Source organism: Neptunomonas sp. XY-337 (genome assembly GCF_004959845.1).
In the GTDB taxonomy this organism is placed as follows: domain Bacteria; phylum Pseudomonadota; class Gammaproteobacteria; order Pseudomonadales; family Balneatricaceae; genus Neptunomonas; species Neptunomonas marina.
In genome coordinates this window covers 1-56,578 of record NZ_SPLL01000009.1, presented here as the reverse complement: position 1 = coordinate 56,578, position 56,578 = coordinate 1, and the positions used below count along the sequence as shown (strand labels likewise).

Below are 56,578 nucleotides of genomic sequence, written 5' to 3'. Positions count from 1 at the left end.
CTGACAGAGATCAAAGACGTACTAGCGTCCAAAGGTTTGTCTTTGGGCATGCGTTTAGAGAACTGGCCACCGGCTAGCCTGAAGAACGACGATAAAATCGCATCGTAAGATGCGGTTTTAATTGATCAAATTGGTAAGGAATTTACAATGCGTCATCGTAAATCTGGTCGCCAACTGAATCGTAACAGCTCTCACCGTAAAGCAATGTTCAAAAACATGGCTAACAGCCTGTTCGAACACGAGCTTATCCGAACTACTTTGCCGAAAGCAAAGGAACTTCGTCGCGTTGCTGAGCCGCTGATTACTCTGGCGAAAGAAGACTCGGTTGCTAATCGCCGTTTGGCATTCAGCCGTACTCGTAGCAAAGAAGCTGTGGGTAAATTGTTCAACGAGCTGGGCCCTCGCTATGCGAACCGTCCAGGTGGTTACATCCGCATTTTGAAATGTGGTAACCGTCCAGGCGATAACGCGCCAATGGCTTATGTTGAGCTGGTTGACCGTCCGGTTGCAGCTGAAGAAGTAGCAGAAGATTAATTTTCTGTATATTAAAAAGCCCGGCTTAGCCGGGCTTTTTTGTGCCTGAAAAACTCCAGAATCATATCAATAGTTGCTGTTTCTGAGCATCGGCGCGAGGAAACGGCCTGTATGTGATCGTTCGCAGTCTGCGACCTGTTCAGGTGTGCCTGCTACCAATATCTCACCTCCCTTGACCCCACCTTCAGGTCCGAGGTCTACGATCCAGTCCGCAGTTTTTATCACATCTAGATTGTGCTCGATGATGACGACAGTATTCCCATGATCACGTAAGCGGCTGAGTACGCCGAGAAGCTGTGCGATGTCGTGAAAGTGCAAACCTGTTGTAGGTTCATCAAGGATATAGAGGGTCTTGCCGGTATCGCGCTTGGAGAGCTCTTTAGCTAGTTTTACCCGCTGAGCTTCACCACCAGAGAGGGTAGTGGCTGCTTGACCAAGCTTGATGTAGGAGAGTCCCACATCGATGAGTGTCTGTAAGCGACGGGCGAGGGCAGGGATCGCATCGAAGAACTCTCGTGCTTCCTCTATTGTCATCCCGAGCATCTCGTCGATATTTTTGCCCTTATATTTGATCTCGAGGGTTTCTCGGTTATAGCGCTTACCCTTACACACATCGCAAGGCACGTAGATGTCGGCTAGGAAGTGCATCTCGACTTTAATGACGCCATCACCTTGGCAGGCTTCGCAACGTCCGCCTTTGACGTTAAAGCTGAAGCGCCCCGGCTTGTAGCCTCGCGAACGAGCTTCCTGTGTGCCAGCCAATAGCTCACGTATCGGCGTGAAGATTCCAGTATAGGTAGCTGGGTTTGAACGTGGCGTTCGGCCGATCGGGCTCTGGTCGATATCAATCACCTTATCAAAGTGTTGCAGCCCTTCAATGGCTTCATAGGGTGCTGGAGTTAGCGTCGTTGCTTTATTCAACGCAGTTGCTGCAATGGGGTAAAGTGTTGAGTTGATGAGAGTCGATTTTCCAGAGCCTGAAACGCCCGTAACACACGTCATCAGCCCGACTGGAAGTTCTAGTGTGACGTTTTGCAGGTTGTTGCCAGTTGCACCGCGTAAGACTAAGTTTTTGTTTTCTACTGGAGCGGTTCGCTCCTCTGGTATTTCGATGGCTCGCGCGCCGCTCAGGTATTGTCCAGTGAGGGAGCCTTTGTTACTCATAACTTGGTCAGGCGTGCCGCTGGCGACAACTTCACCGCCGTGTACACCTGCACCTGGGCCGATATCGATGACGTAATCGGCTAAACGAATAGCATCTTCATCATGCTCAACGACCAGCACGGTGTTGCCGAGGTCACGCAGGTGCTCCAGAGTGTTGAGGAGGCGTTCATTGTCACGCTGATGTAACCCGATAGAAGGCTCATCAAGAATATACATGACCCCCACTAAGCCTGCGCCAATTTGGCTGGCTAGGCGAATACGCTGGGCTTCGCCACCTGATAGGGTATCCGCTTTGCGATCAAGCGATAGGTAATCTAGCCCGACGTTAACCAAAAATGTTAAGCGCTCGCGAATCTCTTTAAGAATCTTCTCTGCGATCTCGCCCCGTTTGCCGGGCAGGGTCAGCTGGTCAAAGTACGCTAGTCCCTCCGCGATTGGCATTTTTACAAGATCGGGGAGCGAATGCTCATCGATAAAGACATGGCGGGCTTCACGACGGAGGCGGCTGCCGTGACAAGACGGGCATGGCTGCATATTGAGGTACTTGGCTAAGTCCTCGCGCACCATATCGGACTCAGTCTCTTTGTAGCGGCGTTGGAGGTTGTTTAATACGCCCTCAAAAGGATGAGAGCGAGTTACACGATCGCCACGATCATTGATGTAAACAAACGGTACCTCTTCACCACCGCTTCCTTCAAGAATCAGTGCCTGCTGCTGTTCGGTCAGTTGATTAAACGGGGTATCAATATCAAAACCAAAGTGCTCTGCCACTGCCTTAAGTTGCTGGAAGTAGTAAAGCGCACGGCGATCCCAGCCTTTGATAGCACCCTCGGATAGCGTCAATGAAGGGTCGTGCACCACCTTTGCTGGGTCAAAAAACTGTTTGATACCGAGACCATCGCAGCTAGCACACGCGCCATGTGGATTGTTGAATGAGAAAAGCCGGGGTTCTAGTTCTTGGATGCTGTGCCCGCACTGGGGGCACGCAAACCGCGCCGAGAACACCATGTCCTCTTTCTCGCCATCCATGTCAGCCACGCGGGCGATGCCGTCTGTAAGATTGAGCGCAGTTTCGAATGACTCGGCCAAACGCAGCTGTAAATCGCCACGGACTTTAAAACGGTCAACGACAACCTCAATCGTGTGTTTTTTCTTTTTGTCCAGCTCTGGGATGCTGTCTACATCGCAAACAATGCCATCGACACGCGCGCGCACGAAGCCCTGTTTACGCATCTCTTGGATAATATGCAGATGCTCGCCTTTGCGTCCTTCTACAACGGGCGCGAGCAGCATCAGTTTGCTGCCCTCTGGAAGTGCCAGCACTTGATCCACCATTTGGCTAACAGTTTGAGCCGCTAGCGGCAGGTTGTGGTCGGGGCAGCGTGGTTCGCCCGCACGAGCAAACAGCAGGCGCAGATAGTCATAGACTTCGGTGATTGTGCCAACGGTGGAGCGGGGGTTGTGCGATGTTGATTTTTGCTCGATAGAGATGGCGGGAGATAGCCCTTCGATATGATCGATATCCGGCTTTTCCATCATCGATAAGAATTGGCGCGCGTAAGTAGAAAGCGATTCCACATACCGGCGCTGGCCTTCAGCATATAGCGTATCAAAAGCCAGTGATGACTTACCCGACCCAGATAGGCCGGTAATCACAACCAGCTTGTCTCGTGGAATGTCTAGGTCGATATTCTTGAGGTTATGCGTGCGCGCACCCCGAACCAGAATGGTGTCCATGTTATCCCCGTTGCTGTTCCGCAAAAGTTCCGAATTATAAGGTACAGGCTGGGGATGGGCTATGTTATCCTTGATCAATTAAAGTGCGATCTCAGGTATATACCTGTTTTATAAAGTTAGAGCGAGGCAAAAAGTTCATGGCACGTGGCGTTAACAAAGTCATTCTAGTGGGTAATTTAGGTGGTGATCCTGAAGTTCGTTACATGCCAAATGGCAATGCTGTGACCAACGTCACTATTGCAACTACGGATTCATGGAAAGACAAGCAGACGGGTCAACAGCAAGAACGTACAGAGTGGCATCGTGTTGTCTTTTTTGGTCGTTTGGCAGAAGTGGCAGGTGAATACTTACGCAAAGGCTCGCAAGTTTATATTGAGGGCGCGCTACGAACGCGTAAGTGGCAAGATCAGAGCGGCAACGACCGTTATACCACTGAGATTGTGGTTGATATTAATGGTCAAATGCAGATGCTTGGCGGCCGCGGTGGCAATGATAATAGCGGCTACAGCCAAGATCCTGGCTATGGTATGCCGCAACAGCGCCAGCAAGCGCCGCAACAGCAGCAATCGATGGCACCTCAGCAACAGCCGATGCAGCAACAGCCGATGCAGCAACAGCAGGCACCGCAGCAGCAAGCGCCGCAGGCTCAGCCTCAATCTGCACCTAATTTCGATGATTTTGATGATGATATTCCGTTCTAATGAACGTTTGATTCTTCATCCAAAAAGGGCCCCTCTACGTAGGGGCTTTTTTGTCTTAAGTGTAGCGCGCGACTTTTGCGTGCAGTGATTTATAACTGTTAAGGAGGCTCCATGTCTGATGAAAGCAATCTCCAGACGCCGGATGGTAAAGCTAATCCGATAGATACCGATTACCAAGTAGGGCAAGACAATGTCGCGCTCCAAATTGGCCCGTTCGGGCTCGATATCCATAACCGTGTCTTTTTGATCGCCGGTCTCACCGTTGTAGCGTTTGTTTTTCTTACCTTGGCGTTTCAAAACCAAGTGGCGCCCTTGTTCAGCGGTATGCGCACGTGGCTTACTACGAACTTAGATTGGTTCTTTATGAGCGCAGGTAACATTTTTGTGCTCGTTTGCTTGGGCTTGATTGTATCGCCATTGGGGCGGGTCAGAATTGGCGGCACAGAAGCTACGCCTGATTACTCCTACCTCGGCTGGTTCTCCATGCTATTCGCGGCAGGAATGGGTATTGGTCTGATGTTCTTCGGTGTATCAGAGCCAATGTCCCATTATGCGAGCTCTTTCGGCGGCACCAGTGTCGCCGATGGTATCCGTACTGACTGGGCGCCACTGGGGGCTGCAGCGGGCGATGCAGCAGAAGCAACTCGGCTTGGTATGGCGGCTACGATCTACCATTGGGGGCTGCACCCTTGGGCTATCTATGCCATCTTAGCGCTCGGCTTAGCGGTCTTCTCGTTTAACAAGCAATTGCCGCTGACGATGCGCTCGATTTTCTACCCTTTGCTGGGCGAGCGTATCTGGGGGTGGCCTGGCCACATCATCGATATTCTAGCGATCTTTGCAACGCTATTTGGTTTAGCGACATCGCTCGGGTTTGGTGCATCTCAGGCGAGTGCCGGTTTGAACTATCTATTCGGTATTCCAATGGGCGCAACGACGGATATTATCCTCGTGATTTTAATCACAGCGGCAGCGCTGGTGTCTGTGGTCGCTGGGTTGGACGCTGGTGTTAAGCGCCTGTCAGAGATCAATATGACCTTGGCGATTCTGTTGTTGCTCTTTGTCATTGTGGTAGGCCCAACGTGGATGATTTTATCTGGCTTCTTCACCAATCTGGGAGCATATGTGGAGTACCTGCCGCAGCTCGCCATGCCGTTTGGGCGTGAAGATGTTAACTTTGCCTCGGGCTGGACAGCATTCTACTGGGCATGGTGGATCTCTTGGTCGCCATTTGTGGGCATGTTTATCGCGCGTGTTTCTCGTGGTCGTACGGTCCGGGAGTTTCTAATTTCGGTACTGATTGTGCCATCGCTGGCGTGCGTTCTCTGGATGACAGCGTTTGGTGGTACCGCCATCGATCAGTTGGTGAGCCAAGGCTATGAAGCGGTTGTGGGCGCTGATCTGCCACTAAAACTGTTCTACATGCTGGATGCGTTGCCGCTTTCGGGCATCACATCACTGATCGCGATTATTCTAGTGGTGGTCTTTTTCGTGACCTCTTCGGACTCAGGCTCGTTGGTGATTGATGCAATCGCAGCAGGCGGCAAAATTGATGCGCCAAAAGCGCAGCGTGTCTTCTGGTGTAGCTTTGAAGGCATGGTGGCGATCGCCCTGATTTTAGGCGGTGGTTTGGCTTCTTTGCAGGCGATGGCCGTCTCCACCGGGTTGCCGTTCACCATTATTCTATTGATTGCCACCGTTGCGGTACTGAAAGGTCTTGCATCGGAACCGCGCTCGGTTTAATACCGAGCGCCATAGCGCTGTTACGGGGGAGATATGCAAAGCGAACAGGTTGAGATCTACCAATTTCTGAGTACGATCGCTCCGTTTAGTTTGCTCTCAGCCGCCTCGCTCGAAGAGGTGGTTGGGTCTGTAGAGATCGGTTATTTCAAAGCCGGAACGCAGATTCTCTCCCTAGGTGATGCGATCAATGATCTTTGCTGTGTGCGCAGCGGGGCGGTCGAGGTCTTTCGGAAAAATGGTGAGTTATACAATCGGCTAAGCCAAGGCGGCGTGTTTGGCTATCAGGGGTTGTTGGTGAATCGCCATGTGCGCTACCCAGTCTGTGCCTTAGAGGATACATTGATCTACTACATCTCCGGCGCGGTGTTCCGTGAGATGCTTGATCGTGAGGAGGAGTTTGCCGACTTTTTCGCGGTTGAAGATAGCACCCGGTTGCTGCAGGTTGTCTCGCGGCAGGAGAAAAGTAGCCCCCTGATGACCTCTAAAGTGAGTAGCTTGATTGGCCGTGAGCCGGTTACGTTGCTTAGCAGTGCGAGCGTGCAGCAAGCCGCACAGCTGATGTGTGAAGAGCAGGTCTCGTCGTTGTTAGTGTTAGAGCCGGTTACCGATGACGCAGATGATGACCAGCTAGTCCCTGACTTAGAGGCCGGTCCACATTATATCCGCGGTATTCTAACCGATCGTGATCTGCGTGAGCGCATCATTGCGCAGGGACTAAGTTATGAAACGGCCATTGATGAGGTGATGTCACAGAGCGTGGTCACCATCAATAGTGATGACTTCGTGTTTGAGGCGATGATGACGATGTTGCGGTCTCACGTCTACCACCTACCTGTACTCAAAAAAGGCCGTCCACTGGGTGTGATTAATCTGGCGGATATTGTTCGCCACGAATCCCAAAGCAGTCTCTTTATCGTGAGTAATATTCTGCACCAAACCACGTTGGAGGGGTTGGTTGCGTTACGTGATGAAGTCAACAGTAGTTTTGTACGCTTAGTTAATGAAGATGCAAACTCGCAGATGATCGGTACTGCCATGGCGATTATCGGGCGGACTTTCAAGCAACGGTTGATTGAACTGGCGATCGAAACGCTGGGCGAGCCACCGATTGAGTTCTGCTTTTTAGCGCTCGGCTCCATGGCACGCGATGAGCAACTGATTGTGACCGATCAGGATAACGCGCTGATTCTTGATAATAGCTATGACCCCCAACAACATGATTCGTACTTTGAGCAGCTAGCTGAATACGTATGCCACGGGTTAGCGGCGTGTGGCTATGCGCTGTGTACCGGTGGCATTATGGCTACAAACCCCGTTTGGCGTATGACGCAAGCGGAGTGGGAAGTGCGCTTTTGTGACTGGATCGATAATCCGACGCCGCGCTCATTGTTGGATAGCTCTATTTTCTTCGATCTTGATGGGGTTTATGGCCGAACCGAATGGGCCGATCAGCTGAATTCGCTGGTCGCGCGGCGTGCGAAGCGCAGCCAGCGCTTTCTGGCCAGTATGGCGCGCAATGCACTGTTACGCACACCACCATTGGGATTCTTCCGCACGTTTGTGTTGGAGCAGGATGGCGAGCATAAAAACTCTATCAATCTAAAGCGCCGCGGAACCGCGCCGCTAGTGGATCTTATTCGTGTCCACGCTTTGGCCATTGGGTCTTCGTCGCGCAATTCGTTTGAGCGCTTGGACGATATTGTTGAGGCAAATATTCTGCCTCCCGGACGCGGTGAAGATATCAAGGGAGCACTGGAGTTTATCGCCTTGGTACGCATTCGCCATCAAAAGCTAGATTTAGAGAAAGAAATTCCACCTGATAACAATATTGAGCCGGAGAACCTATCAAACTTCGAGCGGCGTAATCTCAAAGATGCCTTTCAAATTGTTAGCGATGCGCAAAAGTACCTGACGTTCCGTTACCAGCCAAACCGAGCCAATTAGGACGATGTTATATCGCAGTTTGAAAGATACTACGCCCGTTGCGCCGCGTTTAGATTGGCCGGCGATCTATCAGCGGCAAGCGGATGCGGCACAGGATCGTCGGCTAAAGCGCTTTTTTCAAGCGGGTTTACCGGCGCCAGATAGTAAGCTGGCCGAGCTAGAGTTTGTTGCTTTGGATTTAGAAACAACAGGCTTATCGGTTGAAGTAGATGATATTGTCAGTGTGGGTATGGTGCCGTTTACGTTGCAGCGAATACGTTGCAGCGCCTCACGGAATTGGGTGGTACGCCCGCGTACACCTTTGCAGGAGGAGGCGATTGTTATCCATGGCATTACGCACTCAGAAGTGCGCCAAGCACCGCGGCTTGGGTCGATTATTGGCGAAGTGCTGGATGCGCTAGAGGGCAAAGTTGCTATTGTCCATTGCAAGAGTGTGGAGCAGCAGTTTCTTGGTGCTGCGCTTGAGCGCTTAACTGGGCAGCGCTTACTGTTTCCAGTGATTGATACGATGGCTCAGGAACGGGTCATCTGTGCCAAGCGCCCTGTTAGTTGGTGGCAAGCGATATGGGGTCGCAAGCCACTGTCACTGCGTTTACCCGACTGTCGACAGCGTTATCATCTTCCCCATTACACGGCTCATCACGCGACCCTAGATGCAGTAGCTGCTGCTGAGCTCTTTATTGCGCAAGTGCAGCACCACATCGGTGATGAAGCGCTGCTACGTGACCTCTGGGAATAGCGCTGAAAGGGATTTTCTCGTGTAATCATACGCTTGTATTTGGCCGCGCTGCTGTGCATCATGGAGTGAAAACAACAGGGTGTATGTTAGTGCATGATGAAAGAGTGGGTTGACGCAGAAACGATTACGATTGTAGTCACAGGTGGTGATAGCCAAGTTGCACAAGACTTAGTGGCTTTGGCTGCCAAAGATAAGCATTTTAAGCTGATTGCACTGGATCAAGCCAAGCTGGATATCACGCAACCTGAAACGGTACGTCGCGTGATCGATGAGCTGATGCCTGACTACCTCATCAATACCGCTGCTTTTAATCGTGTTGATGCCGCGGAGCAAAACCCTGAACTGTGCTATCGCGTTAACCGTGATGGGGTAAAGAACCTCGCGGATATCTGCGGTGAGCTGTCCATCCCGCTTATTCACCTCTCCACTGATCACGTTTTTGATGGCCACTATGCCAGCGGTTATGCCGAAGGTGATGATGTTTCCCCACTCGGTGTTTTTGGTGACAGTAAATATCAGGGCGAGCAACTGATTCGCCAGTTTTGCTCGCGTCATATTATTTTGCGTGTGAGCTGGGTCTTTAGTGATCGAGGTGATAACCATCTATTACGAACATTGACCAAAGCACGGACAGCATCAGAGATTGAAGCGGCGGATGATCGGCAGGGTTGTCCTACCTCTTCAGCGGATGTGGCGCGAGTCATTTTAGCGATGATTCAGCAGCTTCAAAATGGTGCTGATTCCTGGGGAACCTATCACTACTGCGGCGCTGAAGTCACCACGCGATATCGCTTCACGGAGGCGATTTTAGCGGCTGCACGCCAGTATGAAGCACTGCGCGCTGAAAAGATTGTACCGGTCTCGAAAACCGAGCTTAACTCCGAGGCGGAGCGGCCTGCGTCGTCGGTACTGAAGTGTAAAAAGATTTTGGCGCATTTTGGCATCCGGCAGCGCCCTTGGCGTAATGAGTTGCCCGCAGTGATGCGGGCAATTTATCAGCCAGATGAGGCAACCGCTTTGCAGGACAAAGCTAGTTAAGCCCAAGGTGTCGCTGAGTGTGTGATCGCAACCGCTAAAATATATCCAACAACGGCAAGTGCAGCGATAAAGGCGAGTGTGCGCACAGTTTTTGTCTTACCGCGGCGCAGTGCTATAACGCCAAGACCGATATAGGCGAACAGCGCGATGAGTTTAGCGGTGACCCAATCTGCTTGAAATGGATATTGGCTCAAGGTAATGGTTAGGCCAATAGCGCTCACTAGCAGTATCGTATCGATTACATGGGGAAGGATGCGAAATACTTTTTTTGAGATCCATTGGGCGTTATGCAGCATGCCGATTCCGCGGCTCACAAAGAGCAACAGACTTAAGCCGACTGCGGTCAAGTGAAGATGCTTAAGCATCGGGTAGAGTTCAGCCATAACATAGACTCCTATTAAGGTTTTGCGTATTAAACGCGCAACCTATTAGGTGTGCAAGTCAGATAAGGAGAGAGTCATGGGTTACTCGGGTCAGCACGCGTTGATGCCGGTGGCAGAGGCGCTTACGCAAATTCTTGCCAGTGCACCAGCGGCACCAGAAACAGAAACGGTTTATCTCGAGCAGGCTGTTGCTCGTGTGCTGGCTGAGTCTCCGACCTCGCCTGTGGCTGTCCCACCGGCTGATAATAGCAGTATGGATGGCTATGCCGTCAGTAGCCAAGACTGCCAAAACCCAGCGACGACAGTGCCTATATCGCAACGTATACCGGCCGGTAGTGCGCCATTGCCGCTTGAGCCAGGCACGGCCGCCCGTATTTTTACGGGGGCTGAAATGCCAGCAGGAGCTGACGCTGTTGTGATCCAAGAGAATGCCACTGAGGCAGATGGGCACGTAGCGTTCAGTGGCCCGATCAGTGCTGGCAGCAATGTGCGTCCCAAAGGGCAAGATATCGCACTGGGTGCAGAGGTCGTATATAAAGGGCGCCGGTTACAGCCTGCCGATATTGGTTTGCTTGCCTCCACAGGGATCGATAGCGTGCGAGTTTATCGGCCAATTAAAGTTGCGATCATCTCAACAGGAGACGAGTTGGTTGAGCCAGGTTCATCGTTAGGTGCTGGTAAAATTTATAACTCCAACCGTTTTGTCTTAACCACATTGCTGGCTAAGCTGGGCTGCGAGGTCGTGAATATTGGCCGCGTTCAAGATGATCTTGCGGCGACGACGGATGCGCTGGAGCGCGCGGCAGAGCAGGCTGACTGTATCCTCAGTACTGGGGGTGTTTCCGTGGGAGAGGAAGACTACGTCAAAGCTGCTGTTGAAGCGTTGGGCGCGTTGCAGCTGTGGCGTATGCGCATCAAACCCGGTAAGCCGCTGGCATTTGGTCATGTAAAGCAGATACCTTTCTTCGGCCTACCTGGGAACCCTGCCTCCAGTCTCATCACGTTTACGCTTTTCGTGCGGCCCTTTTTACTGAAAATGCAGGGGGCGCATATAGAGCCTCCGCTGCGTCTATCCGTTGCGGCGGGTTTTGAGCGCAGCAGTGCCGGCTCGCGTGAGGAGTATATGCGAGCACGTTATGAAAACGGTGTCGTTAATATCCACCAAAACCAAAGCTCCGGTATGCTGTCTTCAGCGTCTTGGGCGAATGGGCTTGTGGTGGTTTATCCCCATCAGACGGTGGCAATGGGAGATCTAGTTGAATTTATTCCGTTTTCTGAGCTTCTCAATTAATCTGCGTAGAGCTATTGGGTAGATGCAGGTAAAATAGCGGTTTTTTCCAGCTTGGCCGACTTCATGACCGACACTGTAAATACTGATCCCTATAAAGAGATTCGCCCCTACAACGACTCTGAGGTAGAGCAGGTGTTAAATAACCTGCTTTATGATGATGAGCTTATCAGTGCGATAGCGCAATATCAGTTCCCGTCGCTGCCTAAGTGGTTAGTGAAGTGGCTAAAGCCTGTTGTGCGTATCGCCCTAGCGCGTGAGTTTGGCGATATCCAGAGTATTCAGCAGTTTCAGGCGACTGTTGCCAAGTACATGGCCAAGATGATCGCTCGCTCCACCACCAAGCTCAGTTGCACTGGGGTTGAAGAGCTTGATCCTGATGAGGCTTACCTGTTTATCTCCAACCATCGTGATATCGCGATGGATCCTGCATTCGTGAACTGGGTACTGTATCAGTGCAAGATGAACACGGTACGCATTGCGATTGGCGATAACCTGCTGAGTAAGCCCTACGTATCTGATCTGATGCGTTTAAATAAAAGTTTCATTGTGAATCGCTCGGCCAAAGGACGCGAGATGATGACCGCGGTGACTCAGTTATCCTCTTACATTAACCACAGTATTGAACAGGGCGACTCGATCTGGATTGCCCAGCGTGAAGGCCGCGCGAAGGATGGTAATGATCGCACTGATCCAGCGTTGCTAAAGATGCTCTATATGAGCCAGCGCAAAAAGGGCAGTTTTGCTGATGTGGTGAAGAAGCTCAATATTGTGCCGGTTTCGATCGCATATGAGTACGACCCCTGTGATCGCGCTAAGGCGCGCGAGCTGGCCTCTCTTGAGGAGACGGGAGCTTACGAAAAAGCGCAGCATGAAGACATCAATAGTATCGTGAAAGGCATTACCGGCTTTAAGGGGGCAGTTCACGTGCACTTTGGTGAGGTGATTACTGAGTCGTTCGAAACGCCAGAGGCGTTGGCAGAGGCGATTGATCGGCAGATTCATGCTAACTATCACCTCCATGTTAGTAATCAGCTGGCGGCAGGTGTTGATAACACGAGTACAGATGAGCAAGCGGAGCAATTTAAGAACCGTTTGGAAGGTCTCTCGGAACGTGAAGCTGAGATCTTAAAGCAGATGTATGCTTATCCGGTCATCAATCAGCAAAAGGCGAACAGCTAAATGGCAAAGCTAACCCACATTGATGATCACGGCCAAGCTCAGATGGTAGATGTCTCTGAGAAAGCTGTGACGACGCGTGAAGCGCGTGCAAAAGCGACCGTGGCAATGAAGCCTGAGACGCTAAAACTGATTCTAGAGGGTGGGCACAAGAAGGGTGATGTACTCTCGGTTGCGCGCATCGCGGGTATTCAAGCGGCAAAGCGGACGAGTGATTTGATCCCTCTATGTCACCCACTCATGCTCAGCAAAGTGAGCATCGAGTTTGAAGCTGACGAGAAAAATGCACAGGTGCATATTGTGAGCTTCTGCCGCCTTGCCGGCCAAACCGGTGTTGAGATGGAGGCGCTGACAGCAGCATCGGTGAGTGCGCTGACGCTCTATGATATGTGTAAAGCGGTTGATAAAGGCATGGTGATTAAAGCCGTACAGTTATTGGAAAAGCGTGGCGGTAAAAGCGGTGACTGGCAGGCTGATGAGGTGTCAGCATGATTCAGCTAGTTTTTTTTGCGAGCGTGCGTGAGCAGTTAGGCCGCAGTAAATATCAGGTAGCGCATTGCGGTGGAATAACGGTTGATGAGCTGTTAACGCTAGTGGCTCAGGAGCTTGGTGAGAACGCCGCCAATCTGTTCGCTGATGCCAATCTGCTGGTGGCTATCAATCAGGAGATGGCAGCGCGCACCGATAAGGTTAATGACAGTGATGAAGTGGCGGTCTTTCCGCCAGTGACAGGTGGATAGAATGAACACATTACGCGCAGGGCTTTACTACATTGGCTTCTATGTGGCGACAATCATCTACAGCTCGCTCGCCATGCTAATTGCGCCGCTGTTCTCATTCCGGCAGCGCTTTTACCTTATCACGGGCATCAACTTCTTTTATATTCACTGGCTGCGCATCTGCTGTGGCGTAAAAGTGAATATCGAGGGGCGTGAAAACCTACCTAAAGAGGGTGCGTTTGTGGCAATCGCCAACCACCAAAGTGAGTGGGAGACAATCTACTTTCAAATTTTGATTCGCCCGCAGTGTATCGTATTAAAAAAAGAGTTATTGAAAATTCCTTTCTTCGGCTGGGCGTTGGGTCTATTGAACCCTATTGCGATTGACCGTAGCCAGCGCCGTGGCGCGTTAAAGCAACTGTTGGGACAGGGCAAAGCCCGCTTGGAAGAGGGCATTCCGGTGTCGATCTTTCCACAAGGTACCCGCCTGCCAGTTGGAGAGCGTGGTAAGTTTAACAAAGGTGGTGCAATGCTGGCGGCCAGTGCGGGTGTTCCGGTGGTGCCGATCGTACATGATGCAGGAAAGTATTGGCCGGGTAAGAGCTTTGCGAAAACGCCGGGTACGATCACTTTGCGTATCGGTAAGCCTGTGGCGTCACAAGACCGCACAGTCGATGAGATTCACCAAGAGTCTGTGGGCTGGTTATTGGCGCAGATGGATGAGCTGGAGGGTGTTAGCTCGGTCGATACTGCAGCATAAAATCTCTAGATATAAAAAAACCGCCTATTGGCGGTTTTTTTGTTTTAGCCCATAGGCTCCGTTTTGGCGGGAGGCTATGGGCTGGCGTGCGTTTAGTCAGCCATACGCTGGAATACCAGCGTCGAGTTTGTACCGCCGAAGCCGAAGCTGTTGCTCATGACGCGGTTGAGCTCTACGCCATCCTTACGCTCTGTTACAACAGGCAGGTTCGCAGCTTCTGGGTCGATCTCATCGATGTTTGCTGATGCACAGATGAAGTTGTTCTCCATCATAAGCAAGCTGTAGATCGCTTCTTGAACGCCTGTTGCACCCAAAGAGTGGCCCGTTAGCGACTTGGTGGAGCTAACCGCTGGCATTTCTGTGCCAAACAGTTCGCGCATCGCTTTCAGCTCTTGGATATCACCTGCTGGCGTTGAAGTACCGTGAGAGTTGATGTAGTCGATATCACCATCAACCGTACTCATCGCTTGCTTCATGCAGCGTACCGCACCTTCGCCAGAGGGTGCCACCATGTCGTAGCCATCAGACGTTGCACCATAGCCCACGAGCTCTGCGTAGATTTTTGCGCCGCGCGCTTTGGCATGTTCATAGTCTTCGATAACCAACATGCCTGCGCCACCTGCGATAACGAAACCATCGCGGTTAGCATCGTACGCACGTGATGCTTTTTCTGGCGTATCGTTATATTTGCTCGATAGAGCACCCATCGCGTCAAACATAACCGTCAAAGACCAGTGCAGCTCTTCACCACCGCCGGCAAAAATAATGTCTTGTTTGCCAAGCTGGATCTGCTCCATCGCGTTTCCAATGCAGTGTGCGCTGGTGGCACATGCAGACGTGATCGAGTAGTTAACGCCTTTGATCTTGAAAGGTGTTGCCAAACAAGCAGATACGGTACTGCCCATGGTGCGTGTAACACGATAAGGGCCAACGCGACGAACGCCTTTATCACGCAAGATATCAGCGCTTTCAACGATATCTGCAGACGAGGCACCACCAGAACCTGCGATTAGGCCGGTGCGCTCATTAGATACTTGCTCTTCTGTCAGTCCTGCATCTGCAATGGCTTGTTCCATTGCTAGGTAGGAATACGCAGCAGCGTTACCCATAAAGCGGCGCAGTTTTCGGTCGATTTTTGACTCAAGGTCAATATCGATGCTGCCTGCAACATGGCTACGGAAACCAAGTTCTTTGTACTCTTCTTGGAATTTAATACCAGAACGCCCCTCTTTAAGAGACTCAAGTACTGTTTCTTTGTCGTTTCCTAGGCAGGATACGATGCCCATACCTGTGACTACAACGCGTCGCATAAATATTATCTCCTGTCGCTCGGATCTTATTATTCTGTATATCGTGAGAAGCCTTGCTCTTTGGTGTGCAAGGCTCGCTGATTAGAAGTTGTCAGTTGATGTGAACAGACCGACACGTAGATCCTTTGCTGTGTAAATCTCGCGTCCGTCAACAGAGACGGAGCCATCTGCAATGCCCATAACTAGCTTGCGTTCAATCACGCGCTTAAGCTCGATATGGTAGGTAACTTTCTTGGCTGTTGGCAGAATCTGACCGGTGAATTTAACTTCACCTGAGCCGAGTGCACGGCCACGGCCTTTGTTGCCGCGCCAGCCGAGGTAAAAGCCAACGATCTGCCACATGGCGTCGAGGCCCAAGCAGCCAGGCATAACTGGGTCTGTTGGGAAATGGCACTCGAAGAACCACAGGTCCGGATGAATATCCAGCTCCGCAATAATCTCACCTTTGCCAAACTGGCCGCCATCTTCGGTGATCTTGATAATGCGGTCCATCATTAACATGTTGCCAACTGGCAGGCGAGCATTGCCAGGGCCAAACATTTCGCCATACCCGCATTTCAACAGGTCTTCACGTTCGAAAGAGGATGCTTTAGTCATACGAAACTGTCTATCCAAAAAAATTTTAGTCAAAATATCCGGTGATTATACCGGTTTGCGGCGAACGAAGCACGATCTGAGTCAGGTTAATTGACCAAAGGTGCACGCGCACGAGAGAAGAGGAGAGGATATGGAGCACGACTTTTGGCATCAGCGTTGGGAACAAGGGCGCATTGGCTTTCATCAGGGAGGCATTAACCCTTACCTTAGAGAGCATTGGTCTGAGCTGGCGCTTGATAAAGGCAGTAAGGTGTTTGTGCCGTTATGTGGTAAGTCGTTAGATATGCTGTGGCTGCAAGAGCAGGGCTATGGTGTGTTGGGGTGTGAGCTAAGTGAGGCGGCCTGTCGAGCGTTCTTTGCTGAAAATATGCGAGTGCCCGAGCTCACTCAGCAAGATATCGGGCCGGTGTTCTCCAGCGATAACATCACGCTTTTAGCTGCGGATATTTTTACCCTTGAGGCGGCACATCTGGCCGATGTCGCTGCAGTATACGACCGTGCGGCGTTGATTGCGTTGCCAAAGACCATGCGAAAAGACTATGCGCAGCTGCTGATAGATCGGTTGCCACTCGGTTGTCAGTTGTTGCTGGTGACATTGGAGTTTGACGCCGATGCGGGTCCACCGTTCTCTGTGCCGCAGCGTGAGGTTGAGGCGCTGTTTAGTGGCCGCTTCATGGTCGAGCGTTTGGCGGAGGTGGCGCTAAGTGGTGAACGTGATGCCGGACGCGTTGAAGTGGTATATCGGCTAACGGAGGCACGTAGCGCTATTTAAGCGCTACGTTTTACCGCGATGTGAGCCAGTTGCTCGAGCGTCGCTTTAAATGATGAGTCTGGTAGCGCGGATAGCGCAGCTATCGCTTGATCTGCTTGAGCTTGGGCAGCGTTTTGCGTGTATTCGATCGCGCCGGTGTCCGTTACGATCTGCATGATGGGGTCTAGGTCTTCGAGACCGCCTTTGCGAATGGCTTGGCGAATCAATTGGCGACCTTCGCCATCTGCTTGTTTCATCGCTTGGATGAGGGGCAGTGTTGGCTTGCCCTCTGCAAGGTCGTCACCGACGTTCTTGCCCATCTCTTCGGCGCTGGACAGGTAGTCCATCACATCATCGATTAACTGGAATGCAATGCCCAAATGGCGACCGTATAGCTGCAAGGCCGTGCGTTGCTCTGGTGTCGCACCTGCTAAGATAGCTCCCACCTCGGTGGCTGCTTCAAACAGCATGGCCGTTTTGCCGATAATCACCTGCATATAGGCTTCTTCGGTGGTGTCTGGGTTTTTGCAGTTAAGCAGCTGTAATACTTCACCTTCAGCAATGACATTGGTTGCGTTGGATATCACCTGCATGATCGCCATGTCACCAATGTCTACCATCACCTGGAAAGAGCGAGAGTAGAGGAAGTCACCTACCAATACGCTTGGTGCGTTACCCCATTTTGCATTTGCGGTATCTTTGCCGCGGCGCATATCGGAGTTATCAACGACATCGTCATGCAAAAGTGTTGCCGTGTGGATAAACTCAATCACAGCGGCGAGGGAGATATGTTGCTCTCCTTTGTATCCGCAAGCGTTGGCAGCTAGCAGCACCAACAGTGGTCGTAAGCGCTTACCGCCCCCTTCGACTATATAGTGTCCAATCTTCTCTACCAGCGGCACATTGGAGCCTAAGTGATTGATTATATAGTCATTGACAGCGTCAAATTGTGGTTCGATGAGCGGATTTAACTGGTGTGGTTGCATGGGACAACTTTAGCTGAATGGATGATGTATAGCGCGAATGCTAGGTGTTGCAGCATGGGGTGTCAAGAAACAGTGACAGCATCAATAAGTGTGCTTGTTTTGATCGATTGCTTTCTGTACAATGCTCGGCCCTAAGCGTGTCCAAAACCGCTCCCTATTATATGGGTTCCCCATTAGAAGTAGGCTTTATTTTTAGTAGCTGGGCACGCGTAAAACTGGAGAATAGCATGTTTGCAGTAATCGTAAGCGGTGGTAAACAGTACCGCGTACAAGAAGGTCAAACACTGAAGCTGGAAAAGCTGGGTGTTGAAGCGGGCTCTACTATTGAGTTCGATCGTGTCCTAATGGTTGGTAACGGCGACGACGTTAAAGTTGGTCTGCCTGTTGTTGATGGCGCGAAAGTAACAGCTGAGGTGGTTGATCACGGTCGTGCTGATAAAGTAACGATCATCAAGTTCCGTCGCCGCAAGCACAGCATGAAACGTCAGGGCCACCGTCAGTGGTTTACTGAAGTTAAGATCACTGGAATCAGCGCGTAAGCGTTTGATTGAATCAGGAGATAGGTAATGGCTCATAAGAAAGCTGGTGGTTCTACTCGTAACGGTCGCGACTCCCAATCGAAGCGCTTAGGTGTTAAGCGCTACGGTGGTCAAGTTGTGTCTGCAGGTAGCATTATCGTTCGTCAGCGCGGTACTAAGTTCCACGCAGGCAACAATGTAGGTTTGGGTAAAGACCACACGCTGTTTGCTAAGTCAGACGGTGTTGTGAAGTTTGAAGTAAAAGGCCCTAAAAACCGCAAATACGTCAGCATCGTATCTGCATAAGGCAGGTCTTCGTTGCTGAAAAAAGCTCCGCCTTGCGGGGCTTTTTTTGTTTCTGATATTTGCGTGCGCTAAGTTAAGATCTAGGGCTCTTGGGAGGTGAAAAATGAAATTTGTTGATGAAGCGACGATATCGGTTGAAGCGGGCAAAGGTGGTAATGGCTGCCTGAGCTTTCGTCGAGAGAAGTATGTTCCCAAGGGTGGTCCGGATGGCGGCGATGGTGGTGACGGCGGTTCCATCTACTTGGAAGCAGATTCAGGGTTAAACACCTTGATTGATTATCGCTACACGCGCCGTTATAAAGCGCAGAATGGTGAAGGCGGTATGGGGCGTAACTGTACCGGCTCAAAGGGTGAAGATCTTATTCTGAAGGTGCCGGTGGGCACCACGGTGATAGATATCGACACCAATGAAGTCCTAATGGATTTAACTGAAGTTGGTCAGCGCGAAAAAGTGGCGCAAGGCGGTTTTCACGGGTTGGGTAATACACGCTTTAAAAGCAGTGTGAACCGAGCGCCGCGCCAGACGACTAACGGCTCTGCAGGTGAGCTGCGTAACCTTAAACTCGAGCTCAAAGTGCTTGCGGATGTCGGTTTGCTGGGGTTGCCAAATGCGGGTAAGTCGACGTTTGTGCGCGCGGTATCTGCAGCAACGCCAAAGGTGGCTAACTATCCATTTACAACACTGGTGCCTAGTTTGGGGGTTGTGCGTACCGAGCGTAACCGCAGTTTTGTGGTTGCTGATATCCCGGGCATCATCGAAGGTGCTGCAGAGGGTGCGGGCCTTGGTATTCGCTTCTTGAAGCATTTGGCGCGTAACCGTGTCTTGCTACATCTTGTGGATATGGCGCCGTGGGATGAGGTGACACCAGCGCAGGCAGCGGCTGTGGCTGTTGAAGAGTTGGCGAAATTTAGCCAAACGTTGGCTGATCAGCCGCGTTGGTTGGTGCTAAATAAAATCGATATGGTGCCTGCCGAAGAGCTCGAAGAGCGCTGTCAGGCTGTTGTAGATGCATTGCAGTGGCAAGGGCCGGTGTATCGTATTGCGGCGATTAGTGGTGAGGGTACTCAGCCTTTGGTTGGTGATCTGCAGAACTTCTTGGATGAGCGTGCTCAGGCGTTTGCGGATGATCCAGAGTTGCAAGAACAAGAGAACGAAGTGCGTGCCATGATTGATGCAGAGGCGCGGCTACATATCGAGCGCTTGCGTGCAGAGATGCGTGCGCGTAAAGAGGCGGCTGAAGATGACGACGACTTCGATGACGATGATTACGATGTCGATGTTGAGTATGTGCGGTAGATAGAGGGAGTTGTTGTGGCTGCAGGTCGTGACAAGTTAAAGCGTGCCCGTCGTTGGGTGGTAAAGATTGGTAGTGCGCTGCTGACCAATGATGGTCAGGGTTTGGATGTGGCTGCGATCGAACGTTGGGTCGATCAGTTGGCTGAGCTCAAACGGGATGGTGTAGAGCTAGTGCTGGTGTCATCAGGTGCCGTTGCTGAAGGGATGACGCGTCTTGGATGGACGAATCGGCCCGAAGACTTGGGTCGTCTTCAAGCTGCGGCTGCGGTTGGTCAGATGGGTTTGGTGCAAGCTTACGAAGCCAATTTTAGTCGCCATGGTATGCAAACTGCGCAGGTGTTGTTGACGAATGATGACCACAAGGTGCGTAGTCGTTATCTGAATGCGCGTTCTGCGCTGCGTATCCTGTTGGATATGGGTGTTGTCCCTGTTGTGAACGAGAACGATACCGTGGCGACGGATGAGTTTCGCTTTGGCGACAATGATACGCTGGCTGCGTTGGTGGCTAATCTCGTGGAAGCGGATGGCGTAATCTTGTTAACGGATCAGCAGGGTTTGTTTACCGCTGATCCGCGGACTGACAAAAGTGCCACATTGATCTCCGAGGCGCGCGCTGAAGATGAGGCGATCGTGGCAGTTGCTGGCGGTGGTGGAAAGCTGGGGCGCGGTGGTATGGCGACGAAGGTGCGGGCTGCTAGGCTGGCTGCGCGCTCAGGTGCTGTCACCATTATCGCCAGTGGTCGAGAGGATGATGTGCTCTTGCGTGTGCGTCGTGGCGAGCAGGTGGGTACGCTCTTAACGCCAGAGCGCTCACCCATGGCTGCGCGGAAGCAGTGGATCGCAGGGCATTTGCAAGCGCGTGGCACGCTGGTGCTTGATGCAGGGGCTGTGAAGGCGCTGCAAGAGCGTGGTAAAAGTCTACTGCCCGCGGGTGTGATCGGTTTGAGTGGTGACTTTACGCGGGGTGAGATGGTGCTGATGGCAGATGAGTCGGGCAATGTGATTGCGCGCGGGCTGGTGAATTACAGTGCTGAAGAGTCATCAAAGCTGATGGGTCACCCGAGTGCAGACATTGGTGCGTTGCTGGGCTATGTTAGCGAGGAAGAGTTAGTGCATCGTGATAATTTGGTGTTAGCGTAACGCCAAATTATGGACATAAAAAAACCGGCTGATGCCGGTTTTTTTTATAAGCAATAGCTTATGCCATTGCTTTGATGCTTGCGTTCATGCGGCTCTTAGTGCGGGCAACTTTGTTCTTAGGGAAGATGCCTTTGTTCACTGAAGAGTCCATGATTGGCTGAGCAGCTTTGAAAGCTTCTGCAGCAGCAGCTTTGTCACCGCTTTCGATGGCAGCAGCAACTTTCTTCATGTATGTGCGAACCATGGAGCGGAGGCTAGCGTTATGCTGACGACGCTTTTCCGCCTGGCGAGCACGTTTACGGGATCCTGCGGAGTTAGCCACGATCCGGCTCCTTATATAGTCAAGTTAAAAAGTATCCAGCACATGTTGTACTAGATTTGGAGGGCGAAATTATTCATATTTTCTGTACAGGTGTCAATAAAAAAGCAAGAAATTTTCTAGGTAAAGGATTAACATGCGCGCAGCAATAACGAAGGGACGTTGAGAGTGGATAAAGATGTAGCAGCCCAGCAGAAGGTGCCAAGCCTGTTGCGCTCGAGTGGTGTTGTGGGTGTGATGACGATGCTGTCGCGTATTTTGGGGTTGGTGCGTGATGTCGTCATTGCCAACTTCTTTGGTGCGAGTGATAGCGCGGATGCTTTTTTCGTTGCCTTTAAGATCCCTAACTTCTTGCGTCGCCTTTTTGCAGAGGGCGCCTTTTCTCAGGCGTTTGTGCCAGTTCTATCCGAGTATCGTGAACGGCGTGCGTTTGCTGATGTACAGCACCTTGTTGGCAGCGTGGCTGGAACGTTGGGTGTGGTGCTATTGGTGGTAACACTGCTGGCGATTTGGGGGGCTCCGGTGGTTACTACGCTCTTTGCACCCGGTTTCTCAGATCAGCCTGCGAAGTTTGCGTTGGCTGCGCAGATGCTTCAGATCACCTTTCCCTATCTGATGTTGATCTCTCTAACGGCATTTGCTGGCGCCATTCTAAATAGCTATGGGCGTTTTGCAGTGCCTGCGGTTACCCCCGTGTTATTGAATATTAGCTTGATCGCATCGGCATACTTTTTAGCTCCGCTCTTTGATGAGCCAGTTGTGGGACTGGCTTGGGGTGTGCTGATGGCGGGTGCGTTGCAGTTGGCGTTTCAACTGCCCTTCTTGCGCCACTTAAAGCTGCTGCCTAAGCCTGTTTGGGGCTGGCGCGATGAAGGCGTGCAGCGCATATTGAAATTAATGTTACCTGCGATGTTTGGTGTTTCTGTGGCGCAGATTAACTTGTTGCTTGATACCGTACTGGCATCGTTTCTGCAAAGCGGCAGCGTCTCTTGGCTCTATTACTCGGATCGCTTGTCAGAGCTACCACTAGGCGTGTTTGGTATCGCCATCTCTACCGTGATTTTGCCAAGCCTCTCACGCAAGCATGCGAATGCGTCAGCAGATGCATTCGCTCGTACCCTAGATTGGGCGTTTCGCATGGTGTTGCTGATCGGTTTGCCTTCCGCTCTGGCGCTTATTTTACTAGCAGAGCCGCTACTGATTACGCTGTTTAAGTATGGGGCCTTAACTGAGCGTGATATCGCGATGGCCGCGATGAGCTTACGCGCGTATGGCTGTGGTTTGCTTGCGTTCATGCTGATCAAAGTTTTGGCACCCGGATATTTTTCGCGCCAAGATACGAAAACGCCGGTCAAAATAGCGGTGCAGGCGATGGCTGCAAACATGGTATTTAATCTTGTTTTGATCTGGCCGCTGCAGCATGTTGGGTTGGCACTGGCAACCAGCTTGTCTGCTTTTTTGAACGCTGGGTTATTGTTGCGTGGGTTGTTGAAAGAGGGCGTTTTCGTTTGGCAGCCCGGGTGGGGTTTGCTGATTGGCCGCCTGATGCTTGCGCTAACTGTTCTGGCCGGTTTGATTCTCTGGTTAACACCGGCTGAGGGTGATTGGTTCGCGGGGGATGTCTGGTGGCGAGCTATGACAATGCTGCTGGTTGTAGTAGCTGGTGTGGTCGGATATTTCGGTACGCTGCTCTTAACGGGGATGCGAATCCGCGATTTTCGCGCTGAGTAGCCGTTTTGGGTACTCGTTGTATGTTATCTGAGCTATAATCGCGCGTTTATTTTCCAAGCTTTTGAGATCCATGGAACTGATTCGCGGACTGCATAACCTCAGAGAAAAGCATCGTGGCTGTGTTGCAACTATCGGTAACTTCGATGGTGTGCATCAGGGGCACTTGCGCGTTCTTGCGCAAGTTAAAGCTAAAGCTGCTGAGCTGGGCTTGCCGACAACGGTCATCATATTTGAACCGCAGCCGCGTGAGTTCTTCGGAGGGGAGAATGTACCGCCACGCCTGACCCGCTTTCGCGAAAAAGTGGAACTGCTGCAAGCTCAGGGTATTGATCGTGTGGTTTGCCTTGGCTTCAATAAAACGCTGCGGAGTATGTCTGCAGCAGCTTTCGTCGATCAATTGCTGCTCGAAGGCTTGGCCGTCAAGCATTTCGTGGTGGGCGATGACTTCCGTTTTGGCTGTGATCGCTCTGGTGACTACGACATGCTCAAAGAGGTGGGTAAGCAACGAGGGTTTTCGGTTGCGAACACTGAAACTTACCTGATTGATGATGAGCGAGTCAGTAGCACTCGTGTGCGTAATGTATTGCTAGACAATAACTTCGCACAAGCGCAACGATTGCTAGGGCGCCCTTATTGCATTAGCGGACGCGTGATGCATGGCCAAAAGCTAGGGCGGCAGTTGGGTGTCCCAACGGCGAACATCCGTATGCACAAATATGCTGCACCCTTGCATGGCGTATATGCCGTCACGGTTCACCATCAAGATCAACTGCTTGGCAACGGCGTTGCTAACATAGGCATGCGCCCGACGGTATCGGGTACGCAGCCGGTGCTGGAAGTGCACCTTTTAGACTATTGTGGCGACCTCTATGGCACGCTGCTCAGGGTAGAATTCAAAACATTTTTAAGAGCCGAGCAAAAGTTCGATGGGCTGGCTGCTCTTAAAGAACAAATTTCGAGTGACATTGAGGCTGCGAGAAGCTTTTTTGCACACTAACTAAACGTGGAATAAGTGCGATGACCGACTACAAAGCAACACTGAATCTGCCGGATACGGCATTCCCGATGCGCGGCAACCTAGCCAAGCGCGAACCCGACATGTTGAAAGCGTGGCAGGAGCAGGGGATTTACCAAAAGATTCGTGCGATTAGCGCTGGTCGTCCAACGTTTGTACTACACGATGGCCCTCCGTACGCCAACGGTAATATCCACCTTGGGCACGCTGTGAACAAAGTGCTCAAAGATATGATCATCAAGTCTAAAACACTGGATGGTTACGACGCACCTTACGTGCCGGGTTGGGACTGTCACGGCTTGCCGATTGAGCACAAAGTTGAGGTCACGCACGGCAAGGATATGGGCGCGGATAAAACCCGCGAACTGTGTCGTAGTTATGCGCAAGAGCAGATTGAAGGCCAGAAAGCGGACTTCATCCGCCTTGGTATCTTTGGCGAGTGGGACAACCCGTACAAAACCATGAGCTTTGCCAATGAGGCAGGCGAGATCCGTGCGTTGGCGAAAATGGTTGAAGGCGGTTACGTTTTCAAAGGTTTGAAGCCGGTTAACTGGTGTTTTGATTGTGGGTCTGCACTGGCAGAGGCGGAAGTTGAGTACGCGGATAAAAAATCATCAGCGATCGATGTGGCGTTTGTTTGCGAAGAAGCGGATAAGCTGGCTGCAGCCTTTGGTTTAAGTGAGCTTGCAAAGCCAGCCTTTGCTGTGATCTGGACGACAACGCCTTGGACAATTCCTGCGAACCAAGCGATGAATGTTCACCCAGAGTTTGAGTATGCGCTGGTCGATACCGGCGCCAAACTACTCGTTATTGCGGCTGAACTTGTCGAAAGCGCGTTGGAGCGCTTCGAGCTTGAAGGGGCTATCGTTGCCAAGACTGCGGGTGCGCAACTGGAACATATCAGTTTCCGCCACCCGCTTTACGAGCGTAGCTCTCCGATCTACCTCGCCGACTATGTTGAGTTGGGTGCTGGTACGGGCATTGTTCACTCAGCGCCAGCCTATGGTGAAGATGACTTTGCAACATGTCGCCGTTACGGCATGCAGTTTGATGAGATCCTAAATATCGTTAAGGGCGATGGTGTCTACATCGACGATCTGCCGTTGTTCGGCGGTATGGATATTTGGGAAGCAAATGGCGATATCGTCAAAGCACTGGCAGACGCTGATCGTTTGTTGTGCCACAAGACAATTAAGCATAGCTACATGCACTGCTGGCGCCACAAAACACCGTTGATCTACCGTGCGACGGCACAGTGGTTTGTGGGTATGGATGGCGTTGAGGGCCAATCAGGCTCACTGCGCGATAAGGCGCTTGCTGCAATCGAAGAGACTCAGTTTGTACCTGATTGGGGTAAACCACGCTTGCACAGCATGATCGCGAATCGCCCTGACTGGTGTATCTCTCGTCAACGTAACTGGGGCGTGCCTATCCCGTTTTTCCTACACAAAGAAAGTGGCCAGTTGCATCCTGAGACCGTTGCGTTGATGGAGCAGGTAGCGCAGCGTGTGGATGAAGAGGGTATCGAAGCATGGTTTAAGCTGGAGCCTGCTGAACTGCTGGGTGATGAGGCTGATCAGTACGAAAAAGTTACAGATACGCTAGATGTCTGGTTTGATTCTGGTACAACGCATTGGCACGTGATGCGTGGTTCCCACCCGATGGGTCATGATCAAGGCCCACGCGCGGACCTTTATTTAGAAGGTTCGGACCAGCACCGTGGCTGGTTCCATTCATCGCTATTGACCGGTTGCGCGATTGATGGTCACGCTCCTTACAAAGCACTTTTAACTCACGGTTTCACCGTGGATGAGAAGGGCTACAAGATGTCTAAGTCGCTCGGTAACGTGATTGTTCCGCAAGAGGTTACGGACACCTTGGGGGCTGATATTTTGCGCCTATGGATCGCATCGACCGACTACTCTGGTGAAATGGCAGTATCGAAGCAGATCCTGCAACGTACAGCAGACTCGTATCGTCGTATCCGTAATACATCTCGCTTCTTGTTGGCGAACTTGAATGGTTTCAACCCAGAAACCGATCTAGTGGCTCCTGAAAATATGCTGGCACTGGATCGGTGGGCCGTGGATGCGGCAGCACGCTTGCAGCAGAAGGTTCAGGAGGCGTATCGCAACTATCGTTTCTTGGATGTGTATCAGCAAGTACACCACTTCTGTGTACAGGAGCTAGGTGGTTTCTACCTCGATATTATCAAAGATCGCCAGTACACAACGAAAGCAGATAGTCTGGCGCGCCACTCTGCACAAACTGCGCTTTATCATATCGCTCAAGCGATTACTCGCTGGATTGCACCGGTGCTGAGCTTTACTGCCGAGGAGATCTACGCAGCGCTACCTGGTGAAAAAGGCGAGAGTATTTTCCTAGAGACGTGGTACGAGGGCTTGTTTGAGCTGGCAGATGACGATGCGTTTGGTCGTGATTACTGGGAGCGTATCTTGGCTGTGAAGAGCGCCGTGAATAAGGCGCTAGAAGAGGCCCGTAACGAAAAGCTGGTGAAAGCATCGCTATCAACAGAGGCTGTACTGTTTGCTGATGAGCAGATCGCTGCAGACTTGGCGCGTCTTGATGCTGAACTGCGCTTCGTTCTCATTACGTCAGAAGCACAGGTTGCGCCACTGGCTGATGCGATTGATGGTGCCCGCGCGACAGAGCTGGATGGTTTGAAAGTTGCTTTGAAAGCCTCTGAACATGCCAAGTGTGAGCGTTGCTGGCACCATCGTGAAGAGGTGGGTAGCAACGCAGAGCACCCAGAGCTGTGTAATCGCTGTATCGAAAATGTCTATGGCGAAGGCGAAGCTCGTCAATTTGCTTAAATCGCAGCGGCCGATGCCCACTGGGTGCATCGGCCAATGAGTGGGAAGGTGCTGTGGGTTCTCTAAAATGGTTATGGTTGACCGCATTTATTGTGGTCGCTGATCTTGTTAGCAAAGACTACGCGCAACAAGTGTTGAGCTACGGAGTTCCGAATCCAGTGTTTACTGGGTTGGATATGACACTTCTCTACAATACGGGGGCTGCGTTTAGTTTTTTGGCAGGAGAAGAAGGCTGGCAGCGCTGGTTTTTTATCGTGATCGCTATCGTGGTGAGTACCGTACTATTAGTGTGGCTTAAGCGCACTGAGCCGCGTCAGTGGTGGTTAGCGACAGGGTTGGCATTGATCCTCGGCGGAGCATTGGGCAATTTGCATGACCGGGTTTATCTGGGTTATGTCGTTGACTTTATCTCTGTTTACTACGATGTCCATTACTTCCCTGCCTTTAATATCGCTGATATAGCCATCACGGTGGGTACCGTTTTAATGATCATCGATATGATATTTTTTGAAAGCGAAGCCGATGAGAGCACGTAGCTGCGCATCGTGATTCGAGGAAGGTAGATATGACAGACATAGTTGTTGGCCCTGAGAAAAAAGTGACGCTTCACTTTGCAATCCGCTTGAAGTCAGGGGATGTGGTTGACGATAACTTTGCAGGTGACCCCGCTTCATTTGTGATTGGCGATGGCAATATGCTGGCAGGCTTCGAAGCTGCATTGTTTGGGATGAAAGCGGGTGAGCGTAAAACCCACGAGATCCTTCCTGAAAACGGTTTTGGCATGCCTAACCCAAGTAATATGCAGGTGATGGAGCGCAGTGCATTTGAAGGCATGGAGCTTGAGCCGGGCCTCGTGGTCTCTTTTCAAGATCCAACGGGGGAGCTTCCGGGTGTGATTCGCTCATTTGACGACAACAAAGTCGAAGTTGATTTTAATCACCCCCTAGCTGGGCAAACACTCGAATTTGATGTTGAAATCCTCTCGGTAGGTGAATAACCTCTGTAGTTAATCTGCGTCACAATGATGCAAAAGATTCCTTTCTGATTAATATGGCTTGAACGCCCGTTTGAGCCTATACTCATTTTGGCTGTACACAAAGTGCACAGTCTTGTCACCTAAACTTATGGATATTTGCACGGATCGCAGATGTAACAGAAAAGGGACTTTGGCACTTATGGAAAAGAATGGAACGTACGAAGTCAGCCCACCGTGGTTTTACTCTGATCGAGTTGATGGTAACGATGTCGGTTGCTGTGATATTGGCCGCTGTGGCGGTTCCTAGCTTTGTGGACTTTATTCGCAATCTGCGTTCGGCAACCGTCGCGAACGATTTAGTCACCTCTCTCAATACTGCCCGCAGCGAAGCGATCAAACGCAACGCGACGGTACGGCTGTGCCCTGGAGCTAATGGTGGTTGTACGCTCGACTGGAACCAAGGGTGGTCGCTGCGTGATGATGCCAATGCGCAACTGCAGGTCTGGATGGCACCGCCTCCGGGCGCAGCGATTCAGCAAGCGAACGGAAATGCCACGATAGAATTTAACGGTACAGGGCGCCTTACCAGTGCAGGCCCTGTCAGAATTAATGCGCGCTACACCGGCTGTACCGGCGATGCGCAGCGCGTCATTCGAATCAATGCGATGGGAAGAGTCAGTGTTACACGAACAAACTGCCCTTAGATGTCCCGCGGCGACTAATATGTTACCTCATCTGCGCGGGCAGCGTGGAGTGGGGTTGTTAGAGGTGCTGATTACGGTATTGGTGCTTTCGGTCGGACTTGTTGGTATGGCAACGCTCATGTTTGATGCAGTGCGCCTAAATACCCAGTCTTATCAGCGCACAATCGCGATCAACCTTGCTTACGACATGTCAGATCGAATTCGCAGTCATCAAGAGGAGGCTGAGGATGGCGATTTTGACCATGCGCGCGGTGCGGCTGCGCCGGGTAACACGGCGCCTGTTGATGCAGAAATTACTGAGTGGTTAGGTGAAGTGGCTAATCAACTCCCCGGTGGGCAGGGTGCCATTACCACTAACGTCAACGGCGACTTGGTTGAGTTTGAAATTGCCATATGGTGGGACGAAGACAGAGACAACGCCAACGGAGCGGAAGCAGTATACAACTTCCTGACGAGCCTATGACCCCATTAAATATGCGCTTTGCAAAGCAGCAAGGTCTCTCTTTGATCGAGTTGATGATCGCCATGCTCCTCGGATTGGTGCTCATGACTGGCGTGATCAATATTTTTCTTTCATCGAACCAAACATATCGTTTGCAGGATGCGTTGTTTCGAGTGCAAGAGACAAGCCGCTTCGCCCTTGAAATCATGAAAACTGATTTGCGCTCATCGGGCTTCGATGACTTTCTTGGTACCTATGGTGTCCTGAAAAACCTGAACCAGCGCAGTGTGTTTGGTGTTGAACAAGGTCAGCCCTCGACGCCTGAAATTGCGGCCAACAGTGTTAATGGTCGTGTCAGCGATGCCATGCTGGTGGATGGCAGTGAAACGCCCGCAGGGCTTGCTGTTTATTATGTTGCGCCAGATGCGGCTGCGAATGGGCAGCTAGCTTTGTTTCGTAACAACGCGGCGATCGCTGAAAATGTCGAGGGCCTGAATATTCAATATGGTGTCGATACAGACAGTGACCGGTTTCCAAATCGCTTTGCAGATGCCACTGCGATTACTGCCGCTGAGTGGTCATCTGGAGGTATTGTTGCAGTGAAGCTAGATCTGTTGCTTGCTGCTGGTGAGCCGGGGCTTGTATCTGATCCTCCTGCTGCACTGCCTGCGCCTTTTAATGGCGTCGATATCTCTGATGGGCGCCTCTATCGCATGTTCTCCACAACTGTAGCATTGCGTAATAAGGTGCCTTAAGAAATTGAGGAGTATGAAGTTGGCTGAATATCGTTATCCACGGAAAGAGCGCGGTGCGGCGCTGATTATCGGTCTTGTGATGATGCTGTTGTTAACAATGATCGGTGTAAGTGCCATGCAAGGGACCGGCATGCAAGACAAAATGACAGCGAATATGCGCGACTCCGAAATGGCATTCCAGAACAGTGAACTCGCTTTGCGTTATGTGGAACGGGGCTTTTTACAGTCTTTGGATAATATTGAGAAAGGTAATACGTGGGCTGGATGTACGTCGAACTGCCGTATTATTAATTCCGAAGAGGCTTTAGCCGTGGACGCTAAAACTCAGCTGTTTAGGAGCCCGGCTGACTGGGATGCTCGGGCGATCGATTATGGTGATTTTAAAAATATGGCCAACGCTGTGATCTCGCCAGTCTCCGATCAAACTGATTTTGATCGCATGGGCTTGAAGGCCAAGCCGAAGGTGCTGGTGGAGTATGTAGCGTTTACGCCGTTTAGTGCTGATATCGGAGATGGAGAGCAGCCGGGTCTAGACTACTACCGTGTCACATCAAAAGCTGCAGGCGGTACGGACGTATCTGAGTCCATCTTGCAGACACTATTTTCACGTCGGTTCGAATAGAAGGGAGAGAGTCTGTGTCGGGAAATAACTCATCATACCGTTTGCTGCTGGCCAGTGCGCTGGTGTATTCAGCGCACTCTTCCGCGGCCCCGCTAGATTTGGCGGATACCCCGCTATCTGTCTCGAGTAGTGTTGAGCCAAATGTCATGTTACTGATTGATAACTCGGGCAGCATGAACAATATGGTGTTTGAAGATGGCTTTGTTCCTGGAACGCTGGGCAATGCTGATCGTTGGGCGTATTTGCATACCAACGGTAACTATTATTGGATAAATAATGGCAACACCTATTATTTTGGCTACATGGATGATGGTAGTTGCTCTTGGCCACATAGGCGTTTTCTTAAACCGAGCACCAACACGCATAAATGTATGATTGCGCCAACGCCAGAAGGGTCAGGGGATACTCGATATTACGGCGAGTACCTCAACTACCTACTGGATAAGTACCCCAGTGGCACCGACCTTCGTGCTGTTGCGGGTTTTCCGCAGCAGACGCGTATGGGGGTGGCAAAGCAGGTAGCCTCTGACATTGTACAAAACACCCCGAAGATGCGCTTTGGTGTAGCGCGTTTTAATAGTTCCAACGATGGCGCTACTGTTGATCAGTCTTGTGGAGCTAACACCGCTAGTATTATCAGCTCCATATCCGGCTACACCGCTAGCACATGGACGCCATTGGCTGAAGCTCTCTATGAGGTGACTCGCTATTTCCGTGGGATGACGAGCCCTTATCGGAATGTCTCATACACAAGTCCCATTCAATATCGCTGCCAGTCAAACTTTACGATAGCGATTACTGATGGCTTCCCAACCCGGGACAAGACCTTTCCGACAAGCTTTCCTTCTGGCGATAAGGATGTGCCAGCAGGCAGTGCGTTTCCTGATTGGGATGGCTTGCACCCTGCTACGAGCTCAAGCCAGCACCCAAATTTTCCGCACTTTTCTGATGGTTTTGATCCTAACAGTGATGGTGAAGGTGGCACACTTTATTTGGACGATATAGCCAAATTCGCTTGGGATATCGACTTTAAAAATACCACTGCTCCAGATAATTCGGGGCAGAGCTACAACGACCCATTGTTCAAAGTACAAAACATGTACACCTATACCGTCGGTTTTGCGACGCAAAACAATATGTTGCAAGATGCCGCGCAGTACGGGAACGGTTTGTACTTCACGGCCACCAATGCTCAACAGTTAACTGACGTTCTTAAACGGGCGCTGCTAGATATCTCTGATAAATCCACGAGTGCCACGGCTGTTGCGGCAAATACCGGGCGTGTTCAGTCTGGATCCTCGGTATATCAAGCGAAGTTCCATACCGCTGATTGGAGCGGTGACCTGCTGAGTTTTGGGGTTGAGACAGATAAAACGAGCCCGGACTATGGCGATGTTTTAACCAGTGGTAGCGGTCCTCAAGGTGCGCAATGGAGTGCAGAGGATAAGATGCCCGGGTGGAACTCTCGGCGCATATTTACCAACCTAGGGAATAGCGGTAAGCGCTTTCGTTGGGGAACATTCAACGCTGCTCAGCGTACAGAGTTCTTCAATGGTGAGCAGGCGATGTTGCAGTACCTACGTGGGCGTAATACCAGCGATGCGAGTTTCGATGTCAGTGGTTACCGTACAAGAACCTCCGCATTAGCAGATATTGTTAACTCTGCACCTCAGTACAAAGGGCGTCCTAATGGGCGATATAAAGATAGCTTAGAAGGGCCCGATTACTCATCGTTTGTTGCTGCGAATCGCAACCGTGAACCCATGATCTATGTCGGCGCAAACGATGGTATGTTGCATGGCTTTAATGCCAACACAGGGGTGGAGCGTATGGCTTTTGTCCCAGGATCTTTGCTGCCTAGATTAAAAGAGCTGGCTGATACCGGTTATACCCACCGCTACTTTGTAGATGCGACGCCAACGGTTGTTGATGCGTTCGTGAATGGTGCATGGAGAACGGTACTGACAGGTGGATTAGGTAAAGGTGCGCAAAGTGTTTATGCCCTTGATGTGACTAACCCCGCCAGCTTCGGTGAGTCAGATAGCAATGCTGCGAACCTTTTCATGTGGGAGTTCACTGATGCCGACGATGCTGACCTTGGATACGTTTATGGGCGTCCAAAGATCGTTAAGATGCAAGATGGCCGTTGGTACGCTGTATTTGGCAATGGCTATAACAACACCGTGAGCGACGATCATGTCAGCGGGACAGGTAACGCGGTTGTTTACATTGTTGACCTTGCCAGCAAGAACTTCATTAAGCTCAATACTGGTGTGGGTGCGAGTGCCGATCCGACCGGTAAGAACCGGCCTAATGGAATATCAACGGCGACACCCGTTGATGTAGATGGCGACTTTAAAGCGGATTACATCTATGCAGGAGATCTATTTGGCAATGTTTGGAAGTTTGATGTCACCGGCAGCTCAACCTCTAGCTGGAAACTAGGCTATAAACTGTTTACGGCTTGCCCAAGCGGCAGTTGTGGTACAACTCAGCCGATAACGTCGGGTATATCCACTGGCTTTACAAGTGATGGTGTTGGATTGATGGTGTTTTTCGGAACTGGTAAACACCTAGAGATCGATGATAACAATGCAGCAGCCGGCGGGTTACAGAGCCTTTATGGCATCCTAGATAAAGGCGCACCGGTATCACGAAGCAATCTCCTTAAACAGATTATTACATCTGAGAAAACGGCAACATTTACCGATACAAAAGGTACTGATGACCCCGCTGATGATACGACCGAGCCTCGTCTGGTGAGAGAGACTTCTGACTACGCGATGACAAACGAGCAAGGTTGGTATCTCGATCTGAAATATGGCGCTGAAAACGGGGAGCGTGTTATTAACGCGCCTGAAGTGCGCGGTGATCGAGTCTTCTTTATCTCCACAACACCCGGAAATGATGAATGTTTACCTGGTGGTGTTTCTTGGATCTATCAACTTGGTAGTAAAGATGGCAAGCAGCTGCAATCGACTTGGGATCTTTACGAAGATGGTAAGTTTGATTCTAAAGACGGCCCTTACACGGGCGTCCAAGTGGGAGAGGCCGCTGGCTTCAATACCATGGTGGATGACTTTGGTGAGCAGATCTATCTTGGCTTAGAGCGCTTGGGAGCAAACGCAAACGCACTTCTACAAAACCGTCAGTCTTGGCAGGAGGTCACACAATGATGAATCTTTACCGGTGGACAATAGTGTTGATACTCGCATTAGCGAGTGCAATGGCCTCTGCCAAGCCGCTGTTCTTCATGGGCTCAATCGAAAAGATCAAAATTACTGCGGAGAAACGTGAGCTGGTGGTTGAAGGAGATCGCTATAAGATCGCTAAATATGCCCCAGTAACCGAGATGGGTAAGCCTATTTCCATAATGTCTCTCAAGCGAAATATGCAGATCAAGTTTGAGTACACAGTTGGCAAAAAGAAGCAGCTACCCCTAATTACAAAAATCGAGGTCTTTACGGAATGAAGCAGTTCGGCTTCTCGTTAATTGAGTTGATGATCTCGGTCGCTATCGTTGCCATCTTGGCAGCCGTTGCGTTACCGAGCTACCAAGAGCATGTTCTAAATACGTGGCGTGCTACCGCAACAGGGTGTTTGCTGGAGTTGGGGCAAGGGATGGAACGCCGGTTTGCGACAGCAACGCCGATGAGCTATGCCATTGGCGCTGCGGATTGGCCGTTAAGCGGCTGTACAAACGACTTAGCGGATCGTTACAACTTCCCGTTACCTGTTGTAAACGGCGCAGGCACGACCTACACGATTACTGCCGTGCCAAAGGGGGCTCAATCGGGAGATAGTAAATGCGGCACGCTGGGTATTAACAACCTAGGCGTGCGATCTGAAACCGGTTCGAAGGATGTCGCTTACTGTTGGCAGTAGTATGTAATTTCAGTGCTATGAATACCAAATGGATTTGGTGAGCATTGACTCGAAGTAGGCAACGGAAAAGCCTCACTCATTGAGCGGACAACAAGGATGTTGGAAGGGATATGGATATCAAAATCTCGCGTGCTCAATGCGGCTTCACGCTCATTGAGCTTATGGTGACCACTACAGTTGCGATCGTGCTTATTACGGTTGCGGTTCCCGCATTCACCGACCTTATCGCTAAAATCGATCTCAATACGGGTAGCCTGCAGGTACGAGAAGTCCTTCGCCAGGCCCGCTCGGAAGCTGTCAAAACAGGTAATGCGCTACACGTGTGCAGTGTTGCAGACGGCGTTTCCCAATGTGCGGGGACATCAGGCAGAGGGCGTAAGCCTTGGCAGCACGGGATGTTAGTCTTCCATGATGCCAATCGCGATAGGCGCTTTACGCCAGGGAGCGATACGTTGATCTATCAAGTTGATTTCTCCGCGGGGCTGGCAGTAAGCTGGGGTCGCGGTGATTACTTAGTCTATGCAGGCTCAGGCCGGCCAGCGCTTGCCAACGGTACGTTTGAGTTGCTGCACACCGCGAGTGGTTATCAAAAGAAACTCGTCCTCAACAATGTTGGTCGTATTCGATCAGAGCAAAACTGGTAGTTTGGTGGTGAATAGAGTGAATGATTTTGCAATCGTGGGTGCTGGCGTTATCGGTATGATGCTAGCGCGTGAGTTGGCTCAGGCAGGTGCAACAGTCGCACTGATTGATAAGGGCGAATGTGCGCGCGAGTCGTCTTGGGCAGGAGGCGGGATCGTCTCTCCACTTTATCCGTGGCGCTACTCAACGCCAGTGACACAGTTGGCGACATGGTCTCAATCGAGTTATCTGCACCTTTCTCAAGATCTGCTAGAGGAAACCGGATTGGATCCTGAATTGCGCCAGCGTGGTATGTATATGGTTGATGTGGATGATGAAGAGGACGCGCTGCAATGGGCGCAGCAGCACCATCGTCCAATGATGCGCGTTGATGCACAGCACCTCTATAATAGAGAGCCCAACTTTGCTCCGGGGCATAACTCTGCATTGTGGATGCCAGAAGTAAGCAGCATTCGCAACCCGCGACTAGGCGCAGCATTAAAGCAAAGCGTGGTCTTAAACCCTAACATTACTGTACATGAACATAGTGAGGTTACGGGGTTGCTGAGTGATGGGCGGCGGGTTTGGGGCGTGAAAACATCGCGCGCAGAGATCAAGGCAGCTCATACTATCGTTACCAGCGGGGCATGGACGGGCGAGTTACTCAAGCGTTTTGATGTGAGCTTGCCGGTGGAGCCGGTGAAGGGGCAAATGATGGTCTTTAATGCACCTGTTGGGCTGGTTAATCGGGTTGTGCTGATGGGCGGGCGTTATGTTATCCCACGTAATGATGGGCGTATTCTGGTGGGCTCCACATTGGAGTACGAAGGGTTTGATAAGCAGACGACAGATGTGGCTTTCACGTCGCTGCGCGATACCGCGATAGGCATTATTCCTGAGCTGGCAAACTACGATGTCGAGCATCACTGGGCTGGTTTGCGCCCTGGCTCTCCAGAGGGCATTCCCTTTATTGGCGGGGTGCCAGAATGGCAGGGCTTGTCAGTTAATGCTGGCCACTTCCGTAATGGGTTAGTGTTGGCTCCTGCGTCGACACGTCTACATGCTGACCTCTTGTTAGGGCGTGATCCGGTCATTGATCCGCAGCCTTACCAATTAGCAGGGCGAATGAACTAGACAAAAAAGCGCCGAATGGCGCTTTTTTATTGCCGCTGAGTGCTCGATCAATCGTAGATTGTTGGGATCGGCTGGCGTTTGTGCTCTGTTTTGGTATAGATCTCAATCAGGCGCTCCTGAACTGACGAGCTAACCGGCTTGCCCTCGAGGAAGTCGTCAATTTCATCATAGGTTAAACCTAACGCAGACTCGTCGGTTTTCTGTGGTTCCAAGCACTCAAGGTCGGCCGTCGGTGTTTTGTGAACTAAGGTTTCTGGTGCACCCAAGTAGTCGGCTAATTGGCGTACTTGGCGCTTACTTAAACCAAATAGTGGTACTAAGTCACAAGCCCCGTCACCCCACTTAGTATAAAAGCCGGTGATGTTTTCAGCTGAGTGGTCTGTTCCGAGTACTAAACCGCCCAAAATACCGGCCACTTGATACTGAGCGGCCATCCGCATTCTAGCTTTAGTATTGCCTTTGGCGAAGTCGACATGAGCATCGCTATGCTCCAGCAAACTGCCAAGGGCGGCGGTCACTTCGTTGTGTAGCCCATCGGCACCCGCTTTAATGTTGATCGTGAGCGTCTCACTGGGCTGGATAAAAGAGAGCGCGCGCTGGGCATCCTCTTCATCTTGCTGAACACCATAAGGCAAGCGAACTGCGATAAATTTGTAGGGTGCACTGTCGGTTTCAGCATTGAGTTGCTCAACCGCGAGCTGCGCTAAGCGCCCGCAAGTTGAGGAGTCTACGCCACCGCTGATGCCCAAAATAAGGTGCTGCTGACCTGACGAGCGTAGTTGCTGTTTGATAAAGGCAACGCGCTTCTCGACCTCTTGGGCTGGGTCTATGGAAGGCTGTACATGCATCGCTTGGATGATCTCATTTGCGGTCATTGTGTGCCTCTTTATTCAAAGATACCGAAGGTGGCTTTGTGATACCAAGGGCGCTTGGTTTCTTGCTCTTTCTGCGCCTCATTCTCTGGCTTTTCTAAGCCTTGCTTATCTTCTACTGTTGGGCGCGGTGGATCATCGGTTTCGCTCTCGGAGCCAAACAGACCAAATGTCGCGGTTTCCAGTAAGCTTGTATTCTTAACCTTGTACGATTTCAGCGGATAATTTGGGTAGTTTGCCAAGAGAACATCACGGGCGCTTTGTGCCAACTGCTGCTCGCCCAATAGCTCGTATGCTTGGTACATCACCGCGAGGGCGTCTGGCGTTGCCGGTGTCTCTTTGAGATTTTCCACCACGTAGCGGCCACGGTTAGCTGCCGCAATGTAGGCACCACGCTTCATGTAGTAGTTTGCGACGTGGACCTCGTAGGAGGCTAAGCGGTTTTTCAAAAACAACATGCGCTTTTGAGCATCGGGTGCATAGGAGCTATCAGGGTAGCGGTTAATCAGAGTTGAGAAACTTTCGAAGGAACTGCGTGCCGCACCAGGATCGCGCTGGTCGATGTCGATCGGCAAGAATCGCTGGAACATACTCTGATCTTGCTCAAAGGCGGTTAGCCCCTTCAAATAATATGCGTAGTCGATGTTTTCGTGTGAGGGATGCAGGCGTATAAAGCGATCTGCTGCGGCGCGTGCAGCTTCAGGCTCAAAATTTTTGTGGTATGCGAATATCAACTCAAGCTGTGCTTGCTCGGAGTAGCGCCCAAATGGATATCGAGCTTCGAGCATCTGCAGTTTTTCCACAGCGGTTTCATACTCTTGTTGCTCAAGGGCTGTAATCGCTTCGTCGTAAAGTTGTTGCTCTGGAATGTCTGGTAGCCGCTTTTCATCACCGCCAAACCACGAACAGGCTGATACAAAAAAGCACACTGCAATGACGCTAAAAACTCTTCCCAACCGCATGAATTAATCCCGATACGTTACCATCCGATTCTCGGCGACCATCGCCGGATCAGGTATACTGGTGGTTATTGGTTAAAAAACAGTTTATTTAAACACAACGGCGGGCGAAGCAAAATCACTGCTGTTATCGATTGGTAGATTGATGTCTGAAAAAATAGAACGAGAGGCGCTGGTGCCCGGTGATCTTACCGGCCAACGTTTAGATCAAATATTAGCGCAGCTATTTTCCGACTTTTCACGCTCCCGTTTAACGAGCTGGATTAAAGAAGGTTTCGTGACGGTTGATGGTAAGCAGATGAAACCGCGCGAGAAGCTTTTCGGTGGCGAAAAGATCGTTATTACCGCGCAGGTTGAAGAGATCGAAGACCATGTGGGTGAGGATATCCCTCTCGATATTGTCTACGAAGATGATGACATATTGGTCGTCAATAAACCTGCGGGCCTAGTGGTTCATCCAGCAGCGGGGCACCGCAGTGGTACGCTCATGAATGCGCTGTTGCACCACTATCCTGATATCGCGGTTGTACCGCGTGCGGGCATCGTGCATCGGCTGGATATGGATACAACCGGCTTGATGGTGGTCGCGAAAACGCTGCAAGCGCAAACGGAGCTGGTGGCTCAGCTGCAAGATCGCTCCATGGGCCGTGAATATGAGGCTGTCGTACAAGGTGTGATGACCGGCGGTGGTTGTGTGGATGAGCCGATGGGCCGTCACGCTAAGAGCCGTCAGAAGATGGCGGTTGTTGGTTTAGGTAAAGAAGCGGTGACGCACTACCGTATGCTGACTAAGTTCCGCGCCCATACGCATATCCGTCTGAAGCTCGAGACTGGCCGTACCCACCAAATTCGTGTCCACATGGCGCACATCAACTATCCGCTAGTGGGTGATCAGTTATATGGCGGACGTTTCCGTTTACCCAAAGGGGCTAGTGAAGCGATGCAAGAGGCGTTGCGCAACTTTAAGCGCCAAGCGTTGCATGCCAAAAAGCTTGAGCTTTGGCATCCGGTGACGGGGGAGCTGATGTCATGGGAAGTGGATCTACCCGAGGACTTCAGCGCGTTGCTCGATGTGCTGGCGAAAGACAAAGCTAATAACGACGACGAGTACTAGCGATGGAGCTGCTGACCCCACATTGGCCTGTGCCAAGCCATATTAAAGCTGTGGCAACAACGCGCATCGGTGGATATAGCCAAGGGCCGTACGCCGGTCTTAACCTCGGCGACCATGTGGGGGATCAGCCAAGTCATGTTGCAGAGAATCGGGCTCAGTTGCTAGAGCAGCTCGATCTTGAGCAGTCGCAATGGCTAACGCAGGTACATGGCACCCGATGTATAGAGGCGTTACCCGCGTTTCTGCATATGGCTCCAGAAGCGGACGCTTGCTATACCTCGCAAGCGCAACTGGCGTGCGTCATTATGACCGCCGATTGTTTGCCGGTGCTTTTTACCGATGGCGAACGTGTCGGTGCGGCTCATGCTGGCTGGCGTGGATTGGCCGATGGCGTGCTTGAAACAACCCTTGAGGCTTTTGAGCGTGCCCATACGTCTGTGTGGCTAGGGCCTGCTATTGGGCCTGCTGCGTTCGAAGTAGGCGATGAGGTGCGTGAGCGGTTTTGCCAATACCTGCCCGCTTCTGAGCAGTACTTTGTTCCCTCTGCAAATGCGGGCAAATGGCTGGCAGATATCTATGGCTTAGCTAGATTACGCCTTGCTGCGGCTGGTGTCACACAGGTTTATGGTGGAGGTTTGTGCACCTTTACGGATGCCGTGCGCTTTTTCTCCTACCGGCGTGATCGCACCACAGGCCGTATGGCAACCTTGATCTGGAAAACCGCGGCTTAACAACAGCCGCTGCCCATCCGAACGTTTCTTCCCGACATCAGTCAACTGTTCTATAAGTTGGATTTTTTTATCCAGTATAATGGATTTTATTCCTGTTTGCTGTAATCTCAAGCAGGATAAGTCGATAGGGAGGCGGTCATGAAGCGTCAGGTATTTTATGAAACACTCGAGACGCAGCTCGATGAGCTAAAAGCCGAAGGGCTGTTTAAAGCAGAAAGAGAGATCGCGTCCGCGCAAGCGGCTCACGTGCGGCTCTCATCGGGCGATGACGTCATCAATTTCTGTGCAAACAACTATCTTGGGTTAGCCAACGATGCACGCTTGATTGATGCCGCAAAGCGGGGGCTAGATGAGCATGGTTTTGGGATGGCTTCGGTACGCTTTATCTGTGGCACGCAAGATATTCATAAACAACTGGAGCAGCAGCTCAGCCAGTTTCTAGGCTTGGATGACGCGATTCTTTACTCCTCCTGCTTTGATGCCAACGGCGGACTTTTTGAAACCCTGTTGGGTGAAGAGGATGTCATCATCAGCGATGCGCTTAACCATGCCAGTATCATCGATGGCGTTCGGTTGAGTAAAGCGAAGCGGATGCGCTATGCCAATAACGATATGCAGGCGTTAGAGGAGTGCCTAAAAGCAGCACAGGATGCGCGGGTGCGTTTGATTGCCACGGATGGTGTGTTCTCGATGGATGGAGTGATCGCTAATCTTGCGGCGATCTGTGATCTTGCTGACCAGTATGATGCGCTTGTTATGGTGGATGACTCCCATGCGGTTGGCTTTATCGGAGAGAACGGGCGTGGCTCGCACGAATACTGCAACGTGATGGGGCGGGTAGATATCTTAACCGGTACTTTCGGAAAGGCGCTTGGTGGTGCCTCTGGTGGATACACCGCGGCGAAACAGCCAGTGATCGATTGGTTACGGCAGCGATCACGGCCCTATCTGTTTTCAAACTCACTGGCGCCTGCCATTGTACAGGCTACCCAAACTGCGTTGGCGTTAGTGGAGAGGGGTGAAGGTCTGCGCGAGCAGTTGCAAGATAACAGCCGCTATTTTCGCCAGCGTATGACAGCCGCAGGTTTTACACTGGCAGGTGCTGATCATGCGATTATTCCCGTGATGATTGGTGATGCGGAACTGGCGAGCCGTATGGCAGACCGGCTACTTGACTACGACATCTATGTGATTGGTTTTTCGTTTCCAGTGGTGCCAAAGGGAGCCGCACGTATTCGTACCCAGATGTCGGCAGCTCATACTCGCGCGCAGCTTGATCAAGCGATTGACGCCTTTATCCGGGTGGGGCGTGAGCTAGGGGTTATCCAATGAAAGCGCTTGCCAAACTGAAAGCTCAGCCAGGTATCTGGTTACACGACACTGAGAAACCGGCGCTTGGACACAACGACCTGCTGATCAAAATTCGTAAAACAGCGATCTGCGGGACCGATGTTCATATCTACAACTGGGATGAATGGGCACAAAATACCATTCCGGTGCCGATGACCGTTGGTCACGAATATGTTGGTGTTGTGGAGGAGGTCGGCTGTGAGGTGGAGGGCTTTGCGATCGGCGATCGAGTCTCCGGTGAGGGGCATATCACCTGTGGACACTGCCGTAATTGTCGCGCAGGCCGCCGTCATCTATGCCGCAACACCCAAGGTGTGGGTGTTGATCGCCCGGGGGCCTTTGCCGAGTACTTGGTTATTCCTGCCATTAATGCCTTTAAGATCCCCGACAATATCTCTGATGATCTTGCGGCTATCTTCGACCCCTTCGGCAATGCCTTACACACCGCTTTGTCGTTTGATCTGGTGGGTGAAGATGTACTGATTACCGGTGCTGGCCCCATCGGGATTATGGCTGCTGCAGTAGCCCGCCATGTGGGGGCTAGGCACGTTGTGCTCACCGATATTAACGACTATCGCCTAACACTCGCTCAGCAGGTTGATCCGCGTATTCATATTGTTAATGTTGCGCAGGCGTCGTTGGCGGATACGATGCAACAACTTGGCATGACTGAGGGCTTTGATGTGGGGCTTGAGGTGTCGGGGGCGCCGCACGCGTTTCGTGAGATGCTTAATCGTATGAATCATGGTGGCAAAATCGCCATGCTCGGCATTCCTGCTGCTGATATGGCCATCGACTGGTCTGAGGTTATCTTTAAAGGCCTAATACTCAAAGGTATCTATGGGCGAGAGATGTTCGAAACCTGGTACAAAATGGCCAGCGTGATTCAATCGGGGCTAGATTTAACACCGGTCATTACACACCATTATCCAGTTGAGCAGTTTCAAGCAGGCTTTGATGTGATGCGCTCTGGCCAGTCAGGTAAAGTGATCTTGAGTTGGTAGCTACGGGCGGCCTTTATGGACCACCAAAAACGCACGTAGAATGTCTTGTCCACGGTTTTCGATACGGTGGGCAATATCTGCAGGATAGCGCAACGTATCCCCCACTTGAGCATCGGTGTATACACCTCCATCGAGGGCGACGCGTGCTTGCCCTGCTATCACCGAAAGGTGCTCGCGAGTCCCGTGAATATGGGCCTCAGAGCACAGTTCACCACCAGGCTGCACAATCAGCTCATACCACTCCACATCGCTTGCCATATCCACAGGGTTAAGCGCGACGAGTTCGCACTGCTGATCTTGGCTAAGCAAGCGAGGTGTCGCTATGGCCTCTTGGCGCTCGATGCGCGGCCCCTCTGCTTGGCTTTGTGCCGCTAGCTGATCGATTGATACGCCCAGTGCTTGGGTAATATTCCATAGCGTGGTGAAGGTTGGGTTGGCGTTACCACGCTCAATCTCCGACAACATAGAGCGAGAAACATTGGAACGCTCAGCCAACTGCGCCAAGTTTAGTCCCAGTGCTTTACGGCGTTGTTTCATCGCGGCACCGACATTGGGTGTAGCAGCGTGCTTCACAATAACTCCTTAACGCATCCATCAGACTCGCGCCTAGTGTAGCGCACTATGGATGGGGGTGGACTATCTCGGTTTCGCTGCTTGAAGTTTGATCAGCATGACCGCATATATCTATTAGGAAAGCAGCTGTGCCGAATGCGGGCAGCGACATTAACGTAGGAGATGAAGATCTATGCGACAAGATAAACTCACACCCAAACTACAAGAAGCACTGGCCGATGCGCAGTCGCTTGCAGTTGGGAAAGATCACAACTATATCGAGCCAATCCACCTATTGGCAGCGTTCTTACAGCAGCAAGATGGCGCGGTACGCCCGTTGCTGCCTCAAGCCGGCGTTTCGTTACAAAGCTTAACCACAAAGGTCGCTGAAGCGCTGACGAACTTACCCGTCGTGCAACATCCCGATGGCGATGTGCAGATCTCCCGCGAGATGGGAAAGCTGCTCAACAATGCCGATAAATTGGCCCAGAAACGTGGCGACCAGTTCATTACCGGCGAGATCGTTTTGCTCGCGATGCTCGACGACAAGAGCGACTGTGGCCGGTTGTTAAAGCAAGCGGGTCTTACCAAAGCCACGCTAGAGCGCGTGATTGATGCGGTGCGTGGTGGTGAAAGTGTTGCCGATGCAAATGCTGAGTCAAACCGCCAAGCACTGAACAAATATTGTATTGACCTGACTGAGCGTGCGGAGTCTGGCGCGTTGGACCCGGTGATTGGGCGCGATGATGAGATCCGCCGTACTATTCAGGTGTTGCAGCGCCGGACCAAAAATAATCCTGTGCTGATCGGTGAGCCGGGTGTCGGTAAAACGGCCATTGTTGAAGGGCTCGCGCAGCGGATTGTGAATGGCGAGGTACCCGAGGGGCTTAAACGTAAACGCGTGCTCTCTCTGGATATGGGATCGCTGATCGCGGGTGCTAAGTTCCGTGGCGAGTTTGAAGAGCGTCTAAAAGCGGTACTTAACGAACTTGCCAAGCAAGATGGGCAGGTCATTCTATTTATTGATGAGCTGCACACCATGGTCGGTGCAGGTAAGGGCGAGGGGGCGATGGACGCTGGCAATATGCTCAAGCCCGCCTTGGCGCGGGGCGAGTTGCACTGCGTTGGCGCCACCACGCTAGATGAGTATCGCCAGTATGTCGAGAAAGATGCAGCGCTGGAGCGTCGGTTCCAGAAGGTGCTGGTGGATGAACCGTCCGAAGAGGACACCATCGCGATTCTACGAGGCCTAAAAGAGCGCTACGAGATTCACCATGCGGTAGATATTACCGACTCTGCAATCATCGCTGCGGCAAAACTCTCCCAGCGCTATATTACGGATCGCCAGTTGCCTGATAAGGCGATCGATCTCATCGATGAAGCAGCATCGCGTATCCGTATGGAGATGGACTCTAAGCCAGAAGAGATGGACCGTTTAGAGCGTAAACTCATCCAGCTCAAGATGGAGCGCGAGGCGTTGCGCAAAGAGAAGGGCAGTGCCGCGAAGCAGCGTTTAGCCGAGCTGGAGAATGCGATCACTGAGCAAGAACGTGCTTATGCAGAGCTGGATGAGATCTGGAAGTCAGAGAAGTCGGTGATGCAGGGCTCCCAAAAGATCAAAGAGGAGCTAGAGCAGGCGCGTATCGAGTTAGAGCAGGCACAGCGTAGTGGCGATCTAGCGAAAGCGGGAGAGCTGCAATATGGCCGTATCCCTGAGTTGGAAAAGCAGCAAGAGATGGCGCATCAAGCCGAAAGCTCAGATCAGGAAACAAAGCTGCTGCGTAACCGCGTAGGTGAGGAGGAGGTTGCCGAAGTTGTTTCGCGCTGGACCGGTATTCCGATTAGCAAAATGCTCGAAGGCGAGCGGGAAAAACTGCTGCGGATGGAAGATGCGCTGCACGAGCGCGTGATTGGCCAAAGCGAAGCGGTTACTGCGGTGGCGAATGCCGTACGACGTTCACGCTCTGGTCTGGCTGATCCCAATCGTCCGAACGGTTCGTTTCTGTTCTTGGGTCCAACGGGTGTGGGTAAGACTGAGTTGTGTAAAACCTTAGCGAGCTTCCTGTTTGATACGGAAGAGGCGATGGTGCGTATCGATATGTCGGAGTTTATGGAGAAGCACTCTGTTGCCCGCTTGATTGGTGCCCCGCCGGGTTATGTCGGCTATGAGGAGGGCGGCTACCTGACCGAAGCGGTGCGTCGCAAGCCTTACTCTGTGCTGTTGCTCGATGAGGTGGAGAAGGCTCATCCCGATGTCTTCAATATCCTGTTGCAAGTGCTCGAAGATGGCCGATTAACGGATGGCCAAGGCCGAACCGTGGACTTTAGAAATACCATTGTAGTGATGACCTCGAATTTGGGTTCAGACCTGATTCAAAACTTCAGCGCCGATGATGACTATGAGCTGATGAATAAAGCGGTGATGGAAGCCGTTGGCAGCCACTTCCGACCTGAAGTGATCAACCGGATCGACGAGGTGGTGGTGTTCCACAGCTTGCAGAAAAACCAAGTGGCAGGCATCGCGAATATTCAGCTTGATCGTTTACGTAGCCGCTTAGCGGAACACAGCTTGGCGCTCACGTTGACACAAACGGCCTTGGAAAAGCTGGTGGATGTGGGCTTTGAGCCTATCTACGGTGCGCGACCGCTCAAGCGGGCGATACAGCAGTGGATAGAAAACCCGCTGGCACAAGCGCTGTTGGCTGGGCGCTACGCGCCGGGTAGTGAAATAGTGGTTGATGTGGAAGCAGGAGAGTTTGTCTTCCGCTAGCGGCCATTTACCTCAACAGAGGCTCACCTTCGGGTGGGCCTCTTTGCGTTTTAGTTGGCGCACTCGCAAAGCGTAACCTATGTTTAGTGGATTGTAGTTTGCGTGATTGATGAGAGTAGTCGATGGAAAATCTGAAAGTCATCGTAGTCGATGATGCGAAGTTTATTTGTGAACATGTCACCAAAATAGTGAACGAAGCCTTTTTAGGCGCGAGAACTCAAGCGGCATACAATGGCAAGGAAGCGGTCAAACTGATGAGCGCAGAGACTTTTGACATTGTGCTCTGTGATTGGGAGATGCCGGAGATGAGTGGCCTAGAGCTGCTTAAGTGGACGCGCGCGCAGCCTCAATATCAAACCACGCCGTTCCTGATGATCACCAGCCGGGGAGAGCGCTCTTATGTGCTTAAAGCGATCCAAGCGGGTGTGAATGATTATTTGGGGAAACCCTTCACAGCAGATCAGCTCGTAACAAAAGTGCATAAGCTACTGGGCCAACCTCAACAAGCGCCAGATGCCGCAAAACAAGCCAAAGCAGGGCGTGTTTTGGCACAGGATAAACTGAAAGCAACGGGTACTCAAAAGCATGTTGCGAAGCCCAAAGGGATGGCACAGCTGCGTACCGGCGGACAAGTTTTCAAATGTGCCGTGAAGGATCTGAGCTTAAAAGATGCATTGATCGTCATTAAGAACGAAGGTAACTACCCCAGCGTACTGGAATCGGTGGTGGTGGATATCGAGGCGTTATCTGGTGATAGCGTGGCCCAAATGAATGGCTTTATTCAAAGCTTACAGGCGGTTGAGCCGCGTGTAGACTCCCCTTTTATCAATATTGTTGTGTCTTTTGTGGATGATGATCCTGATAAGATGGCGCACTTGAGCAAATATATTGAGGCCGTTCGGCGCTAGTGCTTTTGTTGCTGCAGCAAGGCGGCGATAATAGGGCACCTCAAACAAACCTTAGGAGCAGCGGTGCTTAGTTACCAGCATGGCTTTCACGCCGGCAATTTTGCCGATGTACACAAGCATTTTATTTTGTCGTTGATCTTTGCCGCTTTGAACAAGAAGGCTAAACCTTGGAGCTACTTGGAAACCCATGGTGGCGCGGCATGTTATGACTTTCGTTCTGAGCAAGCGCAAAAAACAGCTGAGTATCGCGATGGTATCCTGAAAATTTGGCAGCAGTCGGAAACCCCCGAAGCACTAGCTCCCTATCTAAATGAAGTGAAGGCCTTAAACGGGAACGGTAACCTTGCGCTCTATCCCGGCTCGCCTCAGCTGGCTGCCCAGTTTGCGCGTGAGGGCGATAAAGTCGCCATTATGGAGCTGCACCCTGGTGAATATCGGCAGATAAAGCAGCACTTTAGTCGTAATGGGCAAGTGGCGGTGCATCATCGTGATGGTTACGAAGGGGTAAGCGCGTTATTGCCGCCGAAGCCCAATCGGGGGCTGGTATTGATCGATCCGGCCTACGAAGTGAAAGCTGAATATCTTCAGGTTGCCAAGTACATAAAAGATGCGCAGCAACGTTGGCCAAATGGCAGTTTCGCTATCTGGTTTCCGCTTCTAAAAGCTGGGCAGCATCAAGCGATGATCGATAAAATCGTCGCATCAGGTATTCGGCGCATCTTTTTGTCGGAGTTTTTTGCTCAACCGAGTGACTCTGCACGCATGTTCGGTAGTGGCATGCTGCTGATCAACCCCCCGTGGCAGCTTGATCAGCAGATTGCGAGCGTCACCCCATGGCTGGCACAGAGATTAGCGATGGCAGGAGCAGAAAAGCCACGTGAGACGTGGCTTGTGCCGGAGTAAGGTGCTTAGTAGAGGGCCTGTTCATCCTTGACGATATCAATCAACAGCTCTAGGAACAGGTCGTCTGCATCGCTGTGCTCGATAGGGATCTTCACGTTGGTGGTGGCAGATAGCTCTTCGCCAATAAGCTGCAGCGCGTTAGGCTCGTTTTGATGCTTGCGCGCAATATCTTTGGCAATTTGGCAGATCTCTGGTTCAGCAAAGACTTTGCGGATAAATAGCATCAGCTCGTTAATCACGCGCTCTTTGTTCTTTAAACTTGAAACATTCATTGCAGTATTCTCCAGCTACTTTCAGCAACCAATATAACTCGACTTTAGTTGAGCTGCATCTGCCAAATAGCCTATCTCGTGAGGTCAGCCCTGTTTATGCGGCTTTTGGCCCATTTTTTCTCCTACCAAGGTTCGCTTTGCTGCGGTTGAACAATAAATAGCAAAGTGGGAGAATATTGCCTCTTTTCTTCGCCCGTTTATGGTAGGCAACCCCGAACTAAGCGGCGAAACTAAGCACTACCCAGCTTAAGTCTCAGAAGGTCTGCCGGTACAAGCGATCCTTGACCAGCATTCATCCGAACATGGGCCATATGCACGGTGTGCTGTTGGCTTTATTCGTGTCTGTATTAACAAGATACCGAACACAGAACATGTTCAATTTGCAGAGTCTCTGAACTGTTCACTGCCGACGTGTAAGTCGGTGTCGATTTGAGGGTAAAAAAGTGGAATTACTATCAGGCGCAGAAATGGTTGTTCGTGCTCTCCGCGATGAGGGTGTGAAATATATCTATGGCTATCCCGGCGGAGCGTTGCTTCATGTCTATGATGCAATCTTCCAGCAGGACGAAGTCGAACATATTCTGGTGCGCCACGAGCAAGCTGCAACTCATATGGCGGATGCTTACGCGCGTGCTACCGGAAAAGCTGGTGTCGCGCTAGTGACATCTGGTCCCGGAGCGACTAACGCAGTCACCGGTATTGCTACGGCTTATATGGACTCGATCCCTATGGTCGTTATCACAGGTCAGGTGATGAGCCACCTGATTGGTGAAGATGCTTTCCAAGAGACGGATATGATTGGTATCTCCCGTCCAGTGGTGAAGCACAACTTTAGCGTGCAGCGTGCAGAAGATATTCCAGCGGTGATCCGTAAGGCGTTCCATATTGCGCAAACAGGTCGTCCTGGTCCGGTTGTTGTTGATATTCCAAAGGATATGACAACGCCAACTGATCGTTTTGAGTACGTCTTCCCGAAAAGCGTCAAAATGCGCTCTTATAGCCCAGTGACAAAAGGTCACAGCGGCCAGATTAAGAAAGCGTTTGATCTATTAATGGCAGCGAAGCGTCCGGTGATTTATTCCGGCGGTGGCGTCATTATGGGTGATGCATCAGATGAGCTGACAACACTAGCTAAGACGTTGAACTTCCCAGTGACCAATACATTGATGGGCTTGGGCGGTTACCCAGGCACGGACCGTCAGTTTGTCGGTATGTTGGGTATGCACGGTAGCTATGAAGCGAACATGGCGATGCACCATGCGGATCTGATTCTGGCGATTGGCGCGCGCTTTGATGATCGTGTTACCAATGGCACAGACAAGTTCTGTCCGACTGCTAAGATCGTTCACATCGATGTAGATCCTGCATCTATTTCGAAAACCATTCGCGCGGATGTCCCGATTGTAGGTCCAGCGAAAGGTGTTATCGAAGAGCTAATGCAGCTGATCAAATCCAGCAAAAAAATGCCGGATGTTGAAGCCCTGGATACTTGGTGGAAGCAGATCGATGAGTGGCGTACGCGTCACGGCGGTCGTTACCGTATCGATGACTCTGAGCTGATGAAGCCGCAGCAAGTTATCGAGATGCTAAGCAAGGTCACAGGTGGTGATGCGTTTGTTTGTTCAGACGTAGGCCAGCACCAGATGTTCGCGGCACAGTACTACAAGTTCAACAAGCCAAACCGCTGGATCAACTCAGGTGGTCTTGGCACAATGGGCTTTGGTTTGCCTGCGGCGATGGGCGTTAAGCTGAACTTCCCTGATGCAGACGTTGCGTGTGTCACAGGTGAAGGTAGTATCCAGATGAATATTCAGGAGCTATCGACCTGTAACCAATATGACCTGCCGGTGAAAATTATCTGCTTGAACAACCAGTCTTTGGGTATGGTTCGCCAATGGCAAGATATGAACTATGAGTCTCGCCATTCGCAGTCTTACATGAAGTCGTTGCCTGACTTTATTAAGCTGGCGGAGTCGTATGGTCACATCGGTATGAAAGTTGATCGTTACGCTGATCTGGAAGCTGCGATGACTGAAGCCTTTGCGCTGAAGGATCGTCTGGTCTTTATGGATATCGCGGTTGACCCGTTTGAGCATGTCTACCCGATGCAAGTACCGCGCGGTTCTATGCGCGATATGTGGTTAAGCAAGACGGAGAGGACATAATCATGCGTCATATTATTTCTGTTCTTCTTGAGAACGAACCGGGTGCTTTGTCGCGTGTTGTTGGTCTGTTTTCGCAGCGTAACTTCAACATCGAGTCATTGACCGTTGCTCCTACGGATGACGAAACCTTATCGCGCCTCACGGTAACAACGGTGGGTGATGATCGCGTGATTGAACAGATCACTAAGCAGCTAAATAAGCTGATTGATGTGGTTAAAGTGGTTGACCTCACAGAGGGTGAACACATCGAGCGCGAGCTAATGATGATTAAGTTCAAAGCATCTGGCGCGTTCCGTGCTGAGGTGAAGCGAACAGCGGATATCTTCCGCGGTCAAATCATCGATATCACGCCGAACACTTACACCGTGCAGCTAGTGGGCTCTAGCGCTAAGCTGGATGCGTTTATTGAATCACTCGGTACCGCCTCTATTATGGAAGTGGTGCGCTCCGGTGTATCTGGTATCGCACGCGGTGAAAAGGTGTTGAGCATCTAATCACTGAAAACTATCAACAAAAGCCGCTCATTGAGCGGCTTTTTTTTGCCATCATGGCGGGAGAAAGAGCGTAACATGAGCTATGCCGCTATTCTGTTTGATCACGACGGAACACTCGTAGACTCTGAGGGTACACATTTAACACTATGGCGTGAGGCTATCGCTCCATTCGGAGCGACGATAACTGGCGATGAATACTGGCAACGGTTGCTGGGCGTGCCCGCAGAGCAAAACGCGGCTGACTTGATTCAGCTGCGCCAATTACCAACAACTGTGCCAGACCTAGTGGCCACCAAGGAGCGCCTAACCCAAGCGTTTCTGGCCAGTAGCTACTTTCCGGCGATGGATAGCGCGGATGCACTTGTACGCTTTGCTGCTCAACACCTCCCCATTGCTCTGGTAAGTGGCTCCCAAGGGTTTTGTATCGAGGCATCGCTGCAAGGACATCGCTGGAAGGAACTCTTCACCGTGGTCGTGACGGCAGACGATGTGACGCGTAACAAGCCAGAACCTGATAGTTATTTAATGGCGCTTGATCGGTTGAATGTTGCCGGACGCCCCTGTATCGCGATAGAGGATACGCAAAGTGGTGTGAGGGCAGCGCTGGCCGCTGGGCTTGATGTCGTTGCAATTCGTAATAGCCACTCTGCGCAGCATGACTTTTCAGGTGCAACATATGAAGTCCCCCACTTAGCTGCTGCGTTTGCACTGTTAAAACCACTGATTGAACAGGAGTAGAAGATGCAACAACCTTTCAGCGTGACGCTCAAAGTGCGTGATTATGAGCTGGACATGCAAGGCATCGTTAACAATGGTGTGTACTTTAACTATCTCGAGCATGCGCGGCATGAGTTCTTGTTAGCAAAAGGCATCGACTTTGCTGCATTAACAGAGCAGGGCATTCATCTGGTCGTTATTCGCTCCGAGCTTGACTATAAGAGCTCTCTGAAAAGCGGTGATGAATTTGCTGTGCAGGTGGCGGTGGAGCGTATCAGCAAAGTGAAGTTTGGCTTTCGCCAGCGGGTGGTGCGCCTAGCAGATGAAAAAATCTGCGTGGAAGCACTGGTTATTGGCACGGCGTTGAATGAGCGTGGGCGGCCTTATCTATCGCCAGATATTGAAGCGCTGTTTGATGGTGCATAGCCCCTCGATCACTTAGCGGTCAGAAGCAGCGGGTATTCATTGTGTCTTTGAAAGGTAAAACAGGTTGCACTTATATTAGATAAATATAATATATGGGTTGAGTGTAATCTTTACCTAGAGAAGGATATAAGTCATGCCAGTGAACACTGATTTCGTCGGTACTCTGTTCAGCAATCTAGACGATCCGAACAAGATCACCGTTGCGTTTACAATGGGCGTTAAAGCGCTTGAGCAGGACCACTCTGCTACGATCATGCTGATGGTTGATGCAGTGCACCTAGCGCGGCCAAACAGTTTGGATGGTGTTGATATCGGCGCTCCTTTTATGCCGGCGCAAGAGCTACTGGAAGCGTTCATCACCAATGGTGGTCAAGTTGCAGTCTGTAAAGCCTGTATGGTTCACAACGGTGTAGCCGAGGATGAGATCGACTCACGTTTTGTGGTAATTAGTGCTGATGACGTGGTGCCTTTGATCATGAATGCGCAGGGCAGCTTACAGTTAACTTAGTACGCTATCCTGGGTTCTCTAATAACGAATAAAAAGGCCGCACGTAACGCTGCGGCCTTTTTGTATTTCAAGCGCCACTACTGATCTAACACAGACCAAAACGCCTGAATAAGGGGGTGGCGAAGTTTGCGGTTCAGTGCAAATAGGCCGATATGATAGGGCGCTAATTGTGGTTGTACATCGAGAACCTTTACCCGGTCAGCAAGCGGACTATTCTCCAATACGATCTGCGGAACGACCCCGATACCAAAACCGAGACTCACCATGCTCACGATCGCTTCGTTACCGGCAACCTGTGCATAGATTTTGGGCGCTATCTGTTGCTGCTGAAACCAAGCATTCACGCGTTGTCGCGAGACCCCCTCTTCAGACAAGATCATCGGTGCATCGGCCCATTGCGCCGCTTTTTTTGGCACGTCGAAATTGGCCTCTAGTGGCGCGATAAAGAGGAGGGGGGAGATGCCCACTTCGTTGAAGGCGAGTTCATTTGGGATATGGTCAGGACGTGCGGCGATGGCAATGTCCTCTTTATCACTCAGGATGTGCTGAATGGCGTGGTCTGGGTCACCGGTATGTAGCTTGATCTCTACCGCCGGGAAGCGCTGCCTGAAACGATTGAGAATATCGTAGAGGAAGCTGTAACTGGCTGTGACTGAACAGTAAACACTGATCTCTCCGTGCAGCTCTTCTGCCTCACTCAATAATCGTTGGCGCGTGGCATCCCATTGTGACAATGCATCACGTGCATACTGCTGAAATAGCTTGCCTTCATGACTTAGGCTAACGCTTCTGTTGTCACGATAGAGTAAAGTGACGCCTAGCTCCTCCTCCAGCTGCTTTATATTGCGGCTCAATGCGGATGGGCTAATGTGACACAGTTCGCTGGCGCGGCCAAAGTGTAGCGTCTCAGCGAGATGAAGATAGTTTCTGAGAGTGCGAGTATCCATAGCATTAGTATTGCATAAATCGCAATACATTGATGCTAATATTTCAATTTACGCAACTTTGCATATCGACTATCTTTGCACCATCGAATCAACGGATTCGCACAACATTTAATTTTTAGGAGCAAACCATGCAGGTTTATTACGATAAAGATTGCGATCTTTCTATCATCCAGGGCAAAAAAGTTTCTATCATCGGTTACGGTTCTCAAGGTCACGCACATGCGTGCAACCTGCAAGACTCTGGTGTAGACGTAACCGTTGGCCTGCGCGCTAGCTCCTCTTCCCGTGCTAAAGCAGAAGCTCACGGTTTGAAAGTGGCTGACGTTGCTGATGCCGTTGCACAAGCTGACGTTGTAATGATCCTGACGCCAGACGAGTTCCAAGGCCAGTTGTACAAAGAAGAGATCGAGCCAAACATCAAGCAGGGCGCTACTCTGGCTTTCGCACACGGTTTCTCTATCCACTACAACCAAGTTGAGCCACGTGCTGACCTTGACGTTATCATGGTTGCACCTAAAGCACCGGGTCACACGGTACGTTCTGAGTTCGTAAAAGGCGGCGGTATCCCTGATCTGATCGCTATCTTCCGCGACGCGTCTGGCAATGCGAAAAACCTAGCACTTTCTTACGCGATGGGCGTAGGTGGTGGCCGTTCTGGTATCATCGAAACAACGTTCAAAGATGAGACTGAAACTGACCTGTTCGGCGAGCAAGCAGTACTGTGTGGTGGTGCGGTTGAGCTGGTTAAGATGGGCTTCGAAACTCTGACTGAAGCGGGTTACGCGCCAGAAATGGCTTACTTCGAGTGTCTGCACGAGCTGAAGCTGATCGTTGACCTGATGTACGAAGGCGGCATCGCGAACATGAACTACTCTATCTCTAACAACGCTGAATACGGTGAGTACGTAACAGGCCCAGAGGTTATCAACGAGCAATCTCGTGAAGCGATGCGTAATGCTCTGAAGCGCATTCAAGACGGTGAATACGCGAAGATGTTTATCGCAGAAGGCCAGACTAACTACCCATCCATGACTGCACGTCGTCGTAACAATGCTGCGCACCCAATCGAAGAGACTGGTGAGAAGCTGCGTGCAATGATGCCTTGGATCGCGGCAAGCAAAATCGTAGACAAAGAGAAAAACTAAGCACCCATCTTAGTTGCTCTTAAAAAGCCTCTGTTGTGAAACAGGGGCTTTTTTGTTTCTGATGAGCGTTAGGGTGAGTCTTCGTTGATGTTAAGTGTTGCTGTGTTTGACCTGCGTAGTTGGAGTTGTCGGTCAACGGTATCGGAGCTGAGTTCTGCGTTGTAGAATACAGTTCCACCATTAGGATGAGCTGTAATGATCGAAGAAAACAAACCCTCAGAAAGCCATCAAGCTAAGCCTGAGCAAAAGAAAGTACATCGTGGTATCTATCTTCTGCCGAATCTTTTTACAACGGGAGCGTTATTTTCTGGCTTCTATGCGGTAATCGCTGGTATGAATAGCCAGTTTGAAGCGGCAGCGATCGCCATCTTTGTCGCGATGGTGCTCGATGGCTTTGATGGGCGTGTGGCGCGGATGACAAATACTTCAAGTGCGTTTGGTGCTGAGTACGACTCATTATCCGACATGGTGTCTTTTGGTGTAGCGCCGGCGTTAGTGTCATTTAGTTGGGTGCTAGGGGATATTGGGAAGATCGGCTGGTTTGCGGCTTTTATCTATGTTGCTGGTGCAGCATTGCGTTTGGCGCGTTTCAATACCCAAATCGGTTCTGTCGACAAGCGTTACTTTATTGGCTTACCGTCGCCTTCTGCGGCTGCCATGATCGCGGGCTTGGTGTGGTTTGGTACCGAATATGAACTCGACCCACAACCTTATGCTTACCTAATCGCTTTCTATGTTGCTGCAGCCGGCGTGTTAATGGTGAGCAATGCACTTTATTACAGTTTTAAAGATGTCGACCTTAAGGGCAAAATTCCGTTCGTTATTTTGGCGGCGATTGTGCTTGTGATTGGTGTGATCTCGATTGAGCCTTCGTTGGCGCTATGGTTGGTCTTCTTAGGCTACGGTCTTACCGGTCCGCTTTTCTGGGTTGTTCGTAAAGTTCGCAAAGTATAACAATTCTATAACAGGGGGAATTTTGGAGCCGCTACCGGTCTAAACTTTCATTGCAAGCTTATGTAATGGAAGCACTATGATCATTAAGAAATCGAATTCGATTAAAAGCTCTGAAATTACTCCTGAGTCTATCTACCGCCAGCGTCGTGCTTTTATGAAAGGGCTGATGGGTGGCGCAGCAGCGCTGACAACCGGCAGTGCCATTGCAGGTTTATCTTATCCTTTCGAAAAAGACTGGCCTACCTACTCAGGTCCAGAATGGATGCGACAACACCTCGCTAATACGCAGCGAAATACCGCTTACACCACCGCCGAAAAGCTGACGCCTTATCCTAACGTGATTACCCACAACAACTTTTATGAGTTCGGTTTAGGTAAGCAAGACCCAAGCCGTCGTGCACAGAAGTTTGTTACAGACCCTTGGTCGGTAGAGGTTGCGGGTGAAGCCAATAAAACCGGTATTTTTACGCTGGAGGATCTGGTGTCACCTCATCAACTTGAGGAGCGTATCTATCGGCTGCGCTGTGTTGAAGCGTGGTCGATGGTGATTCCTTGGGTTGGTATCCCGCTCGCTGATCTCTTAAAGCGATTCGACCCTACGGGTAATGCAAAATATGTGGAGTTCACAACTCTGCTTGATCCCAAGCAGATGCCTGAGCAAGGCGGCTTCTTTAATACATTGGATTGGCCTTATGTCGAGGGACTCAGAATGGATGAGGCAATGCATCCGCTGGCATTCCTCGCGGTGGGAGTATACGGAGAAGCGCTCCCTCCTCAGAATGGCGCGCCACTGCGTTTGGTGGTCCCGTGGAAGTATGGTTTTAAGAGCATTAAGTCGATAGTTAAAATTCGCTTCACAGAGCACATGCCGAAAACAAGTTGGAATATTAGTGCGCCTAGGGAGTATGGTTTCTTCGCAAATGTGAACCCTTCGGTCGATCATCCACGATGGTCTCAAGCAACGGAGCGTCGTTTACCTTCATCTTTGTTCTCGCCTAATATTCTCGACACGACGCCTTTTAACGGTTATGCGGATGAAGTGGCATCGTTATATCGCGGGATGGATCTTAAGCGATGGTTCTAACGCGTGGGCGTGCTGCTCAGTTATGTTTGTGGTGGGGGATCTTCTTAGTTTCTCTAGTGCCTTTGCTTCTACTGGTGTCTCAGGCTTACCAAGGGCGCTTGGGTGCTGATCCAGCAAAAGAGATCGTACTCGAAACGGGGTTGTGGGCAGCAGTATTTCTCTGGTTATCACTGTGGGTAACCCCGCTGCGTAGGCGGATAGGTGTGCGCTGGGTTCTCCGGTTTCGCAGAATGCTAGGGCTGTATGCATTTTTCTACGCTGTGCTACATAGCCTAGCATTTGCAACGTTCATTGCTGGCTGGCGTTTTGACCTTTTAATAAAAGAGATCACCGAGCGGCCTTTTATTATTGTGGGTATGTTGTCGCTATTAGGTTTGGTGCCTTTAGCGGCGACATCAACGAAAAAGATGCAGAAGAGGTTAGGTAAGCGCTGGAGTCGTTTGCATAAAACTGTCTATTCCATCAGTCTGCTCGTGCTTCTGCATATTGTATGGATGGTGAGAGCCAGTTACTTCGATGCTATCGTTTTTGGAGTATTTCTGTTGGTCGCCCTCGGAGAACGATCTCTGTATCGATTCTATCGACCCTAATTTATAGAGATAGCATTTATTGAGCGCCCCACTGGGGCGTTTTTTGTATCTGAAATGGTTGTTTTTTGTTCGGTTTTAAATGGTTTTGTATGTTTTTTAACCGGTTTTGATGTTTTTTTACGTTTTTTATTAAAAAGTTGAAATAAGTGTTGACGGCAGAAGGGAGGTCTCTATAATACGCCTCCACTCGCTGAGGGAGTCACCGAAAGGACGACAAAGACAACGAGTCATAATGAAGATA

Annotated in this window: 58 protein-coding genes (1 of these 58 cut by a window edge); 47 read left to right on the top strand and 11 right to left on the bottom strand. The window is 51.1% G+C overall.

The window, feature by feature from the left end:
* Both rpoA and rplQ read left to right on the top strand, forming a co-directional pair.
* A protein-coding gene (gene rpoA, locus E4L36_RS17090; protein WP_127695133.1) for a DNA-directed RNA polymerase subunit alpha crosses the window boundary here: on the top strand, window positions 1–108 show its 3' portion. 897 nt of this gene lie to the left of the window's left edge; 108 of the gene's 1,005 nt are visible here — the last part of the coding sequence; the start codon falls outside the window, past its left edge; its stop codon occupies window positions 106–108.
* Window positions 109–147: 39 nt separating this feature from the next.
* The gene (rplQ, locus tag E4L36_RS17085) at window positions 148–534 is read left to right on the top strand and encodes a 50S ribosomal protein L17 (protein ID WP_127695135.1); all 387 of its coding nucleotides are present in this window, start codon (window positions 148–150) and stop codon (window positions 532–534) included.
* Between the two features lie 66 nt (window positions 535–600).
* Here rplQ and uvrA read toward each other — a convergent pair whose 3' ends face one another.
* A complete protein-coding gene (uvrA, locus tag E4L36_RS17080; RefSeq protein WP_136681600.1) occupies window positions 601–3,435 on the bottom strand; it encodes an excinuclease ABC subunit UvrA in 2,835 nt (944 codons plus the stop codon).
* Window positions 3,436–3,572: 137 nt separating this feature from the next.
* On the opposite strand from uvrA, the gene ssb reads away from it, so the two are divergent.
* From ssb to rfbD, 5 genes are all read left to right on the top strand, one after another.
* Entirely contained in the window at window positions 3,573–4,136 is a 564-nt protein-coding gene (gene ssb / locus E4L36_RS17075) for a single-stranded DNA-binding protein (RefSeq protein ID WP_136681599.1), read from the top strand.
* A 111-nt stretch (window positions 4,137–4,247) separates the two neighbouring features.
* The gene (locus E4L36_RS17070; protein ID WP_136681598.1) at window positions 4,248–5,879 is read left to right on the top strand and encodes a BCCT family transporter; all 1,632 of its coding nucleotides are present in this window, start codon (window positions 4,248–4,250) and stop codon (window positions 5,877–5,879) included.
* 33 nt (window positions 5,880–5,912) lie between these two features.
* On the top strand, window positions 5,913–7,823 hold the full coding sequence (locus tag E4L36_RS17065; RefSeq protein ID WP_136681597.1) for a putative nucleotidyltransferase substrate binding domain-containing protein: 1,911 nt from the start codon (window positions 5,913–5,915) through the stop codon (window positions 7,821–7,823).
* 4 nt (window positions 7,824–7,827) lie between these two features.
* Window positions 7,828–8,562, top strand: coding sequence for a 3'-5' exonuclease (locus E4L36_RS17060; protein ID WP_136681596.1), 735 nt, complete (start codon window positions 7,828–7,830; stop codon window positions 8,560–8,562).
* A 93-nt stretch (window positions 8,563–8,655) separates the two neighbouring features.
* Complete coding sequence (gene rfbD, locus E4L36_RS17055; RefSeq protein WP_127695147.1) at window positions 8,656–9,600, top strand: dTDP-4-dehydrorhamnose reductase; 945 nt, start codon at window positions 8,656–8,658, stop codon at window positions 9,598–9,600.
* Here the strand turns inward: rfbD and E4L36_RS17050 are convergent.
* On the bottom strand, window positions 9,597–9,983 hold the full coding sequence (locus tag E4L36_RS17050) for a SirB2 family protein (protein ID WP_136681595.1): 387 nt from the start codon (window positions 9,981–9,983) through the stop codon (window positions 9,597–9,599). The genes rfbD and E4L36_RS17050 overlap by 4 nt on opposite strands.
* 76 nt (window positions 9,984–10,059) lie before the next feature.
* Here E4L36_RS17050 and glp point away from each other — a divergent pair, with 76 nt between their 5' ends.
* From glp to E4L36_RS17025, 5 genes are all read left to right on the top strand, one after another.
* Entirely contained in the window at window positions 10,060–11,274 is a 1,215-nt protein-coding gene (glp, locus tag E4L36_RS17045) for a gephyrin-like molybdotransferase Glp (protein ID WP_206064609.1), read from the top strand.
* Between the two features lie 63 nt (window positions 11,275–11,337).
* Entirely contained in the window at window positions 11,338–12,453 is a 1,116-nt protein-coding gene (locus E4L36_RS17040; RefSeq protein ID WP_136681594.1) for a 1-acyl-sn-glycerol-3-phosphate acyltransferase, read from the top strand.
* On the top strand, window positions 12,454–12,942 hold the full coding sequence (gene moaC / locus E4L36_RS17035) for a cyclic pyranopterin monophosphate synthase MoaC (RefSeq protein WP_136681593.1): 489 nt from the start codon (window positions 12,454–12,456) through the stop codon (window positions 12,940–12,942). It begins immediately after the preceding gene.
* Window positions 12,939–13,190, top strand: coding sequence for a MoaD/ThiS family protein (locus E4L36_RS17030; RefSeq protein WP_136681592.1), 252 nt, complete (start codon window positions 12,939–12,941; stop codon window positions 13,188–13,190). Before moaC ends, E4L36_RS17030 begins: the two co-directional genes overlap by 4 nt.
* A 1-nt stretch (window position 13,191) precedes the next feature.
* Window positions 13,192–13,929, top strand: coding sequence for a lysophospholipid acyltransferase family protein (locus tag E4L36_RS17025; RefSeq protein WP_136681591.1), 738 nt, complete (start codon window positions 13,192–13,194; stop codon window positions 13,927–13,929).
* Window positions 13,930–14,021: 92 nt separating this feature from the next.
* On the opposite strand, the gene fabB is transcribed toward E4L36_RS17025, so the two are convergent.
* Window positions 14,022–15,239 carry a beta-ketoacyl-ACP synthase I gene (fabB, locus tag E4L36_RS17020; RefSeq protein WP_136681590.1) on the bottom strand — a complete coding sequence of 406 codons (1,218 nt, stop codon included), beginning with the start codon at window positions 15,237–15,239 and terminating at the stop codon, window positions 14,022–14,024.
* Window positions 15,240–15,320: 81 nt separating this feature from the next.
* The gene (gene fabA / locus E4L36_RS17015) at window positions 15,321–15,836 is read right to left on the bottom strand and encodes a bifunctional 3-hydroxydecanoyl-ACP dehydratase/trans-2-decenoyl-ACP isomerase (protein WP_127695161.1); all 516 of its coding nucleotides are present in this window, start codon (window positions 15,834–15,836) and stop codon (window positions 15,321–15,323) included.
* A gap of 130 nt (window positions 15,837–15,966) precedes the next feature.
* On the opposite strand from fabA, the gene E4L36_RS17010 reads away from it, so the two are divergent.
* Complete coding sequence (locus tag E4L36_RS17010) at window positions 15,967–16,608, top strand: thiopurine S-methyltransferase (RefSeq protein ID WP_136681589.1); 642 nt, start codon at window positions 15,967–15,969, stop codon at window positions 16,606–16,608.
* Here E4L36_RS17010 and ispB read toward each other — a convergent pair.
* Window positions 16,605–17,573: an octaprenyl diphosphate synthase gene (gene ispB / locus E4L36_RS17005; RefSeq protein ID WP_136681588.1), complete on the bottom strand. Its 969-nt coding sequence runs from the start codon at window positions 17,571–17,573 to the stop codon at window positions 16,605–16,607. The genes E4L36_RS17010 and ispB overlap by 4 nt on opposite strands.
* A gap of 227 nt (window positions 17,574–17,800) precedes the next feature.
* Between ispB and rplU the strand changes: the two genes are divergently transcribed.
* The 4 genes from rplU (at window position 17,801) to proB (ending at window position 20,834) form a co-directional block, all read left to right on the top strand.
* The gene (gene rplU / locus E4L36_RS17000) at window positions 17,801–18,112 is read left to right on the top strand and encodes a 50S ribosomal protein L21 (protein ID WP_127695167.1); all 312 of its coding nucleotides are present in this window, start codon (window positions 17,801–17,803) and stop codon (window positions 18,110–18,112) included.
* Window positions 18,113–18,139: 27 nt separating this feature from the next.
* The gene (gene rpmA, locus E4L36_RS16995) at window positions 18,140–18,397 is read left to right on the top strand and encodes a 50S ribosomal protein L27 (RefSeq protein WP_127695169.1); all 258 of its coding nucleotides are present in this window, start codon (window positions 18,140–18,142) and stop codon (window positions 18,395–18,397) included.
* A 103-nt stretch (window positions 18,398–18,500) separates the two neighbouring features.
* Window positions 18,501–19,694: an Obg family GTPase CgtA gene (cgtA, locus tag E4L36_RS16990; protein WP_136681587.1), complete on the top strand. Its 1,194-nt coding sequence runs from the start codon at window positions 18,501–18,503 to the stop codon at window positions 19,692–19,694.
* Between the two features lie 15 nt (window positions 19,695–19,709).
* Window positions 19,710–20,834, top strand: a complete 1,125-nt coding sequence (gene proB, locus E4L36_RS16985) for a glutamate 5-kinase (RefSeq protein ID WP_136681586.1) — start codon at window positions 19,710–19,712, stop codon at window positions 20,832–20,834.
* A gap of 58 nt (window positions 20,835–20,892) precedes the next feature.
* On the opposite strand, the gene rpsT is transcribed toward proB, so the two are convergent.
* A complete protein-coding gene (gene rpsT, locus E4L36_RS16980; RefSeq protein WP_127695175.1) occupies window positions 20,893–21,156 on the bottom strand; it encodes a 30S ribosomal protein S20 in 264 nt (87 codons plus the stop codon).
* 165 nt (window positions 21,157–21,321) lie between these two features.
* Here rpsT and murJ point away from each other — a divergent pair, with 165 nt between their 5' ends.
* The 14 genes from murJ to thiO all read left to right on the top strand — a co-directional run bounded on the left by murJ (window position 21,322) and on the right by thiO (window position 35,872).
* Window positions 21,322–22,884, top strand: coding sequence for a murein biosynthesis integral membrane protein MurJ (murJ, locus tag E4L36_RS16975; RefSeq protein ID WP_276317529.1), 1,563 nt, complete (start codon window positions 21,322–21,324; stop codon window positions 22,882–22,884).
* A 70-nt stretch (window positions 22,885–22,954) separates the two neighbouring features.
* Window positions 22,955–23,881, top strand: coding sequence for a bifunctional riboflavin kinase/FAD synthetase (ribF, locus tag E4L36_RS16970; protein WP_136681585.1), 927 nt, complete (start codon window positions 22,955–22,957; stop codon window positions 23,879–23,881).
* A 20-nt stretch (window positions 23,882–23,901) separates the two neighbouring features.
* Window positions 23,902–26,733 (top strand): isoleucine--tRNA ligase, encoded by a 2,832-nt coding sequence (gene ileS, locus E4L36_RS16965; protein ID WP_136681584.1) that lies wholly within the window; start codon window positions 23,902–23,904, stop codon window positions 26,731–26,733.
* Between the two features lie 53 nt (window positions 26,734–26,786).
* Window positions 26,787–27,269, top strand: coding sequence for a signal peptidase II (gene lspA, locus E4L36_RS16960; RefSeq protein ID WP_206064608.1), 483 nt, complete (start codon window positions 26,787–26,789; stop codon window positions 27,267–27,269).
* 29 nt (window positions 27,270–27,298) lie between these two features.
* The gene (locus E4L36_RS16955; protein WP_136681582.1) at window positions 27,299–27,730 is read left to right on the top strand and encodes a peptidylprolyl isomerase; all 432 of its coding nucleotides are present in this window, start codon (window positions 27,299–27,301) and stop codon (window positions 27,728–27,730) included.
* A 188-nt stretch (window positions 27,731–27,918) separates the two neighbouring features.
* A complete protein-coding gene (locus E4L36_RS16950; protein WP_136681581.1) occupies window positions 27,919–28,413 on the top strand; it encodes a GspH/FimT family pseudopilin in 495 nt (164 codons plus the stop codon).
* Window positions 28,414–28,432: 19 nt separating this feature from the next.
* Window positions 28,433–28,876 (top strand): type IV pilus modification protein PilV, encoded by a 444-nt coding sequence (gene pilV / locus E4L36_RS16945; RefSeq protein WP_169051574.1) that lies wholly within the window; start codon window positions 28,433–28,435, stop codon window positions 28,874–28,876.
* Window positions 28,873–29,610, top strand: a complete 738-nt coding sequence (locus tag E4L36_RS16940) for a PilW family protein (RefSeq protein ID WP_164847125.1) — start codon at window positions 28,873–28,875, stop codon at window positions 29,608–29,610. Before pilV ends, E4L36_RS16940 begins: the two co-directional genes overlap by 4 nt.
* A 13-nt stretch (window positions 29,611–29,623) precedes the next feature.
* Window positions 29,624–30,232 carry a PilX N-terminal domain-containing pilus assembly protein gene (locus tag E4L36_RS16935; RefSeq protein WP_136681578.1) on the top strand — a complete coding sequence of 203 codons (609 nt, stop codon included), beginning with the start codon at window positions 29,624–29,626 and terminating at the stop codon, window positions 30,230–30,232.
* Between the two features lie 14 nt (window positions 30,233–30,246).
* Window positions 30,247–33,408 carry a PilC/PilY family type IV pilus protein gene (locus tag E4L36_RS16930; RefSeq protein WP_136681577.1) on the top strand — a complete coding sequence of 1,054 codons (3,162 nt, stop codon included), beginning with the start codon at window positions 30,247–30,249 and terminating at the stop codon, window positions 33,406–33,408.
* Window positions 33,405–33,704: a hypothetical protein gene (locus E4L36_RS16925; RefSeq protein WP_136681576.1), complete on the top strand. Its 300-nt coding sequence runs from the start codon at window positions 33,405–33,407 to the stop codon at window positions 33,702–33,704. The genes E4L36_RS16930 and E4L36_RS16925 overlap by 4 nt, the downstream gene beginning before the upstream one ends.
* A complete protein-coding gene (locus E4L36_RS16920) occupies window positions 33,701–34,117 on the top strand; it encodes a type IV pilin protein (protein ID WP_127695195.1) in 417 nt (138 codons plus the stop codon). Before E4L36_RS16925 ends, E4L36_RS16920 begins: the two co-directional genes overlap by 4 nt.
* 110 nt (window positions 34,118–34,227) lie before the next feature.
* A complete protein-coding gene (locus tag E4L36_RS18020; protein WP_136681575.1) occupies window positions 34,228–34,761 on the top strand; it encodes a GspH/FimT family pseudopilin in 534 nt (177 codons plus the stop codon).
* Window positions 34,762–34,777: 16 nt separating this feature from the next.
* Window positions 34,778–35,872 (top strand): glycine oxidase ThiO, encoded by a 1,095-nt coding sequence (gene thiO / locus E4L36_RS16910; RefSeq protein ID WP_136681574.1) that lies wholly within the window; start codon window positions 34,778–34,780, stop codon window positions 35,870–35,872.
* A gap of 47 nt (window positions 35,873–35,919) precedes the next feature.
* Here thiO and nadE read toward each other — a convergent pair whose 3' ends face one another.
* Both nadE and E4L36_RS16900 read right to left on the bottom strand, forming a co-directional pair.
* On the bottom strand, window positions 35,920–36,747 hold the full coding sequence (gene nadE / locus E4L36_RS16905) for an ammonia-dependent NAD(+) synthetase (protein ID WP_136681573.1): 828 nt from the start codon (window positions 36,745–36,747) through the stop codon (window positions 35,920–35,922).
* Window positions 36,748–36,758: 11 nt separating this feature from the next.
* Window positions 36,759–37,706: an outer membrane protein assembly factor BamD gene (locus tag E4L36_RS16900; protein ID WP_136681572.1), complete on the bottom strand. Its 948-nt coding sequence runs from the start codon at window positions 37,704–37,706 to the stop codon at window positions 36,759–36,761.
* A gap of 142 nt (window positions 37,707–37,848) precedes the next feature.
* Here E4L36_RS16900 and rluD point away from each other — a divergent pair, with 142 nt between their 5' ends.
* The 4 genes from rluD to tdh all read left to right on the top strand — a co-directional run bounded on the left by rluD (window position 37,849) and on the right by tdh (window position 41,902).
* Window positions 37,849–38,817 (top strand): 23S rRNA pseudouridine(1911/1915/1917) synthase RluD, encoded by a 969-nt coding sequence (gene rluD / locus E4L36_RS16895; protein ID WP_136681571.1) that lies wholly within the window; start codon window positions 37,849–37,851, stop codon window positions 38,815–38,817.
* Window positions 38,818–38,819: 2 nt separating this feature from the next.
* Window positions 38,820–39,548 carry a peptidoglycan editing factor PgeF gene (gene pgeF, locus E4L36_RS16890; protein ID WP_136681570.1) on the top strand — a complete coding sequence of 243 codons (729 nt, stop codon included), beginning with the start codon at window positions 38,820–38,822 and terminating at the stop codon, window positions 39,546–39,548.
* 138 nt (window positions 39,549–39,686) lie between these two features.
* The gene (locus tag E4L36_RS16885; RefSeq protein ID WP_136681569.1) at window positions 39,687–40,880 is read left to right on the top strand and encodes a glycine C-acetyltransferase; all 1,194 of its coding nucleotides are present in this window, start codon (window positions 39,687–39,689) and stop codon (window positions 40,878–40,880) included.
* Window positions 40,877–41,902 carry an L-threonine 3-dehydrogenase gene (gene tdh / locus E4L36_RS16880; protein ID WP_136681568.1) on the top strand — a complete coding sequence of 342 codons (1,026 nt, stop codon included), beginning with the start codon at window positions 40,877–40,879 and terminating at the stop codon, window positions 41,900–41,902. Before E4L36_RS16885 ends, tdh begins: the two co-directional genes overlap by 4 nt.
* Here the strand turns inward: tdh and E4L36_RS16875 are convergent, their stop codons facing one another.
* The gene (locus E4L36_RS16875; RefSeq protein ID WP_136681567.1) at window positions 41,903–42,475 is read right to left on the bottom strand and encodes an XRE family transcriptional regulator; all 573 of its coding nucleotides are present in this window, start codon (window positions 42,473–42,475) and stop codon (window positions 41,903–41,905) included.
* 172 nt (window positions 42,476–42,647) lie between these two features.
* Between E4L36_RS16875 and clpB the strand changes: the two genes are divergently transcribed.
* The 3 genes from clpB (at window position 42,648) to rlmJ (ending at window position 47,035) form a co-directional block, all read left to right on the top strand.
* Window positions 42,648–45,224 carry an ATP-dependent chaperone ClpB gene (clpB, locus tag E4L36_RS16870; protein WP_136681566.1) on the top strand — a complete coding sequence of 859 codons (2,577 nt, stop codon included), beginning with the start codon at window positions 42,648–42,650 and terminating at the stop codon, window positions 45,222–45,224.
* Window positions 45,225–45,346: 122 nt separating this feature from the next.
* Complete coding sequence (locus E4L36_RS16865) at window positions 45,347–46,132, top strand: response regulator (protein ID WP_136681565.1); 786 nt, start codon at window positions 45,347–45,349, stop codon at window positions 46,130–46,132.
* Between the two features lie 63 nt (window positions 46,133–46,195).
* Window positions 46,196–47,035, top strand: a complete 840-nt coding sequence (gene rlmJ / locus E4L36_RS16860; protein WP_136681564.1) for a 23S rRNA (adenine(2030)-N(6))-methyltransferase RlmJ — start codon at window positions 46,196–46,198, stop codon at window positions 47,033–47,035.
* 5 nt (window positions 47,036–47,040) lie between these two features.
* On the opposite strand, the gene E4L36_RS16855 is transcribed toward rlmJ, so the two are convergent.
* Entirely contained in the window at window positions 47,041–47,307 is a 267-nt protein-coding gene (locus tag E4L36_RS16855; protein WP_127695218.1) for a hypothetical protein, read from the bottom strand.
* 443 nt (window positions 47,308–47,750) lie between these two features.
* Here E4L36_RS16855 and E4L36_RS16850 point away from each other — a divergent pair, with 443 nt between their 5' ends.
* From E4L36_RS16850 to E4L36_RS16830, 5 genes are all read left to right on the top strand, one after another.
* Entirely contained in the window at window positions 47,751–49,472 is a 1,722-nt protein-coding gene (locus E4L36_RS16850; RefSeq protein ID WP_136681563.1) for an acetolactate synthase 3 large subunit, read from the top strand.
* Between the two features lie 2 nt (window positions 49,473–49,474).
* A complete protein-coding gene (ilvN, locus tag E4L36_RS16845; protein WP_127695222.1) occupies window positions 49,475–49,966 on the top strand; it encodes an acetolactate synthase small subunit in 492 nt (163 codons plus the stop codon).
* 75 nt (window positions 49,967–50,041) lie between these two features.
* Window positions 50,042–50,704: an HAD family phosphatase gene (locus tag E4L36_RS16840; protein WP_136681562.1), complete on the top strand. Its 663-nt coding sequence runs from the start codon at window positions 50,042–50,044 to the stop codon at window positions 50,702–50,704.
* Window positions 50,705–50,707: 3 nt separating this feature from the next.
* A complete protein-coding gene (locus E4L36_RS16835; protein WP_136681561.1) occupies window positions 50,708–51,109 on the top strand; it encodes an acyl-CoA thioesterase in 402 nt (133 codons plus the stop codon).
* 133 nt (window positions 51,110–51,242) lie between these two features.
* A complete protein-coding gene (locus E4L36_RS16830; RefSeq protein WP_136681560.1) occupies window positions 51,243–51,617 on the top strand; it encodes a DsrE family protein in 375 nt (124 codons plus the stop codon).
* 77 nt (window positions 51,618–51,694) lie between these two features.
* Here E4L36_RS16830 and ilvY read toward each other — a convergent pair whose 3' ends face one another.
* Window positions 51,695–52,564, bottom strand: coding sequence for an HTH-type transcriptional activator IlvY (gene ilvY / locus E4L36_RS16825; RefSeq protein WP_136681559.1), 870 nt, complete (start codon window positions 52,562–52,564; stop codon window positions 51,695–51,697).
* 128 nt (window positions 52,565–52,692) lie between these two features.
* On the opposite strand from ilvY, the gene ilvC reads away from it, so the two are divergent.
* From ilvC to E4L36_RS16805, 4 genes are all read left to right on the top strand, one after another.
* Window positions 52,693–53,709, top strand: coding sequence for a ketol-acid reductoisomerase (gene ilvC / locus E4L36_RS16820; RefSeq protein WP_127695232.1), 1,017 nt, complete (start codon window positions 52,693–52,695; stop codon window positions 53,707–53,709).
* Window positions 53,710–53,904: 195 nt separating this feature from the next.
* Window positions 53,905–54,663, top strand: a complete 759-nt coding sequence (gene pssA / locus E4L36_RS16815) for a CDP-diacylglycerol--serine O-phosphatidyltransferase (protein ID WP_136681558.1) — start codon at window positions 53,905–53,907, stop codon at window positions 54,661–54,663.
* 76 nt (window positions 54,664–54,739) lie between these two features.
* Window positions 54,740–55,747, top strand: coding sequence for a protein-methionine-sulfoxide reductase catalytic subunit MsrP (gene msrP, locus E4L36_RS16810; RefSeq protein WP_136681557.1), 1,008 nt, complete (start codon window positions 54,740–54,742; stop codon window positions 55,745–55,747).
* Window positions 55,738–56,337, top strand: a complete 600-nt coding sequence (locus tag E4L36_RS16805) for a protein-methionine-sulfoxide reductase heme-binding subunit MsrQ (RefSeq protein WP_136681556.1) — start codon at window positions 55,738–55,740, stop codon at window positions 56,335–56,337. Before msrP ends, E4L36_RS16805 begins: the two co-directional genes overlap by 10 nt.
* Window positions 56,338–56,578: the final 241 nt, after the last annotated feature.

What these genes read in the sequence shown, in the direction of transcription:
- rpmA (WP_127695169.1), top strand. Translation starts at nt 18,140, where the DNA reads ATGGCTCATAAGAAAGCTGGTGGTTCTACTCGTAACGGTCGCGACTCC.
- rluD (WP_136681571.1), top strand. Translation starts at nt 37,849, where the DNA reads ATGTCTGAAAAAATAGAACGAGAGGCGCTGGTGCCCGGTGATCTTACC.
- E4L36_RS16805 (WP_136681556.1), top strand. Translation starts at nt 55,738, where the DNA reads ATGGTTCTAACGCGTGGGCGTGCTGCTCAGTTATGTTTGTGGTGGGGG.
- pgeF (WP_136681570.1), top strand. Translation starts at nt 38,820, where the DNA reads ATGGAGCTGCTGACCCCACATTGGCCTGTGCCAAGCCATATTAAAGCT.
- ribF (WP_136681585.1), top strand. Translation starts at nt 22,955, where the DNA reads ATGGAACTGATTCGCGGACTGCATAACCTCAGAGAAAAGCATCGTGGC.
- E4L36_RS17040 (WP_136681594.1), top strand. Translation starts at nt 11,338, where the DNA reads ATGACCGACACTGTAAATACTGATCCCTATAAAGAGATTCGCCCCTAC.
- E4L36_RS16840 (WP_136681562.1), top strand. Translation starts at nt 50,042, where the DNA reads ATGAGCTATGCCGCTATTCTGTTTGATCACGACGGAACACTCGTAGAC.
- E4L36_RS17010 (WP_136681589.1), top strand. Translation starts at nt 15,967, where the DNA reads ATGGAGCACGACTTTTGGCATCAGCGTTGGGAACAAGGGCGCATTGGC.
- E4L36_RS16955 (WP_136681582.1), top strand. Translation starts at nt 27,299, where the DNA reads ATGACAGACATAGTTGTTGGCCCTGAGAAAAAAGTGACGCTTCACTTT.
- E4L36_RS16865 (WP_136681565.1), top strand. Translation starts at nt 45,347, where the DNA reads ATGGAAAATCTGAAAGTCATCGTAGTCGATGATGCGAAGTTTATTTGT.
- E4L36_RS17030 (WP_136681592.1), top strand. Translation starts at nt 12,939, where the DNA reads ATGATTCAGCTAGTTTTTTTTGCGAGCGTGCGTGAGCAGTTAGGCCGC.
- E4L36_RS16950 (WP_136681581.1), top strand. Translation starts at nt 27,919, where the DNA reads ATGGAACGTACGAAGTCAGCCCACCGTGGTTTTACTCTGATCGAGTTG.
- ilvN (WP_127695222.1), top strand. Translation starts at nt 49,475, where the DNA reads ATGCGTCATATTATTTCTGTTCTTCTTGAGAACGAACCGGGTGCTTTG.
- E4L36_RS16885 (WP_136681569.1), top strand. Translation starts at nt 39,687, where the DNA reads ATGAAGCGTCAGGTATTTTATGAAACACTCGAGACGCAGCTCGATGAG.
- ilvC (WP_127695232.1), top strand. Translation starts at nt 52,693, where the DNA reads ATGCAGGTTTATTACGATAAAGATTGCGATCTTTCTATCATCCAGGGC.
- pilV (WP_169051574.1), top strand. Translation starts at nt 28,433, where the DNA reads ATGTTACCTCATCTGCGCGGGCAGCGTGGAGTGGGGTTGTTAGAGGTG.
- ileS (WP_136681584.1), top strand. Translation starts at nt 23,902, where the DNA reads ATGACCGACTACAAAGCAACACTGAATCTGCCGGATACGGCATTCCCG.
- glp (WP_206064609.1), top strand. Translation starts at nt 10,060, where the DNA reads ATGGGTTACTCGGGTCAGCACGCGTTGATGCCGGTGGCAGAGGCGCTT.
- E4L36_RS17050 (WP_136681595.1), bottom strand. Translation starts at nt 9,983, where the DNA reads ATGGCTGAACTCTACCCGATGCTTAAGCATCTTCACTTGACCGCAGTC.
- E4L36_RS16855 (WP_127695218.1), bottom strand. Translation starts at nt 47,307, where the DNA reads ATGAATGTTTCAAGTTTAAAGAACAAAGAGCGCGTGATTAACGAGCTG.
- moaC (WP_136681593.1), top strand. Translation starts at nt 12,454, where the DNA reads ATGGCAAAGCTAACCCACATTGATGATCACGGCCAAGCTCAGATGGTA.
- E4L36_RS16835 (WP_136681561.1), top strand. Translation starts at nt 50,708, where the DNA reads ATGCAACAACCTTTCAGCGTGACGCTCAAAGTGCGTGATTATGAGCTG.
- E4L36_RS17025 (WP_136681591.1), top strand. Translation starts at nt 13,192, where the DNA reads ATGAACACATTACGCGCAGGGCTTTACTACATTGGCTTCTATGTGGCG.
- nadE (WP_136681573.1), bottom strand. Translation starts at nt 36,747, where the DNA reads ATGACCGCAAATGAGATCATCCAAGCGATGCATGTACAGCCTTCCATA.
- E4L36_RS18020 (WP_136681575.1), top strand. Translation starts at nt 34,228, where the DNA reads ATGGATATCAAAATCTCGCGTGCTCAATGCGGCTTCACGCTCATTGAG.
- E4L36_RS17070 (WP_136681598.1), top strand. Translation starts at nt 4,248, where the DNA reads ATGTCTGATGAAAGCAATCTCCAGACGCCGGATGGTAAAGCTAATCCG.
- clpB (WP_136681566.1), top strand. Translation starts at nt 42,648, where the DNA reads ATGCGACAAGATAAACTCACACCCAAACTACAAGAAGCACTGGCCGAT.
- pssA (WP_136681558.1), top strand. Translation starts at nt 53,905, where the DNA reads ATGATCGAAGAAAACAAACCCTCAGAAAGCCATCAAGCTAAGCCTGAG.
- ispB (WP_136681588.1), bottom strand. Translation starts at nt 17,573, where the DNA reads ATGCAACCACACCAGTTAAATCCGCTCATCGAACCACAATTTGACGCT.
- rplU (WP_127695167.1), top strand. Translation starts at nt 17,801, where the DNA reads ATGTTTGCAGTAATCGTAAGCGGTGGTAAACAGTACCGCGTACAAGAA.
- fabB (WP_136681590.1), bottom strand. Translation starts at nt 15,239, where the DNA reads ATGCGACGCGTTGTAGTCACAGGTATGGGCATCGTATCCTGCCTAGGA.
- fabA (WP_127695161.1), bottom strand. Translation starts at nt 15,836, where the DNA reads ATGACTAAAGCATCCTCTTTCGAACGTGAAGACCTGTTGAAATGCGGG.
- rfbD (WP_127695147.1), top strand. Translation starts at nt 8,656, where the DNA reads ATGATGAAAGAGTGGGTTGACGCAGAAACGATTACGATTGTAGTCACA.
- rplQ (WP_127695135.1), top strand. Translation starts at nt 148, where the DNA reads ATGCGTCATCGTAAATCTGGTCGCCAACTGAATCGTAACAGCTCTCAC.
- E4L36_RS16900 (WP_136681572.1), bottom strand. Translation starts at nt 37,706, where the DNA reads ATGCGGTTGGGAAGAGTTTTTAGCGTCATTGCAGTGTGCTTTTTTGTA.
- ssb (WP_136681599.1), top strand. Translation starts at nt 3,573, where the DNA reads ATGGCACGTGGCGTTAACAAAGTCATTCTAGTGGGTAATTTAGGTGGT.
- E4L36_RS17065 (WP_136681597.1), top strand. Translation starts at nt 5,913, where the DNA reads ATGCAAAGCGAACAGGTTGAGATCTACCAATTTCTGAGTACGATCGCT.
- uvrA (WP_136681600.1), bottom strand. Translation starts at nt 3,435, where the DNA reads ATGGACACCATTCTGGTTCGGGGTGCGCGCACGCATAACCTCAAGAAT.
- E4L36_RS16935 (WP_136681578.1), top strand. Translation starts at nt 29,624, where the DNA reads ATGAAGTTGGCTGAATATCGTTATCCACGGAAAGAGCGCGGTGCGGCG.
- E4L36_RS16925 (WP_136681576.1), top strand. Translation starts at nt 33,405, where the DNA reads ATGATGAATCTTTACCGGTGGACAATAGTGTTGATACTCGCATTAGCG.
- cgtA (WP_136681587.1), top strand. Translation starts at nt 18,501, where the DNA reads ATGAAATTTGTTGATGAAGCGACGATATCGGTTGAAGCGGGCAAAGGT.
- ilvY (WP_136681559.1), bottom strand. Translation starts at nt 52,564, where the DNA reads ATGGATACTCGCACTCTCAGAAACTATCTTCATCTCGCTGAGACGCTA.
- tdh (WP_136681568.1), top strand. Translation starts at nt 40,877, where the DNA reads ATGAAAGCGCTTGCCAAACTGAAAGCTCAGCCAGGTATCTGGTTACAC.
- E4L36_RS16920 (WP_127695195.1), top strand. Translation starts at nt 33,701, where the DNA reads ATGAAGCAGTTCGGCTTCTCGTTAATTGAGTTGATGATCTCGGTCGCT.
- E4L36_RS17060 (WP_136681596.1), top strand. Translation starts at nt 7,828, where the DNA reads ATGTTATATCGCAGTTTGAAAGATACTACGCCCGTTGCGCCGCGTTTA.
- E4L36_RS16940 (WP_164847125.1), top strand. Translation starts at nt 28,873, where the DNA reads ATGACCCCATTAAATATGCGCTTTGCAAAGCAGCAAGGTCTCTCTTTG.
- msrP (WP_136681557.1), top strand. Translation starts at nt 54,740, where the DNA reads ATGATCATTAAGAAATCGAATTCGATTAAAAGCTCTGAAATTACTCCT.
- E4L36_RS16830 (WP_136681560.1), top strand. Translation starts at nt 51,243, where the DNA reads ATGCCAGTGAACACTGATTTCGTCGGTACTCTGTTCAGCAATCTAGAC.